Consider the following 54,652-nt stretch of genomic DNA (forward strand, 5'->3'; position numbering starts at 1 on the left):
CTTTCCGTGTCCCTTTCCCGGTTAAAAAAGTATCATCCGTTGCCCTGAATCGTGGTGGCGCCTGCTGTCATGAGCCGGTAGCGTGGTCTCGAAATGCAGAGCCGAAACCAATTCGGCCGGTTTAGGGAATGTGGGTCGAACGCGGCAACGATCCGTGCCGGCCCGGAGGAGACGGACATGGAACCGGACCTGGAAGTTGTCCAGATACGACGCGGTGAGTCCTTCAAGGCGTGGTCGCATGGCTACCCCTTCCACACGGTGCGTTGGCATTTCCATCCCGAATATGAACTGCATCAGGTGATCTTCACCAACGGCCGCTATTTCGTCGGCGACTTCATCGGCGAGTTCGAGCCAGGCAATCTGGTGCTGACCGGTCCGAACCTGCCGCACAATTGGGTGAGCGATATCCCGAGGGACAGCTCCATTCCGCTGCGCGGCCGCATCATCCAGTTTTCGGAAAGCTTCATTGGTGATGCCATGCATGTGCTGCCGGAACTGGCGGGGCTCGGGCCACTGCTCGAGGCGTCGCGGCGCGGCGTGCTGTTTTCCAGCCGCACCAGCAAGGAGCTGGCGCCGCTGATGGAAGAGATGATGCAGGCGCAAGGCGTGCGCCGCATCGAGCTGTTCATGTTGATATCCGGCCTGCTCAGCCGCGCTCAGGAATTCCAGCTGCTCGCCAGCGCCAGTTACCGGCCGGATCCCTCGGGCTACATGACCGCCGGCATGAACAAGGCGTTGGCTTACATCCGTGAAAACCTGACGCAGTTGTTCGACGAGACGGATCTGGCGGCCATTGCCGGCCAGTCGACCGGCGCCTTCTCACGCTCGTTTCGCCGCCACACCGGCATGTCGCTGGTGCAATATGTCAAGCGGCTGCGTATCAACCTCGCCTGCCAGATCCTGATGAGCGACGAGCAGGCCTCGATCACCGACATCTGCTACGAGGTCGGCTTCAACAATCTGTCCAATTTCAACCGGCAGTTCCTGGCGGAGAAGGGCATGCCGCCCTCGCGTTTCAGGCGCCTGCTGGCCGACAACATCAACGCGGGAAAAGCCGCTTAACGGAGGAGCCAGGGAGGAACCAAGGGAGGAACTACATCTTTCGCCTGACAACGTGGCCCGCATAACGCGGTCCGCGATGGAGAGCGCTTGTCCTTGAAATCCTTCGTCAGCGGAGGATGTCGGCACGGCCAAGAGGCCGATGCCGGGCCCTGGTTCCCAATTGCAGCTGGGGCGAGGGCGGAGGCGTGTCTTCACAAAAAAGCAGTCAACGACCTTCTTACAACCATATCCAGAAACGGAGAAGACCGAATGACCCGATTTTCATCTTCATTGAAGTCCGCCGGCATGGCAGCAATTGCGCTGTCGCTGTTGGCCGGCACCGCCGCGATCGCAAGGGCCGCCGAGGTCACCGACGCCACCGTCGCCTTCCTGATGCCCGACCAGGCCTCGACCCGCTACGAACAGCATGACTATCCCGGCTTTGCCGCCGAGATGAAGAAGCTGTGCCCGGGCTGCAAGGTGCTCTACCAGAACGCCGATGCCGACGCCTCGCGCCAGCAGCAGCAGTTCAACTCGGTGATCTCGCAGGGCGCCAAGGCGATCGTGCTCGATCCCGTGGACTCGACCGCCGCCGCCTCCCTGGTCAAGCTGGCGCAGAGCCAGGGCATCAAGGTCATCGCCTATGACCGGCCTATCCCGACCGCACCGGCCGACTTCTATGTCTCGTTCAACAATGAAGGCATCGGCAAGGCCATCGCCGACTCGCTGGTCGCGCATCTGAAGGCGCTCAAGGTCGATCCGGCCACCGGTGGCGTTTTGCAGATCAACGGCTCGCCGACCGACGCGGCGGCTGGGCTGATCAAGAAGGGCATCCATGAAGGCCTCGACAACAGCGGCTACCAGATCCTGGCCGAATACGACACGCCGGAATGGGCGCCGCCGAAGGCGCAGCAATGGGCCGGCGGCCAGATCACCCGCTTCGGGCCCAAGATCCTCGGCGTCGTGGCCGCCAATGACGGCACCGGTGGTGGCGCCATCGCGGCCTTCAAGGCAGCCGGCGTCGATCCGGTGCCGCCGGTGACCGGCAACGACGCGACGATCGCCGCCTTGCAGCTGATCATCGCCGGCGACCAGTACAACACCATCTCCAAGCCGAGCGAGATCGTGGCGGCGGCTGCTGCCAACGTCGCCATCAAGCTGCTTTCGGGCGAGACGCCGAAGGCCGAGATGACGCTGTACGATACGCCGTCGCAGCTGTTCACGCCGGCGGTGGTGACGCAGGAAAACCTGAAGGCCGAGATCATCGACAAGAAGATCAACACCGCGGCCGAACTCTGCGTCGATCGCTACGCGGAGGGTTGCAAGAAGCTGGGCATCGGGAACTGACCGCGACCCTTGCCCCGTTCCGCTGCCTGGCCGAACAATAGGCTGGAGCCCCACCCCGAATGCATCGGGGTGGAACAAGCTCCGGCGGCGGCCAGGCAGCGCCTACCCGCTTTTTGAACCGGTCCTTTCTTGAAAGGTATTCCAGGCATGATCGATACCCCGGACGAACCGGTTCCGACAGGCGAGCTGGTGCTCAGCCTGCGCGGCATTTCGAAGAATTTCGGCGCCGTCTCGGCGCTCACCGACATCGATCTCGATGTCCATGCCGGCGAGGTGGTGGCGCTGGTCGGCGACAACGGCGCCGGCAAGTCGACGCTGGTCAAGATCCTCGCCGGCGTGCATCAGCCAAGCTCGGGCACCATCAGCTATCGCGGCAAGCAGGTGACGATGGCCGACCCGAGTGCGGCGCTCACGCTCGGCATCGCCACCGTGTTCCAGGACCTGGCGCTGTGCGAGAACCTCGACATCGTCGCCAACATCTTCCTCGGCCGCGAGCTCAACCCGCTGCGCCTGGACGAGGTGGCGATGGAGGTGCGCGCCTGGACGCTGCTCAACGAGCTTTCGGCGCGCATCCCCAGTGTGCGCGAAGTGGTCGCGTCGCTGTCGGGCGGCCAGCGCCAGACGGTGGCGATCGCCCGCTCGCTGTTGCTCGAACCCAAGCTTATCCTGCTCGACGAGCCGACGGCGGCGCTTGGCGTCGCACAGACGGCCGAAGTGCTCAACCTGATCGAGCGGGTGCGCGACCGCGGCCTCGGCGTCGTCATCATCAGCCACAACATGGAAGACGTGCGCGCTGTCGCCGACCGCATCGTCGTGCTGCGGCTTGGCCGCAACAACGGCATCTTCACCCCAGACGCCTCGAACCAGGAGCTGGTCAGCGCCATCACCGGCGCGTCGAACAATTCGGTGTCGCGACGCGCCGAGCGCCGGCAAGCGCGACAGGATCAAATCCAGGAGCCACGCCCATGAGCCGTCAAGTCGAACAGGCGGCTCCGCCGCAGCTCGACCGCGCCGACGTGCGCGTCAAGCATGAGGCCGGTTTGAGCGGCAGTATCCGCGCCTTCGTCGACCGCGTGCGCTCGGGCGATCTCGGCTCGCTGCCGGTCATCGTCGGGCTGGTCATCATCTGGACGGTGTTCGCCAGCATCAATCCGATCTTCCTGTCGAGCAGCAACCTGGTCAATCTGCTGTTCGATTCTTCCACCGTCGGGGTCATTGCGCTCGGCATCGTCTGCGTTTTGATGGTCGGCGAGATCGACCTGTCGGTCGGCTCGATCAGCGGCTTTGCCTCGGCGCTGGTCGGCACGCTGTGGGTCAACCAGGGCTGGCCGGTGGCGCTCGCCATCCTCGCCGCAGTCGCCGTCGGCGGCTTCATCGGCGCGCTTTACGCGCTGCTGTTCAACCGGCTCGGCATGCCGAGCTTCGTCTCGACGCTCGCAGGACTGCTCGCGGTGCTCGGCCTGCAGCTCTACATCCTTGGCTCCACCGGCTCGATCAACCTGCCTTACGGCTCGAACCTGGTTAATTTCGGCCAGCTTCTGGTGATGCCGAAATTCGTGTCGTTCGGGCTGGCGGCGGTGCCTGGCATCGTCATGCTGATCACCGGCCTGCGCACCGTTGCGCGCCGGCGCGCCGCCAACCTGTCGGCACCCTCGACCGGCGGCATCGTCACGCGGGCGGTGGCGATCACGATCGTGCTCGAACTCATCGTCTTCTACCTCAACCAGGCGCGCGGAATTCCGTGGATGTTCGGCCTGTTCGTCGGCCTGGTCATCGCCATGCATTACGCGCTGACGCGGACGAAATGGGGCCGCTCGATGTCGGCGGTCGGCGGCAACCGCGAGGCGGCGCGGCGCGCCGGCATCAATGTGCGGCTGATCTATTCCAGCGCCTTCGTGCTGTGCTCGATGCTGGCCGCTTTCGGCGGCGTGCTGTCGGCGGCCCGGCTTGCGTCGGCCAGCCAGCAGGCCGGCACCGGCGACGTCAATCTCAACGCCATCGCGGCGGCCGTCATCGGCGGCACCAGCCTGTTCGGCGGCCGCGGCAGCGCCTATTCGGCACTGCTCGGCATCATCGTCATCCAGTCGATCGCCAGCGGCTTGACGCTGCTCGATCTGTCCTCGTCGCTTCGGTACATGATCACAGGCGCCGTGCTTGCCATAGCAGTCATCGTCGACTCGCTGGCCCGCCGTTCGCGTGTTTCCCATGGCCGGGCCTGAACCCATCAACAGGAAGAGAGATATGACTCAACTGTCCGGAAAAGTTGCGGCCGTCACCGGGGCGGCGTCGGGGATCGGCCTCGAATGCGCAAGATACATGCTGGCGGCGGGCGCCAGCGTCGTGCTGGTCGACCGCGCCGAGGCGACGCTGAACAGCCTGTGCGCCGACCTCGGCCCCAATGCGATCCCGCTGGTGATCGAGCTGATGCAGCCATCAAGCGTCGCCACCATGATGCCGCAGATCCTGGAAAAGGCCGGGCAGCTCGACATCTTCCATGCCAATGCGGGCGCCTATGTCGGCGGCGAGGTGCTGACCGGCGATCCCGATGCCTGGGACCGCATGCTGAACCTCAACATCAACGCCGTGTTCCGCTCGATCCACGCGGTGCTGCCGCACATGGTCGAGCGCAAGACCGGCGATATCATCGTCACCAGTTCGATCGCCGGGCTGGTTCCGGTGGTCTGGGAGCCGATCTATACCGCGTCCAAGCATGCCGTGCAGGCCTTCGTCCACACGGTGCGCCGGCAGGTGGCCAAGCACGGCCTGCGCGTCGGTGCCGTGGCGCCGGGCCCGGTGGTGACCGCGCTGGTCGACGACTGGCCGAAGGCCAAGCTCGAGGAAGAGCTCGCCGCCGGCGGTCTGATGCAGCCGCGCGAGGTCGCCGAGGCAGTGATGTTCATGCTGACCCGGCCGCGCAACGTGACGATCCGAGATCTGGTGATCCTGCCGCAGAGCAATGATTTGTGAGGGGAGTACGGGAGTAGGGCACTAGGCCAGTATGCTGTCCTGCGGTCCAAAGTCCGGGCTCAAATCTAGTCGCTATTCGCCTGCTGCCTATTCCCCTACTGCCTGCCTTACTCCCCTACTCCCCTAACCGAAGGTTTCCCCATGCCCCATTATCTCGGCATCGACGTCGGCACCGGCAGCGCGCGGGCAGGGGTGTTCGACCAGGCGGGAAACCTGCTTGCCTCGGCCAAGCACGACATCGAGGTCTGGCGCGAGGCCGGCGACATCGTCGAGCAGTCGAGCAACGACATCTGGCGGGCGGTGTGCATTGCCACCCGCGCCGCTGTCGCCGATGCCGGCATAGCGCCCGAGGCGATTGACGGCATCGGTTTCGACGCCACATGTTCGCTGGTGGTGCTGGGTGAGGGCGGCGTGCCGTTGCCGGTGGGCCCGTCCAACAATCCCGAACGCAACATCATCGTCTGGATGGATCACCGCGCGATCGAGCAGACGCGCCGCATCAACCGCAGCGGCGCGACGGTGCTGAGCTATGTCGGCGGCGTCATCTCGCCTGAGATGGAGACACCGAAACTCCTGTGGCTTGCGGAAAACATGCCCGCCACCTTCAACGCCGCCTGGCAGTTCCTGGACCTCGCCGATTTCCTGACCTGGCGGGCGACTGGCAGCCTTGCCCGCTCGGTCTGCACGGTGACCTGCAAATGGACTTATCTGGCGCATGAGAGCCGCTGGGATGAGACATATTTCCGCAACATCGGCCTGGGCGCGCTGGCCGACGAGGCGTTTGCGCGCATCGGCACCGAGATCGTGCCGGCGGGAGCATCGCTGGGCGGCGGACTGATCGGGCAAGCGGCGGCCGACCTTGGCCTCGCCCCCGGCACCGCGGTGGCGGCCGGGCTGATCGATGCGCATGCCGGCGGTGTCGGCACGGTCGGGGCGCGCGGCGATTTCGGCAGTGTCCTGTCGCGCATGGCCTATGTCTTCGGCACCTCGGCCTGCACCCTGTCGTCGACCGCCGAACCGGCCTTCGTTGACGGCGTCTGGGGTCCGTATTTCTCGGCCATGGTGCCGGGGCTGTGGCTGAACGAGGGTGGTCAATCGGCGGCAGGTGCCGCCATCGACCATCTTGTGCGCATGCACCCGGCGGCCGGCGAAGCCGCGGCCTGGGCGCAGGCCGAAGGGATCAGCCTCAGCGCCTGGCTGTCGCTGCAGGCGCAAGGCCGTGGGGGCGCCGCAGCGACGCCGGCGCTGGCCGGCGATATCCATGTCGTGCCGGAATTCCTTGGCAACCGCGCACCTTTCGCCGACCCAGATGCGCGCGCACTGATTGCCGGGCTCGATCTCGACACCAGCCACGAAAGCCTGGTCGGGCTGTATGTCGCCGGCGTCTGCGGGCTGGGCTACGGCGCGCGCCAGATCGTGCAAGCCGAGCATGAGAAGGGCATCCCTGTCGACACCATCGTCGTCAGCGGCGGCGCCGGCCAAAGCCCGCTGGTGCGCCAGCTGCTGGCCGACACGACAGGCATGGTGGTGGTGGCGTCGACCTCGGCGGAGCCGGTGCTGCTCGGCTCGGCGATGTTGGGCGCGGTCGCCGCCGGCTCCTACAAGGACCTGGTGACGGCCATGGCGGGCATGTCGGAACTCGGCGAGGTCTATCATCCCAACGCTTCGCTGGCCGGCTGGCACGCCAAACGTTTCGCGGCGTTCGAGCTGTTCCAGCAGGCCGGCAAGGCGATCAGGGGCTGAAGCAGGCAGCCACAAGGATGGCGTTGAACGGCAGAGGAACACACGTGCGCCTAGGCTGTCTGTCGTCGTCTCATTGAACAGACTGGATGAGCCATAGGAGAGCCAGAAGGTTGGCGAGCGACATGCCGGCCGGGCCGAAGGTTTTCATCCGATCATCGATCGTGGCGCCTATGATAGCATCCCCGGCCTGCACAAGGATCATTATCCAGGCGATGGCTTCAAGCCATTCCGTCGAACCCGTAAAAAACGGCACGGCGCTTGCGACCACCAAGGCCACGCTGCGTGCACAACCGTAGAAAGCTATTGTCCGGGCGTTGCCGGTTTCGTTCATGGCGGCAGCCAAGGAGAAACCGAGACTGACGACCGCGCTGAGAGCTGTGACTGACGCGCAAACGATGAAGGCTGTGAACATCGCATTCCATGGCTTGTGGCCGCTACACCTTACTCGAATAGCCAGGGCCTGAAATCAAGTCACTCTTTTGCTGCTACCAGTTACAACTTGCGCGGTCATATGCAGGGCACGATTGGCTTCGGCTGCCCTCAGAGCTCCTTCTGCGCCAATTCCCTGAATTCGTCGGGTACGGAGCGTGCGGCCTCCAGCGCCACCGTGCCGTAGCCGACCGCCTGCTTGCCAAAGCGCTCGCGGATCTTGTCGATGGCGCGGTCGGCACCGAAGCGTGCCAGGCCTTTTCGGGTGCCCGGACGGCGCTTCTCATCGGCGAGGCCGAGCGGCAGTTCGAGTTGCAACTCGGCACTTTCCTCGAGATGCGAGACCGAGATCGCCAGCAGCGAGATCGTCTTCTCGTGCGGGTGGTCGTCGAGCAAGCCGCGCACCAGGTCGCCGGCGATCTCGGCCAGCATCGTGGTCGCCGCAATCGGCTGGTCAAGCGTGATCGAGCGCGTGACAGCGCTGAGATCGGCAAAGCGCACGCGCACTGTCACCGTGCGGCCTGGCCTTGCCTTGGCGCGCAGCCGGCTGGCGACGCGGTCGGCCAGATGCAGCAAAGTGGGCACGATGACCCTCGCAACGGCTGGCTTCTGGCCGAGCGCCGATTGCGCGCCGGCCGAGTGCGCCCGGCGCTTCGTCTCCAGTTTGCGCGGGTCGCGGTTCCATGACAGCGCCGACAGCTTGTCGCCGGCGGCGGGACCGAGCAGCCGCGTCAGCGTGCCGCTGTGCGTCCTGGCTAGCTGGCCGATGGTCTCGATGCCGATTTCGGCCAGCCGCGCCTTCGTCGCCGGGCCGACGCCCCACATCAGCCCGACCGGCAGGTCGTGCAGGAAGGCGATCTCGGTGCCGGGTTCGACCACCACCAGCCCGTCGGGCTTGGCGACCTGCGAGGCGATCTTGGCCAGATGCTTGGTGCGCGCCACGCCGATCGAGATCGGTAGGCCGAGCTCGGCCCGGACGCGGCGGCGGATGGTCGTGGCGATCTCTAGCGGGGACCCGAACAGGTGTGTGCAGCCGGCGACATCGGCAAAGGCCTCGTCGATGGAGATGCGCTCGACCACGGGCGTGAAGTCGTCGAGCACCTTGATCGCGGCGTCGCCCAGGCGCTGGTAGTCGCTGAAATTGCCGCCGACGAAGATCAGATGCGGGCAGAGCTCGCGCGCCTTGCGTCCCGGCATGCCGCCGCGCACGCCGAAGGCGCGGGCTTCATAGGAGGCTGCGAGCACCACGCCGCCGCCGACCGCGATCGGCTTGCCGCGCAGCGACGGATCGAGCAACTGCTCGACCGAAGCATAGAAGGCGTCGAGATCGGCATGCAGGATGGTGGCTGTCGTTTCCATCCCGACCGCACATCCGCAGTTGCTGATAGATTGGAACATATAGAGAACAAAGCGCGCACGACTGTCAAGCTGAATGTCGACGTCCGGTGCCATCAGCCGCGTTCTTCAGCACAAATTGCACAGGTGACGTCGGATCGCGGTTTTCAACAACGTCTTAAAGACAGGCAACGAGACCGTCAGCATACGCCAGAGGCGGAAGGAGGACGACATGACCGACCACATCATCGCGCCTTACACGGATTGGTTTGAAGCGCACAAAGCGCATCTCGGGAAAGAAAAGGCGTTTACGCGCCAGCGTCAACAACTCGCGGCGGACCGACGGGCACTGCCATGGCTTCGGATCGACAAGCCCTACAAGTTCGACACGACCCAGGGAAGGAAATCGTTGGCCGATCTCTTCAAGAACCGCAGCCAGTTGATCATTTATCACTTCATGTTTCCGCCCAATGCAGACTATCGGTGCACCGGCTGTTCATTCCTTTGCGACCACATCGACGCCGCCAACCAGCATCTGATGCATCACGACGTCTCCCTGGCCGTCTGCTCGCGTGCTCCTCTCGCCGAGCTACAGGACTTCAAGGCGCGGATGAATTGGCAGTTTGATTGGGTGTCGTCATTCGGAAGCGATTTCAATTTCGACTTCCAGGTATCGTTCACCGAGGACCAGATCAACTCGGGCAAGGTGCTATTCAATTTTGAGGAGGTCGCGATTACAGGCAGAGATCGCGGTGGCTCGACCATTTTCTACAAAGATGAGGATGGGAAGATCTATTGCACTTTCCAGGTGCGGGGCCGTGGCGGTGAGAACCTGATCGGGACATATAGCTATCTCGACCTCACTCCCGTCGGTCGCAATGAAAATGGGCCGTCACATACTTTGGGCGACTGGGTCCGTCTTCACGATGAGTATGAGGGCCGATGATTATCCATTTGTCGCCGCGCGGCTGAGCAAGGCCCTGCCTTGGCGTGGGCCTCCGGGCGTCTCCACAGCTTCGGCGATCAAGTGCTCGCCAGATGCTCGGCCCGCAACGCCACCGTCATCTGGTCCAGAGCGGCCTTGCCTCCGGCCGCCAGATCATCGGCGTTCCGGGCGAGCTTGTCGTCGGCCTTGCGGTGCTTGCTGCCCCAGGCGCCGAGCGTCGCCAGCACCGGCAGCAGGTCGATGCCGGCCTCTGTCAGCCTGTAGACCGTTTTCAGGCCGTGGGTCGGGTCGTCGCTGCGGGTGAGGATGCCTTCTTCCTGGAGCGTCTGCAGCCGCTCGGCCAGCGTGCGCGAGGAGATGCCTTCGTCGGACTGCAGGAATTCCCGAAAATGCCTTTTCCCGGCGAAGATCAGGTCGCGGATGATGAGCAGCGTCCAGCGGTCGCCGAGCAGTTCGAGCGACAGGTTGATCGGACAGCCGGACTTTCCCTTGGTCGACATGTTTATGGCTCCATTTTTAAATCAATTTACTATTGACATCATTCTCCGCGGTGCGTCAAATGGTTCCAGAAGTAAATCATTCGTCAGTGTCGGACAAACCGGAGAATGACCATGAGAAAACTGATCCTGCAGATGCAGATGTCTGTCGACGGCTTTGTCGGCGCCAACGAGGATCATCACTGGCAGCTCTGGGAATGGGGCGACGACCGCGCCTGGGACGACGAGCTGAAGCGGGATTTCAACGCCGCTTTCGCCGGCGTCGACACCATCCTGCTCAGCCGCAAGATGGCCGAGGAGGGTACCTGACCCATTGGGGCAATGCGGCGAAGAAGTTTCCGAGCGATCCGTTCTACGCCTTTGCGCAGCGCATCGTCGAAGCCCGAAAGGTGGTGCTGAGCGACAGGCTCAAAGCCTCGCGGTGGGAGCGCACAACGGTGGCGAGCGGCGACCTGCCGCGCGAGGTCAAGGCGCTGAAGGCAGGCGAGGGCGGCGACATGGCCGTCTTCGGCGGCGCCGGTTTCGCCTCCTCACTCATCGCGGCAGGGCTGGTCGACGAGTTCCAGTTGTTCGTCAACCCGGCGGTGCTGGGCGCGGGACGGCGGATCTTCGACCAGGGCGGTTTCGAGACCCTGCGGCTGCTCGGCTCGAAAGCCTATGCCTGCGGGATGGTGGTCAACCGCTACGCGCCAGTGGCGTGATCCGAGGCATCACGAAGGCATCTCGCCGATAAAAAGATGTTTGTGCGGAATCCTTTGCCCGCGTCTCTTCGTCTTCAACGTGCGGTCGCCAGAGGGCGGGCGCATCAATCCTGAACGGAGAGACAAGACCATGATCCTGGTGACAGGCGCCACGGGCCTGAACGGCAAGGCGATCGTGCGCGAGTTCGCACGGCAGAAGCATGAGGTGAGGGCGCTGGTGCGGGACCCGGCCCGGGCCTCGGCGGCGGGGCTCGACGAGCTTGCCGGGATACAACTGATCGAGGGCGATATGCGCCGGCCTGAAACGCTGGGCGCTGCACTCGACGGCATCGACCGCGTGCTGATGATTTCGACAGCCGCAGAGGACATGACGGAAACGCAGTGCCGCTTCATCGACGCCTGCAAGCAGGCCGGTGTTGCCCATGTGGTGAAGTTTTCCGGCGCGGAATCCAACATCGGCTATGACGCGACGAAATTCCGCTTCACGCGTATGCATGAGGAGATAGAGCGCTATCTGGAAGGGGCAGGCATGGCGTGGACGCATCTGCGCCCCAGCCAGTTCATGCAGGTCTATCTGCGCGACGCGCCAACCATTGCCGCCGAGGGCGTTTTCCGTCTCGCACTCGGCGACACCGAACTGTCGCCGGTCGATGTCGAGGACATCGCCAAGGTGGCCTTCCGGCTGCTGCGCGATGGCGGCCACGCAGGCGAGAGCCTCGACATGACCGGGCCCGAGGCGCTGACGATGTGCGATGTCGCGGCGCGGATATCGCAAGCGACCGGCAAGTCGGTTCGCTATGTCAATGTCAGCCCTGAAGTGCGGCGCCGCAATCTGCTGGCCGGCGGCATTCCAACCGACTTCGCGGATGCGCTGGACGAGCAACTGGCCGAGCGGCTGCGGCGGCCGAAATCGCGGGTGCATCTGGCGACGCACGAGATGTTCGGCGTGCGGGCAACGCCGTTCGTCGAATTCGCCCGGCGTCATGCCGCAATGTTTGGCGGCGAGCGCTAGCCGCGCTCGCGCAAAAAAACATCCGCGGCCACGTATCCTTTCCGACCGCCCGTTCGTCCTAAGGCTTCGAAGGTCGCGCGGCCCGCGATCCGCAACCCCGGGAGACCATAATGGCGAGCATACAGAGCGAGGCAAACAGGAACCACTACGCGGCGCTGGCTGCCAATGCCGGCAAACTGACGAGCCCGCAAGCGATCATCGACTACAACGACACGCATTGGACGGCGCTGACCGGCGAACCCGGCGGCGTCGACTATATCGAGGTCGATGCCGGTGGCGTGCCGGCGATGTGGATCGTGCCGAAGGGCGCCGACGAGCAGCGGGTGCTGTTCTACGCGCATGGCGGCGGCTTCATCGGCGGCTCGATCTACACGCACCGCAAGCTGGTCGGGCATCTGGCCAAGGCCGTCGGCTGCCGGGCGTTGCTGTACGGCTATCCGCTGGCGCATCAGGCGAAGCATCCGGCCCAGCTCAATGCGGCGATGACCGCCTGGAACTGGCTCACCGACCGCACCGGGCAAGGCTTCGACACCAGGCACATCGCACTTGCCGGCGATTCCTGCGGCGCGGTGCTGACCTATGGCGTGCTGCAGCGCCTTCGTGCGGAAGGCCGGCCGTTGCCTGCCGCGACGCTGATCATCTCTGGCTGGTTCGACATGGCGCTGACCGGTGCCAGTTACGAGACCAACCGCGACAAGGACCCGGCTTTCGCCAAGGCTGCCGTCGACTGGCTGGTGACGAACTTCATCGACGATGGCGACCGGCTCGATCCGCTGGTCAGTGCGCTCTATGCCGACCTCAGCGGTTTTCCGCCTGTCTTCCTGCAAGCCGGCGCGGATGAGACGCTGGTCGACGAAAGCCGCATGTTCGCCGAGCGCGCCAGGCTGGCCGGCCTCGAGACGCGGCTCGACGTCTTTCAAGGCATGCTGCATTCCTTCCAGATGATGGCCGGCAAGGCGCCGGAAGCCGACGATGCGATCGGCCGCCTCGCCACCTGGGTGCGGCCGAGACTGGGCTTGCCAGCTATCAGCGACAAGGCTGCCGGCGACAGAGCGGCGTGAGCATGCGCCGGCTGGTCGTATCGAGCTTCGTGCTTGTGGACGTGCAGCACTTGCGCAATGGTGTGGTGTGCTGACCGATATGCCGCGATGAACCAGCAGATCCGTAAATCCGTTGCACCGGCACAGGGGATACAGCCGCGGCTTGATCCGGAAGGCCTGTTCGACCAGCGCTACAAAGAGTTCCTGGAGACGGTTTCGCATCTTCGGGTGAAGCTGCACCGGTACTGCGCGCGCATGACCGGTTCGGCCCTCGATGGGGAGGACATCATGCAGGAGGCGCTGTTCCAGGCCTATCGCAAGATCGAGCGGCTCGACGATGCGCAGGCGCTGCGGCCTTGGCTGTTCCGCATCGCCCACAACCGCTGCATCGACTTCATCAGGAGCCGCCGCGCCCGGCAGCGAGCCGAGGCCGGCTATGCGGGCGACGAGATCGTGCTGCCTGTCGAGCCCGCCGGTCCCGGCGCCGACCGTGCCATCGAGCGGCTGCTCGTGCATTTGCCGCCGAAGGAGCGCGCCTGCGTGCTGCTCAAGGATGTCTTCGACCATTCGCTTGAGGAGATCGCCGATCTGGTCGGCTCGACATCAGGTGGGGTCAAGTCGGCGCTCAACCGCGGCCGCGCCAAGCTCGCCGTCTTGCCGGCGCAGCCGATCGCGGCACCGCTACACGATGCCGAACTGGCGCGGCTGCTCGACCGCTATGTCGAATTGTTCAACAAACGAGACTGGGACGGGGTGCGGGCGCTGACAAGCGCCGATGCCCGGCTGCGCGTTTCGGACTGCTACAATGGCTTGCTCTCCCGCTCGCCCTACTTCGCCGAATTTGAGCGCAGCGAGCTGCCCTGGCGCATACGGCCAGGCGCGTTCGAAGGGGAAAACGTGCTGGTCGTCGACAGGCTGCACGGCGTGGTCTGGCGGCTGGCGTATCTGGTGCGGATCCAAGCCGATGGCGGCGTGATCGACCATATCAGCGACTACTATGCGTGTCCCTGGATCCTGGATATGGCATCGGCCGACGCCGGATGAAGTCGGCCTCACTTGGCGTCGTGAAAAATAATGCCGACCGTGTGGCGCATGCCTGAGCGCAGGCGGCTGACGCCGTGGCGCAAGTTGACGCGGTAGTTGCCCTTGGTTCCCTGCACCGGCCGGTTATGGACGGCGAAGGCAACCGCGTCGCCCTGGCGCAAGGGCACCACTTCGACCCGGCTCTGCATGCGCGGCCGCTGTTCGGTCAGCGCGAACTCGCCGCCGGTGAAATCTTCGCCCGGCATGGCACTGTTCGAGAAACTCGGCATGCGTCGCTGGATAGCGCATGGCTTGCCCCATGCGCTCGTTCCACTGATTGGCGACGCTGGCCAGCCTGGGATAGAGCGCGCTGCGCAAGCCGCCCAGGAGGTCGGGCAGGGGATAGCGGAAATAACGGTACTCGCCCTTGCCGAAGCCGTGCCTGGCCATGTGGATGTGGCTGCGGAAGTGCCGCTCATGAGGATAGAGGCCGGCGGTCCGCCGGCACTCCTGCGGCGAGAGCAGCTTTTCGATCACCGCGCAGCCGAAGCCGTCGAGCTCGGTGGCAAGGGCTGGCCAGTCGTAAGCGGCGACGCGCGTCTCGGCGGCTTCGACCACGGATGCGGCAACCTTGGCATGGGCGTTCATAGCGTTGCCTCCTTGTCGAGGAGGGCGCGCTTGCGCTCGATGCCCCAGCGATATCCGGACAGCGTGCCGTCGGTGCGGACAACGCGGTGGCAGGGAATGCCGAGCGCGATGGCGTTGGCCGCGCAGGCTGTCGCCACGGCGCGGGCACCGTTCGGCTGGCCAAGGCGGCGGGCAAGGGCGGTGTAGGTGACGGTGGCGCCGCACGGGATGGCGCGCAGCACGTCCCACACCCGCTGCTGGAACGGCGTGCCATGGCGCATGTCGAGCGGCAGGTCGAGACCGGCGCCAGGCGTTTCGACAAAGCGCGCTATCGCCGTGAGATCGTCGCGCAAGGCGTTTTCGTCTTCGACCAGCATCTTGCCGGGGAAGCGATTGCCAAGGTCCCGCTCCAGCGCGTCGGCGTCCGAGCCGACCAGGATGGCGCAGACGCCGATATCGCTGCGCGCCGCCAGGATCTTGCCGATCGCGGACTGGCCAATGGCATAGGCGATGGTGTCGAGGGTAGCGGTAGCGTTGCGTGCTATCGCTGTCTGTACTGCCGTTCGGGTTTGCATGAGGGTTCATTGCCTTCACTCCTTTGTCTTGTGCCTGAACCCTAGTCGCGTGCCGGCCGTGTCTCACTCCGATGCTTGCTTTCAAATTCAGATCGCGAGCGCAAAAGTATGTGCTCTACGGCGCCCCCCCCTCTGTCCTGCCGGACATCTCCCCCACAGGTGGGGAGATCGGCAGCTCTGGCGCCGGCTCTCTTCCTGCAACGCTGGAGATTGGCGAAGGTCGTGGTGACAGCCGATCTCCCCCTCGTGGGGGAGATGTCCGGCAGGACAGAGGGGGGCGCCGTAGAGCGCTGATATTGAAACCATTCCCATTCTGTCATGCGACGCGGGTGACGGAGATTTCACCGAGCAGGAACACTTCGCCGGTCAGGAGCCGCAGCTCGATATCGCCGGTCGTGGTCAGGTTCCACTCGGCTTTGCCGTTATCGACCATCTGACCAACGGCGGTCATCACCAGTGATTTCGCGTCTTGGGTGCGTGGGCTGGCGGCAGCGACGTTGCGGGTCTTCGCATCGGTGGTGGGAGACCTTGCCATCGCGCGCATTGTTGCCAGATCCTCCCGCCGTCAGGCCCGCGAAGACCGATGATCTGCTGGTCTCGCCCCGCCCGATGCGCCGGACGCCGCCTCACGGTCGAGCAGCGCGCGCTTGCGCTCCGCACCCCAGGCATAGCCGGACAGCGCGCCGTCTTTCCTGATCACGCGGTGGCAGGGAATGGCGACGGCAAGACTGTTGGCCGCACAGGCGGCGGCTACGGCGCGGGCCGCCCTTGGCGCAGCGATGCGCTCCGCGATCTCGGCATAGGAAACCGTGTGGCCGACCGGGATGTCCTGCAAGGCCTGCCAGACGCGCTGCTGGAACGCGGTGCCGCGCACGTCGAGCGGCAGGTCGAGGCCGAGTGCTGGCGCTTCGACGAAACCGACGACGCGGGCGACCAGAGCCTCGTAGCCGCGGTCGCCGCCGATCAGCCGCGCCCTGGGGAAACGGTCCTGCAGGTCGCGCACCAGCGTGTCCGGATCGTCGCCGAGCAGGATCGAGGCGACGCCCTTTTTGCTCGATGCGACCAGGATCGCGCCGAGCGAGGATTCGCCGACGGCAAAGCGGATCTCTTCATGCGCGCCGCCGGCGCGATAGCGCGTCGGCGTCATGCCGAGCATGCCGGTGGATTTCTCGTAAAACCGCCCGCTCGAATTGAAGCCGGCATCATAGATCGCCGCTGTCACGCTGGCGCCGTCCTCAAGGCCCTGGCGAACGCGGGCGGCGCGCTGCGCGGCGGCATAGTCCTTTGGCGTCAGCCCAGTGACGGCCTTGAAGACGCGGTGGAAATAGCCGGCGCTGCGCCCGGCAGTAGCCGCCAGTTCGGCGAGCGACGGTTCTTCCTCGCTCCGTTCGATCCTGCGGCAGGCATCGGCGACCATCGCAGCGTTGCCGGCCTCCAGCGACGGGCCATCCGGATTGCAGCGCCGGCACGGACGAAAGCCGGTCGCCTTCGCCTGGTCCATAGTGTCGTGCAATTGCACGTTCTTCGGGTTGGCGCGCCGTGACGGGCAGGAGGGCCGGCAATAGACGCCGGTCGTCGCCACCGAATACCAGAATTCTCCGTCGGCCGATTTGTCACGCGAAACGATGCGCGCCCAGCGCGGATCGTCGGCAACCGGCAGCGGCGTGGATTTCAGATTCTTGGCCAGGGTGATGAACATGCCCGGCATTGAAGCCGCCAAAAGCCGGCCTCGCCACCCGTTTCCTGCCAAATGCCTGATCGCCGTCGCCCGAGCCCTCGTTGCTACGCCGCCCGCTTGGGCTCGATCGCAAATGGGCTGAGACCCAACCAGGTCTGCATTTTCCTCGCGATGTGYTGGTCGCCGGTCAACGCGACCTTTGCCCCGGCCTTCTCGACCGTGATCAACCCCATCCAGATCGCCGTCATCGTGTGCAAGTCGGTCGAGACGTAGAGATCGACGTCAAAGCCCGGATCGTACCAGCACAGATCTACCTCGCCGTGCTTCTCGACGATCAGCCACCACGACCGTTTGGACGCTGGTAGCTCCTGATACAGAAATTGTATCACCGTGCGCCCATCGGGCAGCGGCGAGGGGTTTAGGTTGCGACGCATGTCCCACATCAGCAACGACGGATCGAGGTTTTTCAGCGACAGCCGGGACTCGACCCATTTCTGTCCCCAGAAGCCCATCGCCTCGACGACCGGGCGCAAATCCCTGCCGGCTTCCGTCAGCCGATATTCGAAGATGCCTTTCTCGCCCGGCACTTCCTTGCGCTCGATGATCCCGGCCAGTTCGAGCTCCTTGAGCCGTTGCGACAGAAGGGTCGGCGACATTTTCGGCACGCCGCGGCGCAGGTCGTTGAAACGGGTCGAGCCTGCCACAAGTTCGCGTAGCAGAACCATGGTCCAGCGGGTGCAGAGCACCTCGGCTGCCATCGATAGCGGACAGAACTGCTTGTATCCGTGCTGGGTCATGATTGGTGCCTCTCCCTCGAACTGGGCCGAATATTAGGCCTTCATGAATGAAGCGGCCAGTACGGAAACTGTACCACCCCAGTACAGATCGCGGACTGGTTGGCCGGCGCCCTGCCATGCGAGCTCTTGGCCGGTGCACGGGATACCCCTTGCGCTACAACCAGGAGACGACCCATGACCGCTTACATCATCGCAGACATCAAGGTGAAGGACCCGCAGTGGATGCCGTCCTATGCCGCCTCGGTGCACGATCTCGTCCACAAGCATGGCGGCAGATACCTGTCGCGCAGCGGCAATGTGAAGACGCTCGAAGGCAAGCCGCTCGACACCACGCTGATCGCCCTGATGGCGTTCCCGTCGGAAGCGGCGGCGCGTGCCTTCACCAACGATCCGGCGTATGCGCCCTTCGTTTCGGCCCGACAGGATGGCAGCGACAGCCGTTTCCAGATGATCGACAACACCGATCTGGCTGGAACGATCCCGTATCTGCCGAAGGGATGACCGTTCCCGGCATTCGTCGCATCGATTGCGGGATCTCCAAGCAACAACAGTCACAGCACTTGTGTGTCGGGCCTCCGTATTTTCGGCGGCCGGCCAGCTGTGCTTTTTCAAGAAGAATGGAATGAACATGATATCGAACGTCCGAAACAGGCTACTCATGGCGGGGGTCATGCTGGCCGTCTGCACCGCATTCGCGCAGGCGCATCAGGAAGCGGCTGGGTCCGGCCCCAATCCGCTGGCCGACAAGGTACGGGCTGCCAACAGCCGGTTTGTCGACGTCAAGGCCGCGACGGCCGAGGGCTATGCGCCCATTCCCTGCGCCAGCGGCATCACAGGCGGCGCCATGGGCATCCACTACGTCAACGGCCAGTATCTGAAGGACGACAAGATCGACATCGCCCGTCCCGAAGCCGTGATGTACGAGCCGATGGCCGACGGCACGCTGAAGCTGGTGGCAGTCGAATACATCACCTCGAAGGGGCCGGCGTCGCTGGACGGACAGCTGTTCAACTTCAACAGCGCGCCCAATCGCTACGGCCTGGGCGCGTTCTACGAACTGCATGTCTGGGCCTGGAAAGGCAACCCGACCGGCACCTTCGCCGACATGAACCCGAAAGTGTCATGCGAACACGCGATGGCGCCGAGCCAGTAGCCGGCAATGGCCAGGCGGCGCCAATGCCGCCTGGCCACTCGCCCGAGGCCTGTGGGGCGCGGCTGTCCGGCGTCAGCCAGGCCCGGTCATTGTGCTACCGGATCGGGGATCGCCGATCCCAGCTCGGCGATGTCCCGGCTCGTTCGCGGCAGGAGCAAACGCCCCGTCACATACCAGAGCAGGGAGACGACAAGGATCGAGAGGTAGCCATCCACGGCATAGTGCCAGCCGGTATAGACCGAGCCGAACAGGATGAAGGCCGCAAAGGACCAGCCGACGATGGCCCAGCGACGACCGAAACCGGTCAGGAAGAGCGCGTTGAGCGTAACGAAGGCGACATGCATGCTTGGCATGGCGGAGATGCCGCTGCCCAGCTCAGGACGTCCGCTCCTGTAGGCTGCAAGCAGATAGTTGGCATAGATATAAACCGGTGCGGCGGAGCCGTTCTCAGTCAGGGCGGTTCGCAGTCCGGCAAACCGGTCACCGCCGTAGAACTGGTCGTGGAATATCGGGCCGGCGGACGACAGCAAGGTCGCAAGAACGGTGCCGCACAGGATCGTCGTCAGCGCGAACGCCCATAGATAGCGCAAGCGCCTGACTGGATCGCGCCAGAAGGCGACGAACAGCAAAATGCCGAACCATTGGACATGCCAAACATATGCGTAGCCGGCGAAAATCACGGCCGAGAACGGTTCGGGAACGACGGTGTGCGCCCAAGTCCACGGATCGGTGCCATGCAGCCAAAGATCAAGCTCAACCAGGGCGCGGTCGGCGTAGAACGGCACGACGTCCGGGATGGCGACCTTCAGGGTGGTGAAGGCGGTGATGCCGAGATAGAACAAAACGATGACAGGTGTGGCTGCCAGCCAACGCTGGCTGAGCGTGTCGAGCATGTACCTGGTCGGGTTGCGCCCGGCAAATGTCAGCGCCGCCAGGCCGAGCCCAGCCGCCAGAAGCGTGGGCAACAACAAGACGAACGGCCTGGCATAGGAATGCGCCAGATGCAGATAGCGATCCGGCTCCAGGTAAAGAGCAGTCAGGGCATAGGTCAGACACAGGGCAGTCAGCAGCCAACCGCTCCTGGTTGCCGCGACGTCCAGGTCAAGAGGGGCGGACGAGCGGCTATTGCCGCCGCGCTGCCCGGTGTGCGCATTCATCGGAGGACATCCCGCCAGCTGCCCAGAAAATTGTTATGGAGTATTTCGCAGGCGATGTATTACCAACTGGTTACACTTGTATCCAAGTAAAATTTTATTCGTCACGCAGTTATAATTCACAATTTGTTGGCAAGGATTCATTGACAACGATGTTGCGCCGCAACGCACCTGCGTCATTCGCCGCCATCCGAGGCTTTCGACCGTTGCAGGCGGCCTTTCCATCAGGCTTCGGCCGCGATTGAACGTGGGGCCATCGCCTGGACGGCGATGGCCCAGCGATCAGGCGGCCTTGACCAGGCCGAGCTGGGTGAGGGCGGCGACGCCGTCGTCGAGGCCGATCTCCTCGACGATCCTGCCGTCGACCACTTTCAGCACGGTGGTGCCGGTGAAGCGCATGGTGCGGCCGGTAGCGGCCGGAAGCGAACCGACGAGGAAATCGTTGAACGCCGGGCCGGCATGAGTGCCGCCGCCCTCCCACTGGCCGACGACATAGTCGCCTTCGGCGATGAGCTCGGCGGTGGCCCAGAAATTGAGGTCCGGGAAAGCGGCGCGGAAGTCGGTCATGAAGGCCTTGATGTCGTCGCGGCCGCGGCGCGGCTCATGCAGCGAGTATTTCAGCAGCATGTCGGGTGCGGCGATGTCGTCGACCACCGACAGGTCGCAGGTTTCACCCCAGAAGTCGGTGAACCATCTGACGACGACGGCCTTGTTGTCTTCCTGTTTGGTCATTGGGAGGTCCTCTTCCTGTTTGTCTTGGGGATCACCGGCCTTCGCCGATGACCCTGGGCAAGCACTAGGACGATCCGTTGGGGGCAAAACTCCGGTTCTTGCCGGCCAATCAAAAGGCGGGGAGGTGCCGGCAACGCTCACGCAAGCTGGCAACGCAGGATCGCCGCCCTGGGGCAGTCTTCCTTCGGTAACTGTTTCTTCTCTGGTTTTGCTGCAGATTGCCCCGCGGGTGGGGATGAGCGAAACAGACGATGACGCGTCAGGACAAGAAAAGTCGCAATGGAACGTTCTGGGCGAAGGCCCTGGAACGTGCCCATCTTGGCGTCTGGGACTGGGATCTTGCGACCGGCGCGTGCTTCTATTCCGCGACCTGGGCGCGGATGCTGGGCTATGATGAAAGCGAACTTGCCAACACCAGTGACCTGTGGCTGCAACTGACCCATCCCGACGATCGCGAGCGGGCGCTGGCCAGCGGTGACCGCCACATTGCCGGACAGACCGACGCCATCGAGACCGAACTCAGGCTGAAGCACAAGCAGGGCCACTGGGTGTGGGTGCTCGATCGCGGTGGCATCGTCGAGCGCGACGCGTCCGGAAAGCCACTGCGGCTGATGGGGGTGCAGACCGACATCACCAAGCAGAAGGCTGCCGAAGCCGAGCTCGAAAAGGTCAATGTGCGCTTCCGCCTGGCGCTCGCCGCCAGCGGCACCGGCATCTGGCACTACGACATCGCCACCAACAAGAGCTATTGGGACACCCGTACCAGGGACATGTTCGGCCTCGTCGCCGACACCGACGAGGTAACGGCCGACCTTTGGCACAGCTATCTGCATCCCGAGGATAAGGAAGCCACCGAACGCGCGCACCGGGCACCGATGGGCACGGACGCCGTCATCGCCAATCAATACCGTATCATCAGGCGCGACGGCGAGATCCGCCACATCGAATCGCTGGTCCGCTTCGTCGCCGCCGCGGGTGCTGCCGGCCAGATCCTCGGCACGGTGCGCGACATCACCGAGGAAAAGCTGCGCGAGCAGGAGCTCGCCTACGCGGCCCGCCATGATGCTCTGACCGGCCTGTGGAACCGCTCCGCCTTCGACCGGCTGCTCGCCGACCATATCGCGGCAGGTGCGCCGCTGGCCGTGTTCTATGTCGATCTCGACTACTTCAAGGCGCTCAACGATTTTGCCGGCCACGCCGCCGGCGACCTGGCGCTGAAGAGCGTTGCCGCCGGCATCCGCGCTTGTCTGCCGCCATCGGCGCATGCGGCGCGGCTGGGCGGCGACGAATTCGCGCTGGTGGTGCCGCATTGCGATGCCGCGCAGGCCGAGCGGATCGCCACCGCCGTGCTTGGCGCGGTGCGCGAAGCCGATCTCGGCCCGGCCGCATCGACGCGCAAGCTGGCGGCCTCGATCGGCATCGCCTTCGTCGATGACGCCAGCACCACGGTTGCCGATGCGCTGGCCTGCGCCGACGATGCCTGCTACGCGGCCAAGGCTGCCGGGCGAAACCGTTTCGCTGTGTTCTCCGTCAAGACGGCATCGGGGTCGGGCGGGCTGAATGCGGCGCGCATCGCCGCCGACACCGTCGATGCCATGGAAGACGGACGGCTGAAACTATTCGGCCAGGAAATCCATCTGCTGTGCAGGCCCTGGGAAGAGAGCCGCCATGTCGAAGTGTTGGCGAGGCTCACCGCACGCAATGGCCGCCTGGTGTCGCCCGGCGAGTTCATTCCGGTGGCCGAGCGGTTCGGCATCGCTTCCAGGCTCGACCGCTGGATCATCCGCACCGCGCTGTCGCGGCACGGCGCGRCCTTGCGCTCGGGCGCGCTGACGCTGGGGTTCAATCTGTCGGCGCAGACGTTGAGCGATCCGCAATTGTGGGCGTTCGTCGACAGCGTCATCGAGGAGACCGGGGCGCCGCATTCCGGCATCGGCTTCGAGATTACCGAAACCGCCGCGGTCACGAATTTCGACGCCGCGGAACAATTCGTGCGCAAGGCGCGCGAGCGGCACTGCCGGGTCAGCCTCGACGATTTCGGTGCCGGCATGAGTTCGTTCGAATATCTCAGGCGTTTCCCCGTCGACACGATCAAGATCGACGGTTCCTTCATCGAGCACATCACGCAAAGCCGCTTCGACCGCGAGATCGTGCTGGCCATCACCAGCATTGCCCGCAGCCTGGGCTGCGCTGTGGTGGGCGAGAAGATCGAACGGCAGGACACGTTGACGATGCTGGGCGATATGGGCGTCGCCTTCGGCCAGGGGTTCTTGCTGCACCGGCCCGAACCGCTGGAGGCGATCGTTTCGCGCGCGACCAGGGTGGTGGCGGCCCGAAAGGCATCGTGATCCAAGTATATTGATATCCAGGTATATTGAGGTTCAGGTGTGTTGAGATTCAGGCCGGGCCAGCCGGCCTGAGTCTCAAAACATCTTAGGCGGTTCGCCGCGCCGTCGATTGCGGAAATTCCAGCACTCCAGCCTCTGATGGCCTGTGCTGTGCCTCTGCCACCGTTTCGATCAACAGATCGAGGGCCTCACATGCCATGCGGCTCGTCTCGTCACTGCCTTGCAGATAGTGATAGGCGCGTTCGAGGTGGATGCGGGCCGCTGAAAAATCACTGGTCAATGGTCTCTCCATGATCCCGCCCAAATCTATCTTGGCGGGCCTGGCGGAATTCGGGGTAAATATCCACAGGCGGCTTTTATTCAAATGCCGTCGAATGTCGTGCGCTGTCAGGAGCGAAGTCTCCAGCTCTTTGCCTTGTCCTGCTGCGCGGCTAGACTGCGACCTCCCTTGTCAGAGTCGAGATCGATGATCGTCCAGGCCTGCATCAACGGCGCGCGTCCACGTGATTTCCACCCCAGGCTGCCGCTCGATGCACCGGCGATGACCAGCGACGCCGCGGCCTGTGTCGCCGCCGGTGCGGCCGAACTGCACATCCATCCGCGCATTGACGGGCGCGAAAGCCTGGCGGCGGTCGACGCCACCGTGTTGGCGGTGCGCCAGGCCTGCCCGGGCACGCTCATTGGCGTGTCGACCGGCGCCTGGATCGAGAATAATGTCGCGCGGACCCGCGCCGCGATCGGCGCGTGGCAGGAACTGCCCGACTATGCGTCGGTCAATTTGTCGGAGGTCGATGCGCCCGCCGTAATGGAGCTGCTGCGCCAGCGCGGCGTCGGCATCGAGGCGGGGCTTGCCACAACAGCCGATGCCGAACGCTTCGTTGGTCTTGCCGACCACAGCCGCGTGCTGCGCATCCTGATCGAGATCGACATCCAGGACCTGCCGGCTGCGCTGGACGAGGCGCATGGCATCGCCGCCGTGCTCGAGCGTGCCGGGGTGCGGCGGCCGATCCTGCTGCACGGCGTCGACGCCACGGTCTGGCCGTTCGTCGCGCTTGCGCATCGCAAGCGCTGGTCGACGCGGGTCGGTCTAGAGGACGGCAAGACGCTCGCCGATGGCAGCGTTGCCAGGGACAATGCGGAAATCGTTGCGGCGGCCGTGGCGACTTTTCGGTCCGCGCCTGCGGGCTGAAAGGCGGTATGCCTCAGGCTTGCCCGCTGGTCGGCGATGGCCAGCCGCGTAAAATGTGTTTCTGGATCTTGCCGGATGCGGTGCGCGGTAGCGTATCGGTGAGCAAGAACTCCTTCGGCACTTTGTAGCGGGCGATACGGGCGCCGCAGTGGCTTGCCAGATCGGCCGGRCCGACAACGCGACCGGGTTTGACCACCACGAAGGCGCGCCCGACTTCGCCCCAACGCTGGTCGGCGACGCCGATCACTGCCGCTTCGGCAATATCGGGATGATCGAGCAGCGCCATCTCGACTTCGACCGGAAAGACGTTCTCGCCGCCGGAAATGAACATGTCCTTGCGGCGGTCGACGAGGGTGACGAAGCCTTCGTCGTCCTGCCGCGCGATGTCGCCGGTGCGGAACCAGCCATCGGCGGTGAAGGCGCGGGCCGCCTCTTCCGGCCGGTTCCAGTAGCCCGATGTGATGCCGGGGCCGGACAGCCAGATCTCGCCAGGTTCGCCGGCGGCGACGTCGCGGCCATCGTCGTCGACGATGCGCAGGCCGATCGCCGGCGCCGCAAGACCGGCCGAGCCCGCCTTGCGGGCGATCCGGTCGGTCTCGACCGGCATGCCGAGTACGGTGCCGGCTTCCGTCATGCCGAAGCCGTCTACCATGCACACACCTTGCGCCAGCCACCAGTTGATATCGGCGGCGGGGTTTGGCGCGCCGCCGGTGAAGATGGCGGTGAGCGAAGTCCAGTTCGCGGGCGCAAAATCCGGATGGTCGCGCAGCATTCTGGCCATCTGCGGCACACAGAAATAGTGGGTGACGCCAAGCGCGGGATCGGCAAGGCGATGGTTGGTGAGGCCGGCGTCGAAGCCGGGCGAGATCAGCACCGTGCCACCCTGAAGCAGAGGCGGCCGCAGGTTGGTGATGAGGCCGATGACATGGAACATCGGCGCGTCGCAGAGGAAGATGCTGGCGTTGCCGACCCGCCCCAGCACGCCGAAATTGACCGCTGTGGCCAGGGCGTTGCGCTCGGTGACGATAACCCCTTTCGGCCGGCCCGACGTGCCGGATGTGTAGAGGATGATCGACGGCGTATCGTCCGCCGGCAACGGGCGGCGCGCTGCCGGCGCACGCGCCTCGACCGCCGCCGCGAAGGCCGCGACTTCGACCGGCCTGCAGCCTTTTGGCAGCGCCATATCGAGGGCGGAGTCATGCAACAGAAGAGCCGGATCGCAATCCTGGAGGATCGTCTTCTGCTCGGCGCTGGCAAGCCGCCAGTTGAGCGGCACGAAGATGGCGCCGAGCCGCATCGCGGCCTGCTGCAGGATCAAGAGATCGGCGCTGTTGCGGGCTATCGTCGCGATCCGTTGCCCAGCCGCGATGCCATGGCCGCCTTCGAGAACGCCGACTGCACGTTGGATGGCTTCGTCCAGCGCGAAATAGGTCCAGCGCCGGCCGGTGGCCAGGTCGACACAAGCGAGACGATCCGGCTGCGCCCTGGCGTGCAGGAACACGGGGTCTGATGTCGTCCAGGCCGGCATCTGCATCTCCTCCCCAGGATTGCCTGTGCTTTGCGGGATCACTTTGCCTTGTCGTAGGCGCCGAGACCCGGCTTGTAGCTCTTTTCGTCGATGAACTGGCGGATGCCTTCCTTGCGGCCCTCATTGTCGTGGGAATTGGCCGCCTCCTGGGCCCGCACGAGATAGTCCTCGGCATTGTCGTAGGTCATCTCGGCAACGCGGCGGATGGCGTCCTTGGTCGCCTTCAGGGCAATCGGGTTCTTCTTCAGCAAGAGCGTGGCGACCTCGGTGACACGTGCCTTCAGATCCGCCAGCGGCAGGCTTTCATTGACCAGTTTCCAGGCGGCGGCCTTCCTGCCGTCGATGAGCTCGCCGGTCAGCGCGTGGTACATGGCGTCGCGCATCGACAAGAGGTCGACCACCACCTTGGTGGCGCCGCCGCCCGGCAGGATGCCCCAGTTGATCTCTGACAGGGCGAACTGCGCCTCGTCGGCGGCGAAGGCGAGGTCGCAAGCGAAGAGCGGGCCATAGCCGCCGCCGAAGCACCAGCCGTTGACCATGGCGATGGTCGGCTTGCCGTACCAGCGCAGGCGCCGCCACCACCCGTACGCTTCGGACTGCGCCTTGCGGATGGCGCCCAGGCCCTTGGCCTCGGTCTCGCGGAAATACTCCTTGAGGTCCATGCCCGCCGACCAGGCGCTGCCTTCGCCCGACAGCACCAGCACCCCGACATCGTCGCGGAATTCCAACTCGTCTAGAACCTCCATCATTCGCCGGTTGAGCGCCGGGTTCATGCAATTGCGTTTGTCCGGACGGTTGAAGCGCACCCAGGCTATGCCGTTCTCGACATCGAAGGCAACGGTCTCATCGGTCATGGTCGGGTCCTCCTGTTTCGCCGCTGCATCGATGAAAATTGCTATGCAGCATAGCGATCATATTTGCTATGTCGCATAGTCTTTTTCGCTTGACAAGGTGCTTGATCGCGGCGATCGGTTGCAGCATGGACGAGGCTCACATCAGTAGCAGTGCGCCAGGCGCGACACCTGAAGACGTGCTCGACGCGCAGATCGGTTACAATCTCAAACGCGCCTCGGCCGTTGCGCTCAATGATTTCGCGGTCGAGCTGGCCGAGGCGGCGCTGCGCCCGGTCACCTATGGCATGCTGGCGCTTATCGACGAGAAGCCCGGCATCCGCGCCGCCGAGCTCTGCCGCCTGCTCGGCATGAAGAGCGCCAACATGGCACCGCTGCTTGCCGAACTGGAAGAGCGCGGGCTGGTCGAGCGCGACGACCATGCCGGCGACCGGCGCGTGCAGATGCTTGCCCTGACGCCGGCCGCCAGGGAGGCCATCCCCGGATGGCGGCAACAGGTTCGCCGGCACGAGGATCGGTTCCTGCAGCGGCTGACAAAAAAGGAGCGGGCAACGCTGCTGCGCCTGCTGCGCCTGATCTGGACGGATGAAGGGGGCTAGCTGGGGCGCCGCAAGCTGCGGCAGCAGGGCAAAGAGCGCAATCACCGGCGGTACGACGAAGCACCAGACATTGGCGAAGGCAAAGCCAAGTGCGGCTGCGGCGCAGCCGGCCGCGAACACGGCGACCGCCACCGACATGCGCCGCAGGCGGGCAATGAGGGCAGGGCGGGCCTCTGGCTTCACGCCGCCCAGAAGATCGCTGACGTCGATCATGATCTGGGTGGTGGTGCCGGTCATCAGCGTCGATGGCGGTGCGGCCGCGAGATGGACGCGGTGCACCGCGTTCTGGATCGCCATGGCGGCGACCAGCACCATGCCGGTGACGATTGCCGCCGCACCGTCACCGCTTGCGAAGGGGCCAAAGCGGATCGCCAGCGCAGCACCAGCAATCAGCAGCAAGAGCTTGGCCGTCAGCAGCGGCCCAAGCGCCTGCCGTCCCCGCCTGCGCAAGCGCTCGCCGRCCAGCCGGGTTAGGATGACGACGATGCAGAACACCGGCAACGCCAAAAGCTTGGCCAGCACGCCCGAGATGCCGAGCACCAGGGAGGCGCCCAGGGTGACGAAATTTCCCGTCACATGCGCCGTGAACAGGCCCTGCAGCGCCAGGAACCCGGCCGTATCGACATAGCCGCCATTGAGGCTCAACAGCAGCGGCAGTGTGGGTTTCATCGTTGCATCTCCTGGCCAGGCTTTGCGGTCAGCGTCTCATATCCCGGCGGAGCGTTCCACCTCCGCGCGGCACCTTGCCGTCGCCCGCGCGGCCCCAGCCGTCGCGAGGTCGCCGCCACATGAACGGCAAACTCGGATGTTCACTTGACGACAATTGTGTCCAACGGAGCTTTTGCATGTCGCTGTCCGGTACGACAACCCGCTACGGAAGCCTTGCCCAGGCATTTCACTGGCTGACGGCACTGCTTGTGCTCATCGCCTTCCTGGTCTCCGAAGGCGGCCCGCCGGCGCGGGTCTATTCCGAGGCCCGCGCCTCGACCCTTTTGCTTCACGAGACGCTCGGTTTCGCCGTTTTCTGGCTGCTGGTCGTTCGTCTGGTCTGGCGCCTGTTCGACAGCGTTCCGGATGCACCGCCGATGCCCGCATGGATGGACGTCGCCTCCAAGGTGACGCACTGGGCGCTCTATGCGCTTCTGTTCGCGGTTCCGGCGACCGCCATGCTCGGCGCATGGTTCGGCGGCCACCCGGTGACGGTCTACGGCCTCGGCGCCATCGGTCCGTTTTTCGGCCCGTGGGGTGCGGGCGCATCGCTGGCGGACATTCACGGCACGCTTGGCGATATCATCCTGTGGCTCGCCGGCCTGCACGCCGCCGCGGCCATCGTCCATCACGTCTTCCTTCGCGATCGGGTGCTAAGCCAGATGCTGCCCGGCCTGCCCAAGGCGCGTTGATATTCAACTGGCCTGCCCACCGTACGGGCTATGAGGGGCGGCGCCGACTTAAACGATGAGCCCGGCCAGCCCGCTACAACGCAACAGCCCGCCCCAATCCCCGCCGAACCGCTTCGCGATAGGCGAGGTCGGCCGCCACCATGTCTTCCATGGCAACGCCCATGGCTTTGTAGACGGTGACCTGCTCGGCGCTGACGCGTCCCGGCCGTAGACCGAGCAGCATTTCGCCGAGTTCGGTTCCGGTTTGCGGATCGAGCCCGGCGAGCTCGCAGGAGCCGACCGGGGTCGGGGCGAAGGCTTCGCCTGTCTCGACGAACAGGCTTGCCCGCCTGATGAGGTCGACTGGCAGTTCGCCACCGGGCGGTGCGACGCCCACCGACGAGACATGGGTGCCTGGCCGCACCCAGTCGGCCGAGATCACCGGTGCGTAGGAATGCGTCGCCAGGCAGACGACATCCGACGAGCGTACCGCGGCTTCAGGATCGCTGACGGCGACGACGCCGGGATGCTGCGCCGCAAGCGCCTGCGCATCCGCGAATTCCTTCGAGACGACGCGGATCTCGGCGAAGTCGCGCACCAGTGGCAGAAGGTGCAAGTGCTGGCCGGCCTGCACGCCGGCGCCCACCACCGTCGCTACCTTGGCGTCGCGCCGGGCGAGTTCGCGAACCGACAGCACAGCCGAGCCGGAGGTACGCACGGCGGTGATGTAGGTGCCGTCCATGACGCAGACCGGCATGCCGGTCTGCGGGTCGAACAGATGGATGGTGGCGAGGTGGCTGGGGATGCCTTTGGCAATGTTGCCCTCGAAGACGTTGACGATCTTCACCGTCAGATGCATGCCCGCCATCCACGCCGGCATCGCCAGCGAATAACCTGCATCGGGAATATCGAGCTGCGGCCGCGCCGGATTGACGACCTTGCCATCGGACAGCGCCTTGAAGCCGCCGGCCAGCGCGTCGAGAAGCTGGCGAAGGTCGATGCAGGTTTTCACCTCGGCTTCGCTCAAGAAGAGCACCGGTGTATCGCCCTTGGCCTGGGCGCTGCGGGAGATCGATAGGGCTGTTGTCATGGGATCCGCTTTCGTTGTCGGCTGGAGTGCACGGCAACGGTATTGCGATCTGGCGGCGTGATGAAATATGCTGTTTTTGCGAATTTGGCGTGACTATCACGCTTATTCTGGTTCAAAAGTGTGAATCCTGAAATGGACGATCTCGACCGTATCGACCGCTCGCTGCTGCGCTTGTTGCAGGAGGATGGCCGCCGCACGACGCTCGATCTGGCGCGGCGGGTCGGCCTGTCGCCGACAGGGGCGGCGCAGCGCGTCAAGCGGCTGTTCGCCGAAGGGTTCATCCGCGCGGTGCGTGCCATTCTGGACCCCGCCAGGATCGGGCAGGCACAGCTCGTGTTCATCGAGGTGCGGCTCGACCACACGGCGCCGCAAGTATTCGACCGCTTCGCCGAGGCGGTGTTGCGGGCGCCGGAAATCATCGAATGCCACATGGTGGTCGGCGGTTTCGACTATCTGGTCAAGGCGCGCATCGCCGACATGGCGGTATTCCAGGATTTCCTGCAGCGGGTCATCCTGCCGCTGCCCGGCGTCCGGGAAACGCACACTTATGCCTCGATCGCCAATGTGAAGCCCGACGCCCTGCTGCCTGTCTGAACTCGCAGCGCCATGGGAGAGTTTTTCTGCATGCTGGTTCAGGCTTTCTGGTTCGAACTGGCTGACGAAACCGGCTATACACCGCCAACTGCCAAGGCTTCGCGCCCGCCAACCCGAGAAGGAAAAATCAGATGAGTTCAGAAAAAACAGCTGTCGTCGTGGCTGGCGGCAGCGGCATGGGTGCGGCGGCGGCGAAGCGCCTTGCGGCGGATGGCTTCAACGTCGCGATCCTGTCCTCGTCCGGCAAGGGCGAAGCGCTGGCCAAGGAGCTTGGCGGGCTCGGCGTCACCGGCTCCAACCAGTCGAATGACGATCTGCAACGCCTCGTCGACCTGACGCTGGAGCGCTATGGCCGCATCGACGTGCTGGTCAACAGCGGCGGCCACGGGCCGCGCGCGCCGATCCTCGAGATTACGGACGAGCAATGGCACACCGGCATGGATGTCTATCTGCTCAACGTCATCCGGCCGGTGCGCATCGTGGCACCGCAGATGGTCAAGCAGAAGGGCGGGGCCATCATCAACATCTCGACCGCCTGGGTGGTCGAGCCGAGCCCGATGTTTCCGACCTCGGCGGTGTTCCGGGCCGGGCTTGCCGCCTACACCAAGATCTTCGCCAACACCTATGCACCAGACAATGTGCGCATGAACAACGTGCTGCCCGGCTGGATCGACAGCCTGCCGGCCACCGAGGAGCGCCGCGACAGCGTGCCGATGCAGCGCTACGGCACCTCGGAAGAGGTCGCCGCGACCATCGCCTTCCTGGCGTCCGACGGCGCCGGCTACATCACCGGCCAGAACATCCGCGTCGACGGCGGCATCATTCGCGCTATCTGAGGCGCCGACCGGGAGGAGCACCATGTCCGACACCTATCTGCGTCTGGTGCCTCATGATCCGCACTGGCACCCCGACGAGCCGGCTGCCGCCGCGGCCGTGAATGTTGCGCGCGGACTGTTCCCGCAGGCTGAGCATGTCGCCGTCGAATCCGAAGAGGGGGTGACGTTTTTCGACGCCGGAGCAAATACGGAAAGCGTCCATTGCCCGTTCTGCGGCGGCGACATCGAGGAATGGTGGGGCGGTGCCATGGACCAGGCCTTCGCGGCAGGCTTCGCCGACCTGTCCGTCACCACGCCGTGCTGCCATAAGCCCGCGTCGCTGAACGATCTGCGCTACGTCTGGCCGGCGGCGTTCGGTGTCTGCGCGTTGACGGTCGTCAATCCGGGAGTGACCTCCTTGGCCAGCGAGCAGTTGCGGGCGATCGAGCAAGCCATGCGTTCGCCGCTGAAGGCGATCTGGCAGCGCCTCTGAGACGACGGATTCTGAATATTCCAAGGAGCAAGAAATGCGGCTTATGATACTCGGCACCGGCTGGATGGCGCAGGAACATGCAAGGCGGTTCGGCGCCATCGAAGGTGTCGACATCGTCGGTGCCGTCGATGTCGATGCGGCGCGCGTTGGCCAATTCGCCGACGGCTTCAACATCCCCAACCGCTTCACCTCGCTGGAGGAGGCGCTGAAATGGGGCGGCTTCGATGCGGTGGCCAATGTCACGCCGGACCGCATTCATCATCCGACGACCATGGCGCTGATCGCCGCCGGCAAGCCAGTGCTGTGCGAGAAGCCGCTGGCCGAGAACTTCGGCAAGGCCACCGAGATGGCCGACGCCGCCGAGGCTGCCGGCCTCGTCAACATGGTGAACCTCACCTATCGCAATGTCGCGGCGCTGCAGAAGGCCCGCCAGATGGTGCAGGCGGGGGAAATCGGCACGGTCAGGCACGTCGAGGCGTCCTATCTGCAAAGCTGGCTGGTGTCGAAATTCTGGGGCGACTGGCACACCGATCCGAAATGGCTCTGGCGCCTGTCGCGCGGCCACGGCTCGAATGGCGTGCTCGGCGATGTCGGCATCCACATCCTCGATTTCGCCAGCTATGGTGCGGCTCTCGACATCGACCATGTATTCTGCCGGCTGCGCGCCTTCGACAAGGCGCCCGGCAACCGCATCGGCGACTACGAACTCGATGCCAATGACAGCTTCGCCATGACGCTGGATTTTTCCAACGGCRCCTTCGGCGTGGTGCATGCCAGTCGCTGGGCGACCGGCCATCTCAACGAACTGCGACTGCGCATCTATGGCGACAAGGGCGGCATCGAGGTGGTGCACAATCTCGACGGCTCGCTGCTCAAGGCCTGCGTCGGCGACAATGTCGAGAATGCCAAATGGGAAGAGCTCGACGCCGGCTCGGTGCCAACCAACTACCAGCGTTTCGTTGACGCCGTCACCGGCGGCGTGCAGAGCGAGCCCAGCTTCCGCCACGCCGCCGGCCTGCAAAAGGTGCTGGATCTCGCCGTGGTGTCGGACGAGAAGCGGGCGGAGTTGAAGGCGAATGCCGACACGCAATAGGGTTTGTTGATATTCAGGTGATGCCGGCCTGTAAACGACGGTTCCCTGCGCTTCCGGTGCTCACTTACTTGCCCCCGTTTGTGCTGCTTATGCGGTCAAGGCATCTTGCAGTTCGGGCTGTTCGAAAAGCGAATGAAGCTCGGAAGCCGGCATTGGACGGCCGAAGTACCAGCCCTGGACATCCGTGCAGCCATTCTCCCTGACCAGCCTGAACTGGTCCTCGGTCTCGACGCCTTCCGCGGTCGTGGTCATGCCTAGCGTTGCGCCGAGTTCGGCGACGGCCTTGACGATTGCCCGGCTTTCGCCGCTCTCGCACATCAGGCTGACGAAGCTGCGATCGATCTTGATGCGGTTGAACGGGAACGACCTGAGATAGCTCAGCGAGGAATAGCCGGTGCCGAAATCGTCCATGGCGATGCTGATGCCGAGGTCGCGCAGGCTGTACAGCGTGTTTATGGTGTTTTCATTGTGCGCCAGCAGCACCGATTCGGTGATCTCCAGCTCGAGCCGTGACGGCAGCAGGTTCGAAGCCGCGAGCGCCGCGGCAACCTGAAGCGGCAGCCCCTGCTGTTTGAACTGGGCGGGCGAGAGATTGACCGCGACCTTGACGGGCAGGGGCCATTTGGCGGCGTCGGCGCAAGCCCGCTGCATGATCCACTCGCCAAGCGTGTCGATGACGCCCGTCTCCTCGGCCATCGGGATGAATTCCGCCGGCGGCAGCAGGCCGAGGCGCGGATGGTTCCATCGCACCAGGGCTTCGAAGCCGGTGAGTTTCGAGGTCTTGGCGTCGTGCAGCGGTTGATAGTACACGACGAACTGCTCGTTTGTGACGCCGAGAGCCAGTTCGGATTCGAGTTGGCGCCGCTCCTGCAGTCTTGCGTCCATTCCCGGCTCGAACGACCTGCAGGTCCCACGGCCTTCCATCTTGGCTTTGTACAAGGCCAGGTCGGCATTGCGGATGAGGATTTCCGAACTTTGTCCGTCGTCCGGGAAGACAGCGATGCCGATGCTGCTGCCGATGTTGATCTTGTGGCCCTGTATCAAGAATTCGCCGGCCAGGGCATGAATGACCCGGCTCGCCAGCACACCCGCCTCGTCGTCGCCATCGATCAGGAGCTGGAGGATGACGAACTCGTCTCCCCCGGTTCGCGCGACCATGGCGGTTTCACCCGCCTGCTGCTTCAGGCGCCTCGCCACCGCACCGAGAACCTCATCGCCGATCGGATGGCCGAGGGTGTCATTGACCGGTTTGAAACGGTCGAGATCGACGCAATGGACGGCCAGCTTCTCGCCGTCCCTGAGGCTTCTCAGTGCCTCGTCCATCGTGTCGGCCAGGAGGCCCCGGTTGGGCAGGCCGGTGAGAATGTCATGCGTGGCAAGGTGCTGGATCTCGGCGGTGCGTTCCTCGACCCGCCGCTCCAAAGTCTCGGCGGCATTGGTCTGCATCATCATCGTGCGTCCGATCGCATACCAGCAGGCCAGCGCCAGCAGCGTGACCACCGCGACCGCCGCATAACCAGCCAGTTCGAATTGCCGCACCGACAGGGCGTCCATGTTGCTGTCGTATCTGCTGTTGGGGAAACCGGCCCAGAGACGCCAGGCGCTTCTGGGATCGTTGAGCGAGAGCGGGATGACTTCGGAATAGATCAGATTGGGGTCGGCCGCCGTGAAGGCACGGGAATCCGCCGCCAGGGCCGTCGACATCTTGTGCTGGTCGGATTCAAATCCGTAGCCTGAATTGACGATGACATAGTCGCTGCTCGGCAACAGTTTCCTCAGCGCCGAGGTGAGCATGATTGCCGAGACGGAGCCGCGCAGGCTGCCATCCTGGCCGAAGACCGGGACCGAAAGGATGAAACCGGAGCGATCCGCGTCATTGCCGGTGTGGATGAAATCTGTGTTGTCGCAGGTGATGAGCTCCTTGGTGCCGATGATCGGCACATTCAGCCCGTCAATGGCGCTCGAATTCGGATAGTTCGCCTTCAGCCAGGCGAGCTGTTTGGCCAGTTCCTGGTACTCATAGGTCTCGACTTCTTCGGCGGGCCGGGTCAGCGCGTTCTCGTCAAGCTTTGCGGACTTTGCGGCTGCAGCGTCGGACCGCGCCCTGGCATTCACGATCAGCTGGTCGAACTGGAGGATCGGCTCCTCGAGCTTTCCGGTCACGGCATCGAAGCGGTCGGGGTCGAAATCCAGCGGCAGGAAGTAGACCTCGGAAATGGAGACGTTGTTGGCGAGATTGTTGTAGATCTGCTGGATTGTCGCGCGGCCCTCGTCGCCGAGGTTGGTGCCATGCCGGTCGAGGTTTCGGACGCTTGGCAGGTAGCTCAGCGTTCGCACATTCTCGTAGACGGCCCGCAAGGCGTCTTCGACCGTCTTGGCGGTTGTCCTGGCTGCCGCCTGGGAGTTCTCGATGTAGCGTTCCTTGGCAAGCGCGAAGTTCCGCTGGGCGTCGATATGCAAGGCCGCCAGCATCGCTGCGCCGGTCACAAGGATCACAACAAATCCGACTGCTCGCCAGAATGCGTTCATCGGCGTCCCACCATCAATTGGTAAGGGATACCCCAGAGCAGTTTAGGAAGCGCTAATGAGTAAGCGCCAATAACCAATGCCCTTCCTTGCGGCCCCAGCGCCGCCACACACCAAATCCGGCAAGATCCATAAACCTGTTTTGCGGGTGCGAGAAAGCGGGATTGGGCATGCGCAAGGTCCAGGCAATCAGTTCGCCGGTACCGCCCCGGCCTGCTGATCGGCATCGGTCAGCGTTTGCAGGAAGGCGACGATGTCGTCGATTTCGGGGTCGGTCAGTGCCGGTTTGTCGCCGGGCTTCTTGCCGAAGGGCGGGTCATGGTTGAGGTTGGCCCAGTAAGCCTTTGGCAAATCGTCATTTTGCCGGATCGTGCCGTCGGCGTTCTTGGGATACCAATGGCCGGGATCGCTGTCGCGGCTGGCATAGAAGGCAACCGCGTCGCGCAGCGTGTGGAAGTAGCCGTTGTGGAAGAAGCTTTTGCGCAGCGCGACGTTGCGCAGCGTCGGCGTGCGAAACAGGCCGCAATACTCAGCCCGGCCATGGAAGTCGGTCCTGAGCGGCCCGCACAGGCCGAGATCGAAATAGGCGGGGTCGGCATTGGCCGGGATGGCCGGGTTGCGCGGCACGGCGACGGCGATCAGGCCGAAATCGGTGAATTGCGGCGGCTCGCCGTCATTGGCGGGTTCGCTCAGGTGGCAACTGGCGCAATTGCCCTTGGTTTCGTCCTCGAACAGCGCGCGCCCGCGCAATTCCTGCGCCGACAGCGTCGCCTTGCCGGCGAGGAAGGCGTCGTAGCGGCTGGAATAGGGGTAGAAGTCGGTGCTGCTCTGCTCGAAAGTGCCGAGCGCCTCGGCAGCGGCGTCGAAGGCGTCGTCCGGGTGGTCGAACACGGTGTCGCCGAAGGCGGCCTTGAATTCATCGGCATAGATGGACTTGCGCAATCCGGCGGTGACGGCGGCGGCATCCTTGTTGGCCATCTCGAATGGCGACAGCAGCGGGATCTTGGCCTGGTCGCGGCCGCGGTCGGCGCGGCCGTCCCAGGTCAGGCCGCCGGTTGGGCCGTTGTCGACGCTTTCGTCGCCTTCATCCTCGGAATCGTAGAAATGCTCTGTGAAGGCTGGTACCGCCTGAAGGTATCGAAGCGAGGGCACGGCGCGCAGTCCGGGCTGGTCCAGCTTCGGACCGCCCATCTCGACCGGTGCCGCCGAGGCCGGACCGAAGGCATGGTGCGGATCATGGCAGGACGAGCAGGATTGTTTGCCTGAAGCCGACAGCGACGGGTCGAAGAACATCTTTCGGCCAAGCGCTGTCAGCGCCTGCGCCCGAGCGAAGGCATCCGCGCGCGACATCGGTCCGGGATGGACACTGCCGCTACCGGCGCTGACGGCGTTGCCGGGCAGGATGGTGGCGAGGCCAAACATCGATGCCGCGGCGGTCGCGATCATCAACCGTTCCATCGTCTTGCGGTCATAAGGTTCAGTCCGATTTGTTCCGCAATTAGGTCCGCACTGCAACGGATTGATGACCGGTCCACCCGCTCACGCAACCGTGTTCGGATAGGCGATAAATGTCACAAAGGTGACAAAGCATCGACCTAGCGTCCGAAGCCATGGCTCGTCGCCCCCAAGCCATACACTGCCCTCTAGCCATCACCCTAGCCATGAGGACCTCCCATGACGCGGTTCACGCTTTTCACCTCGCTTTGCCTGGCCGGCACGGCGCTGGCCTCGATTCCGGCTACAGCCAACGCAGCCCCTCCCGGCTTCGACAAGATCGACACCGTCGTCGTCATCTATGCCGAAAACCGCAGCTTCGATAATCTCTATGGCGGCTTCCCCGGCGCCAACGGCCTGGCCAACCTTTCGGCCGGCCAGGTGCGCCAGCTCGACCGCGACGGCAAGCCGCTGAGCGAACTGCCGCCGGCCTGGGGTGGTCTGACCGCCAAGGGCGTGACGCCGCCGGTGACCGAGGCGCAGACGGCCCATCTCAGCAATGCCAGCTTCGCCATCGACGACGCCAGCGGCTTCAACGAGAAGACCTCCGTCATCACGCGCGACCTCTGGCACCGCTTCTATCAGGAGCAGATGCAGATCGACGGCGGGAAGAACGACAAGTTCGTCGCCTGGGCCGATTCCGGCGGCCTGGTGATGGGTCATTATGACGGCTCGGTGCTGCCGATGTGGGCGGTGGCGAAGAAATACGTTTTGGCCGACAATTTCTTCCAGGGCGCCTTCGGCGGCTCCTTCCTCAACCATATCATGCTCGCCTGCGCCTGCGTTCCGGTCTATCCAAATGCCGACACCAGTCCGGTGAAGGGGCAAATCGCCGTGGTCGAAGCCGACGGCACGACGCTGAAGGTCGCCGACAACTCGCCGGCCTCTGCCCTCGGCGGGGCGCCGAAATTCGTCAATGACGGCGCCATCACGCCAGACTTCCACGCCGTCAACACCATGCAGCCGCCCTATCAGCCGAGCGCCAACAAGCCGGCCGAAGGCGGCGACAAGGCACTGGCCGATCCGGCGCAGCCGACTACGCTGCCGCCGCAGCACGACATCACCATCGGCGATCTGTTGTCGCTGAAGGGCGTCAGCTGGGCCTGGTATTCCGGCGCCTGGCAGGCAACGCTCGACGGCAAGAACGCGACGCCTGTGCCGAACTTCCAGTTCCACCACCAGCCATTCAACTATTTTGCGGCATACGCGCCCGGCACGACCGCGCGGGCCGAACATCTTAGGGATGGCGGCCTCGACGGGACCGAATTCATCAAGGCGATCGACGACGGCAAGCTGCCGGCGGTGAGTTTCTACAAGCCGCAAGGCAATCTCAACGAGCATGGCGGCTACGCCGATGTGGCGAGCGGCGACCAACATCTCGCCGACGTCGTCTCGCACCTGGAGAAAAGCCCGCAATGGAGCCACATGCTGGTGGTCGTCACCTATGACGAGAATGGCGGTTTCTGGGACCATGTCGCGCCGCCGAAGGCCGACCGTTGGGGGCCGGGCAACCGCATCCCCGCCTTCATCATCTCGCCCTATGCGAAGATGGGTACTGTCGACCACACGCAATACGACACGACGTCGATCCTGCGCTTCATCACCGCGCGTTACGATTTACCGGTGCTGCCCGGCATCGTCGCCCGCGACAAGGCGCTGCGCAACAACGACCAGCCGCCGATGGGCGATTTGAGCGCGGCACTCGATCTCAGCCGCTAGGGCAGCTCAGGACCTCGGTGCGGCGAGACGCCTTTGCCCTAAGCCGCCTGATCTCCGGATCAGGTCGCGGCCTATCGGCTTCGGCGCCTCGCTGCGCAACACCAGCGCCGTGGTGGCCGCGCCATGGCGCGCCACCGCGTCGACGATGGTTTCAAGCTGCGCCGGCGAGGGGACGACCACTTTCAGGATGAAGCAGTCTTCGCCGGTCAACCGGTGCACCTCGGTGATCTGCGGCATCTCGGCGAACTGCTTCAGGCAGGGCCGGATGTGCTCATGCGTGGTGCGCACCCGGATGATCGCCATCATGCCGAGGCCAAGTGCGGCCGGATCGATCACCGCGGTGTAGCCGGCAATGACGCCGCGCTCCTCCAGCCGTTTCACCCGCTCGGAGGTAGCCGGCTGCGACAGGCCGACCCGGCGGCCAAGCTCGGACATGCCGATGCGGCCGTTTTCCTGCATGGCTTCGACAATGGCGATGTCGGTCGGGTCGAGCGGCGCGCGCTCTTCGTTGTTTTTCATGGTCACCTTGAATCCATCGGAAATGCCGTGACTTTTACGATGATTTCCCATTCCCGGGATCGTTGCAAGACGCCACCATCCTCCTTCAAGAGATAGGAGCAAGGCGACATGACGCATTTCATCATCCTGCCCGGCAGCGGCGGTTCGGGCCCAGCCCACTGGCAATCGCGCTGGGAAAGCGCCAATCCGGCGATGCGTCGGTTCCAGCCCTCGAGCTGGGACCTGCCGGATTTCACCGACTGGCTGGCGGCGCTCGAGGCTGCCGTGATCGAGGCGCCGGAGCCGCCGGTGCTGGTCGCGCACAGCCTGTCCTGCCTGCTGATCGCGCATTGGCAGAAGATCTCGCGGCGCCCGGTCCAGGCGGCCTTGCTGGTCGGTGTTCCCGATCCGACGGCGGCCGTGTTCCCGGCCTACGGCATGGCCTTTGCCAAAATTCCCGAGGGCCGGCTGCGGTTTGCCTCGCTGGTGGTGACCAGCACCAACGATCCCTATGGCGCTGCGGACTATGCCGAGGCGAGGGCGAAGCAGTGGGGCAGCGGCCATGCCGTCATCGGCGCGTTCGGCCACATCAATGCGCAGAGTGGCCTGGGCGACTGGCCGGAAGGTGCTGCGCTTCTCGACGGTCTGGTTTCGGAGGCTCGAGGCTAGCTTCAGCCGCCGTTGACCAGGGCAAGGATGAGTTTTTGCAGATTGCCGCCCTGGCCGAGTTCGATGCGGTCGAAATCGCGGCTCGCCTGTCGCTGTGCCTGAGACAGTCCGGACAGGCGCTTCGTCATCTCGGCGCGGATCTTGCTGCATTTGGGGTCGTCGGCGACGCTGAGGCCGACGGTCGCCGCTTCGATCTTGCGCACCATGTCGACAATGGTTGCGCCGTGGACCTTCTCATGGGCGCTGACGCCGGCAATGAAAACCTCCCAATTCTTCTGGATTGCTGGCGGCAGTGGCGAGGAGGGGCTGGGCAAGGTGTAGGTGATGATGAGCTTCGGCCGTGCCGAGACCAGCACGCAGGCTCCCGCTCGCGCCTGATAGTCCCTGGTCCAGGTCAGCTTGAAATTGGTGTGGGCGATGGCGCGGGCAATGCCGACCTTCGGTCCGTTGTCGCCGATCGAGCGGTAGAGCTCTGGCCCGGACTGGCCTGATATGGCGTAGGTCTCGACCTTCTCGACCGGCTTCCAGTCGGCATGGGCGGCGAGCGGCAAGCCCAACAGGGCGGCCAGCGACAGGCACAGACGAACACAGGCTCTCAACACCGCTCTCCGCACAATCAGGATCGCACGCCGCGACGGGCTATGCCACGGAACCGCTTTTCCTATAGAATGCCGATGGGTGCGGCCGCAAATGCCTGAGGGGGAAGTCATGAGATATCTGATCGTCGCGGGTATGGTGGCGGCCTTGCAGGCCGTACAGCCGGCGTTGGCCGCGTCCTGCGGCGGCTGGAGCGCTGAGATGGAGGAGGACGAGGGCGGCAGCGTGCTGACCGCCTCGGTCTGCGGCGGGCCGAAAGGCGATGCGCATCTGATGCTGGCCTGTTTCGACACGCCGGTGCTGAGCTACGACCTCGGCGCCATCGGCCAGCAACTGGAGCCCGGCATCAGCGGCTCGTTCGACTTCAAGGCCGACGGCAAGACGGTGACGAAGACGCTGCAGCTCGAAGCCATGTACAACTACTTCGTGGTGAACCTGGCCAAAGCCGATCCGCTGCTGGATCTGCTGCGTGGGAAAGGCGATGTGCTGGTCAGCGCCGCAAAATACGGCCAGACCAGTTTCCCGCTGAAGGGCTCGAGCGCGGCTATAGGCAAGGTGCTTGCGCAGTGCGGCAAGGCTAAGGCTGGGGATGCGGATTGAATTGCCTGCCGGGTTCGTGGAGCCTGGTCGCTGAACCTCAAACACTGGCGCTGCCCCTCATTGTCCTGCCGGACATTTCTCCCCGTATAGTGACGGGGAGAAAGGGGCAGCTTCAACGTCGGCGCTTTTTCTGCAACGCTGGCGATTGGCGAAATCCATCGGTGACGGCGTCCTTCTCCCCGTCACTATACGGGGAGAAGATGCCGGCAGGCAGATGAGGGGCGGCGCCGGCCCTGGCCGTTGCCCAACGTGCAACCCACGCCGACGCTATCGGTATTGACAAGCCGGCCTCTGGCTCTGTTCTTTCATGCCCATGATTTACGATCGCTCCCGGCTCGAGGAAGCCTTCCGCTCCAAGTCCCGGCTCAAATTCCTGTTCTTCTGGGGGCATCAGCCGTCCAGGGACGGCCGCATCAGCGCGTCCTGCTTCAGCCAGTGGTGGCATGCCTCGTTCACGGTGGCTGGACGTAGCTATCCGACAGCTGAACATTGGATGATGGCCGAGAAGGCGAGGCTGTTCGGCGATGACGAAACGGCGGCACAGATCGTGCAGGCGGGAAGCCCGAAGCAGGCGAAGCAGCTCGGCCGCCAGGTGCGCGGCTTCGACGAAGGCAGGTGGGACGCGGAGAAGCGGCGCATTGTGGGCGAGGGGAGCTTTGAGAAATTCCGGCAGAATGCGGCCCTGCGCGAATATTTGCTGTCGACCGGTGAGCAGATCCTGGTTGAAGCGAGCCCCATGGACCGGGTGGGGCATTGGACTTGCCGCGGATGACGAGAAAGCAGCCAATCCGCTTTTGTGGCGCGGCGAGAACCTGCTGGGGTTCGCCCTGATGCAGGCGCGCAATCGCCTGCGGTAAGTCATGCAACCATGATCGAATTCCGCCGAGCGCAAGCCTCTGACCTGCCTGATATCGTCGCCATGCTGGCCGACGATCCGCTGGGTGCCGGCCGTGAGGACGCCTCGCTGCCGCTGGCGCGCGGTTATGTCGATGCCTTCAATGCCATCGACGCCGATCCCAATCAGCTGCTGGCGGTGGCCGTGGACGGCGCCGAAGTGATCGGCACCTTGCAGATCACCTTTCTTGCCGGCCTCTCGCACAAGGGCGCCTGGCGTGGGCAGATCGAGGCGGTCCGCATCGCCGGCCACCGGCGCTCGGGCGGCATCGGCAGGCAGATGATCGAATGGGCGATCGGAAAATGCCGGGCGCGCGGCTGCAGCCTGGTCCAGCTCACCACCGACAGGTCGCGCGCGGACGCGCACCGCTTCTACGAGGATCTCGGCTTCACCGGCAGCCATCTCGGCTACAAGAAAACCTTGTGAAGTTCGGCATAGTTCCGGGCCGGCGCCAACTGGCGTATAGCGGAAGGCTGTCAGGCTCTATTCAAATTGCCGGGGAGACCTGATATAGGTCAGCCAGGTTGACCTATATCAAAATTGTCGCGGGAGGCGCGCCTTGACCTTGATGAATCTGTTGGCTTCGCGCTCGTCGCGCATGAAGGCGTCCGAAATCCGCGAACTCCTGAAGCTGCTCGACCAGCCCGACATCATCTCGTTTGCCGGCGGCATTCCCGATCCGGCGCTGTTTCCGGCCGAGGCGATCCGCGACGCCTATGCCTCGGTGCTCGGCGGCGGCGAGGCGGGCGCGGCGCTGCAGTACCAGGTTTCGGAAGGCTATCTGCCGTTGCGGCGCTGGCTGGCCGGGCAGATGGGCAAACTCGGCGTCGCCTGCGACGAGGCCAACATCTTCATCACCTCCGGCTCGCAGCAGGCGCTCGATTATCTCGGCAAACTGTTCCTGTCGCCGGGCGATACCGCACTAGTGACATGGCCGACCTATCTCGGCGCGCTGCAGGCGTTCAACGCCTACGAGCCGCGCTACGACCGGCTGACGGTCGAAGGCGGCAACATGACGCCGGCGGCCTATCACGCGGCCGCCGCCGCGAATGGCGGCAAGGTCAAGTTCGCCTATCTGGTGCCGGATTTCGCCAACCCGACCGGCCAAACCTTGAACCGCCAGCAGCGCGAGGCGGTGCTCGACCTTGCCGGCGAACTCGACATCGCCGTCATCGAGGATGCCGCCTATCGCGCGCTGCGCTATGATGGCGAGGGCGTGCCGCCGATCCTGGCGCTCGACTGTGCTCGCTCCGGCTCCATCGACAAGGCGCGCACGCTTTATTGCGGCTCGTTCTCGAAGATACTGTCGCCGGGCATGCGCGTCGGCTGGGTTTGCGCGCCGCGCCATATCGTCGAGAAGCTGGTGCTGATGAAACAGGCCTCCGACTTGCACAGCCCATCGATCAACCAGGTGGTGATGCACCGCGTCGCCGAAGCCGTATTCGACGGCCAGGTGGAAAAGCTCATCGGCGCCTACCGCGAGCGCCGCGACGGCCTGCTCGCAGCACTTGAAGCCAATATGCCTGAAGGCGTGAGCTGGAGCCGCCCGGAAGGCGGCATGTTCGTCTGGGCTACGCTGCCAGAGGGCGCCGACGCCACGGCACTTCTGGCGCGAGCGGTGAAGGAGGCGCGCGTCGCCTTCGTGCCCGGCAGCGCGTTCTTTGCCGACGCAACCGGGCGCAATACGCTGCGGCTCTCCTTCACGCTCGCCGACCGGCGCGCGGTGAGCGAGGGCATACCGCGGCTGGCGGCCATCCTGAAGGGGTGAAGCCCGCGCCGGGCGCACCTATGCCGCCACGTTCACCATGTGATTGAGCTTCGAAAGCCGGCTGCGAGCCAGCTTGCGGATTGGCTTTTCGAACTCTTCCTCGCCGGTTTCGACGACGAAGACCAGTGTCATGAAATCCAGCATGAATTCGTCGATAGCCGTCGCGATCTTCTGCGATCTGCCCTTGAAGCGATGCAGCAAGGCGTTTGCTTCTTCGACATCGTCGACGCCGGCGCTGTCGACCAGCGCCTCAAGCCTCTGAAAACTGTCCAATTTGATTCCTCCCAGCCGCGCCTCAAAACTTGCCTTGGCGGGGAAAGTTCCGGCGGAGAGGGGTTTTGCGAAAAGAAATCGCCTGCACGCTTGAATTTGCGTGAATTCGACGACCCGTTGGCAATCTTTTTTGTTCGAGTGGAACCTCTGCGGCACATAAAAGTTCTCACAGTGTCTGACCCCCCGTCAGACATCTGAAAGCTCGGTACCAGCTTTCCAAAGGCCCGTCGGATCCCCCTCCCGGCGGGCTTTTCCGTTTGAAGGATCGACCGCGGGCTCCATGCCCGGACGTGTGGTGGGACCTGGCGGTCGGCAAGCACCTGTGTTGACGACACCCTGTGCGGACCTAAGTTCGCAAGCTCACAAGGAGGAATTTTCATGGAACTGCATCGCGGCCGGCTTATCGATCATATCCAGTTGGTGGTGAGGGACCTCGCCGCCAGCCGGCGTTTCTACGAGGCGGTCCTGCAGGTGCTCGATGTTCCGATCGGCGGTGTCGACGACGACTATTTCTGGGCCGACGAACTGTTCGTTTCCAGCGCCGACAGTCGGGCCGCGCAGGGAAAGCTCACCGGCCGTCATCATCTCGCTTTCCAGGCAAGGGACCACGCCATGGTCGATGCGTTCTACAAGGCCGGGCTCGCAGCCGGCGGCACGGACAATGGCGCGCCGGGCGAGCGGCCCTATCATCCCGGCTACTACGCCGCCTTCCTGCTCGATCCGGACGGCAACAACATCGAGGCGGTGCATCACGGCCCGGCAAAGCGAAGCGCCGCGTCCGTGACGATCACCTTCTGAGAGACTATTGGGAAATTCTACTCCGGCGGCCATCTAACTGCGTTTTCTGCGCTTCCGGTGCTCACAGACCCAAATGTCCGCGCCGCTCCGGTTCTCGAAACCTCCACCGCCAGGGCGAATTTCGCAACGGTCTCTGGGTGGCTTTCCAATCGCCGTGTATCTCGTTTACGAGAATCCGAATCTGATCGAGGAAGCGCATGAGCCCACTGTCTGAAACCGTGCCGTTTTTCAGCCAGTGGGAAACGCCGGACATGACCATGGAGGTGCTCGCCGAAGGTGCTGACGTCGCGCTGCGGCGCGATCCGCTGTGGCAAAATTCGGGGGCTGAGACACCGGACGAATACGCGGTCTGGGCCGCCAATATCTGCGGCATGGCGTGCCTGAAGATGATCCTGGCGACGCGCGGCGAGATCGTGCCGACGATCGAGCTCGCCAGGCGCTGCACCTCCTATGGCGGCTATGTCGTCAACGAGGGATCGATCAAGGGGCTGATCTATGCACCCTTCGTCAGCTTCGTGCGGGAGACCTTCGGCCTGCGGGCCGAAGTGATAACCAATGTCGCGACATCGGACATTCCGGCGATCCTGGCGCGGTCGCGGTTCTTCATCGCCTCGGTCAGCAGCTGGATCCGCTGGCCCGAGCGCGAGCCGCCGGCGAAGGGAGGCCATCTGGTGCTGGTCACCGCGGCGTCGGACCAGGGTTTCCGCTTTCACAATCCGTCCGGCCATACCAGCGCCACACAGGAGAACGCAGTGTTGGCACCGGTCGATTTCGACCGCTTCTTCGCCAATCGCGGCATTGCGGTTGCGATTTGATTTTTTGACAGTTGAGGGATTTCGATGACGGGCAAGACAAGGGTGGCCATCCTCTATGGCGGGCGTTCGGCCGAACATGACGTGTCGCGCCTTTCGGCCGCCAATGTGCTGAAGGCAATCGACCGGACGCGCTACGAGATCGTGCCGATCGCCATTTCCAGGGACGGCAGATGGCTGCTGCAAGCTTCGTCCCTCGGCGATGCGGCAGGGGCTCCGGTGTCCGAGGACGGCGTGGAGGTCGCGCTGTTGCCCGGCGGCAAGGGAACGCTGGTCGCCGTGTCGCGGGATGGAACGCAGCCCGACCCCGTCGATGTCGTCTTTCCCGTGCTGCACGGGCCGTTCGGCGAGGACGGTTCGGTGCAGGGCTATGCGGAAGTCGCCGATGTCGCCTATGTCGGTTGCGGCATCCTCGCCTCGGCCGCCGCCATGGACAAGGATGTCGCCAAGCGGCTGATGCGCGAAGCCGGCCTTGCCGTCGCCCGCTCCGCCACCTTGCTGGGTGGCGAGCCTGTGTCCTTCGACGACGTCAGGGCAAGGCTGGGTCTGCCGGTCTTCGTCAAGCCGGCGCGCCAGGGCTCGTCCTTCGGGGTGAGCAGGGCTGTCGACGGCGCCAGTTTCGCCGACGCCGTCGAGGCGGCTTTCCACCATGATAACAAGGTTTTGGTGGAAGAATTTGTCGAGGGACGCGAGATCGAGTGCTCGGTCCTGCAGCGAGCCGACGGCACGCTGACGGTGTCGCTGCCCGGCGAGATCATTCCCGCCGGCAAGCACGGCTTCTACACCTATGAGGCCAAATATCTCGATGCCGACGGCGCGGTGGTCAAGGTGCCCGCCGATGTCCCGGCCGCGGTTGCCGACATGGCACGCGACATGGCACGGCGCGCCTTCCAGGCGCTCGGCTGCGAAGCCATGGCGCGCGTTGATTTCTTCCTGCGCGCCGACGGTTCGCTGCTCGTCAACGAGGTCAACACCATTCCCGGCTTCACCGACATCTCGATGTATGCCAAGGCGCTGGCGGCATCAGGCACAGGCTACAGCCACACCATCGACGTGCTGATCGAGCACGCGCTGGCCAGGCATGACGCGCGAACGGTCTAAAGCCTTCCTGAGGGAACGTTGATGCCGGCGGCCTGATTGGCCTTTACGGGATGTGAGGCGGCGGGTTTTCCGCCGCCCCGCATCTTACCGGTCACGGATGATGATGGAGATGCCTTTCGGCATCGACTTCGCCAACCGTAAAGCTCTGGAAGCCTGGCATGAGCTGCCATATGGCCGCAAGGCCGATGATCAGATAGGCCAGGCGGGCCAGCATGGCGCCGCCGAGGACAGTGCCGATTACGTCATAGCCCGTTACACCCATGGACAGGAAGTTCAGACCGCCAAGGATGATCAGGGCGAGGGTGACGAGGTTCATGTTACGCATAAACGCCTCCTAAGGTTGCCTGACAAAAAGACGTCTGAAAAAAAACGCCTTCCGTTTCAAACGGTTCCTTCGATCACGAAATTGTGAACGGCCGCTATTGTCCGTGAATGCAACCAGCTTACCCGACCCGGCTTACTCGACCAGGATATGCGCCTCGCGCGCGGCCTCGACAAACGCCTCCCTGGCGATATCGGGGGACACCTCGCCGCTCGTTGCCCGGCGGCAGGCGCGCAGCGCGGACTGATGTTTCAGGCTGCCGGCATCGCGCCAATGTGTCGTGAGCAATTCGACGGCCTGCTCGGTGTTGGACAGGTTGCGGGTGGACCCGGTGACGCCGACCGAAACCACCACGGGTTTGGAGAACCATGCGGTTTGCATTGGAACCTCGACTGCGTTGCAGTCGTAAACGCTTCTGGCGGCGCGAGGTTGCATCGCCGCCAATCACTGTAGCGTGAGGATCGTCGCCCAACTTTGGCTTATGGATACTTTGTCGTGGCCGGGGGGCTCGGCTCGCCCTCGAGTTCCTTCGGCAGCGGCAAACTTGAGCACCGCAAATGGATTTCGCGGGCGAAGATCTTTCGCTCCTTTTGCTCGTGCTCCTTGATGGCTGCTGCGAGCCCTAGTCCGTAGGGGCCAAGGAAGACACCAGTCCCCCAACCGGGATGCTCCTTTTCGCGAGCATCATAGTTCGAAGCGTCGATACGGGCCTGTTGACATTCAGGCGATACCCATTTCGGGTCTTGCGTCGAAAGCGACGCTCCATATTCGACAGGAGAGCTCACACATCCAGTTGCTGCCGTGGCCAACGCGACTAACACTGCAAGTCTCATGCCGGGTCTTCTCCAGAGGATTTTCGAAAGTACACAGAACCGTCCCTGCGACAAGGGGACAGCTATGGTCAGACTGGGGGAATACAGTTCTCGGTGCAGTTGATCTACCGAGGGACATGAATTTTCTTTTCTGGCCCAACGTGCTCGTTCTACCCCATCGCCAGGGCGCGGCCGGGATAGCACTGGCCGGAGATTTCCCGGCGCCATTGCTTCGTCGCGCGGCCATCTCGCGCCATCCCGATCATCGACCTGCAGCCGGTGACGAGCAGTTCGTCACCGGCGAAAGTTGCACGCCGGCTCAATATGCCCGATCATGACCGTTGGCAGGGGAGAGACCAAGTGGCGACCAATCGTCGAAACGGCATGGCGTCTCCGGCGCATGGGTTGGAGGACATTCTTTCGGCCGCCGCGCCCCACCCGCGAACCTCATTGCCCAATGTGGCAACCACCGTCACGACGGTGGCGGCGCTGTATTTCGGACGCGAGGTTTTCCTGCCGATCGCCATCGCGCTGTTGCTGACCTTCGCGCTCGCGCCGCTGGTCGCGGCGCTGAAACGCGTCGGCATCCCCAGGATCGCGGCTGTCATCGTCAGCGTTCTCAGCGCTTTCGCGGCACTCGCCCTGTTCAGCTTCATTGTCGCCTCGCAGGTCAGCGAACTGGCACAGAACATCCCGACCTACCAGATCAACATCCTGACCAAGATCCGTTCACTCAAGGAAACCGGCGTCGGGGGAGGCATCATTGCCAGGTTGAGCGACGTGGTCGAGCGTGTCGGACAGGAGATAGACAGGCAGGACGCTTCGCCGCCCGCGGCCACTCCGGACAAGCCGGCGCGCGAGCCGGTGCCCGTCGAGATCGTCGCGCGCCAAAAGCCGCTCGAAGTCCTGCAGAGCATCGTCGGTCCGCTGATCAGCCCGCTCGGATCGGCMGGACTGATCATCGTCGTGGTTATTTTCATGCTGCTCGAACGGGAGGATCTGCGCGACCGCTTCATCCGGCTTGTCGGCTATGGCGACCTTCACCGCACCACCGAGGCGCTGCAGGATGCAGCCAAGCGGGTGGGCCGCTATCTGCTCATGCAGTTGGTCGTCAACATCGTCTACGCCATACCGATTGCGCTCGGACTGTGGATCCTCGGCATTCCCAATGCACTGCTGTGGGGGCTGCTGGCGCTGGCGCTGCGTTTCGTTCCCTATATCGGTCCGGCCATCGGCATGCTTTTGCCGCTGTTCCTGGCGCTGGCCGTGGCACCCGGCTGGTCGCTCGTCCTGTGGACGGCCGCCCTGTTCGTGGTGATGGAACTCGTCACCGGCAACGTCGTCGAACCCTGGCTTTACGGCTCGCGAACGGGGCTGTCATCGCTGGCGATCATCGTGGCGGCCATCTTCTGGACGTGGCTCTGGGGGCCGCTCGGGCTGGTCCTGTCGACGCCGCTCACCGTCTGCCTGGTAGTGCTCGGCAGGCACGTGCCGCAGTTCGAATTCCTCGACGTGCTGTTCGGCAACGAGCCCGTGCTCGAGCCCCATGCGCGCCTCTACCAGCGGCTGCTGGCTGGCGATCCGGAGGAAGCCACCGACCACGCCGAGGAGATGCTGGAAGAGAAATATCTGTTCGAATTCTACGACAAGGTGGCCATTCCGGCACTTCTGCTGGGCGAGCGCGACCGTGTGCGCGGCGTCATGGGCGACCTGCAAAGACGGCAGGTGGCGGACAGTGCCCTGACGCTGGTGGCCAACCTCGACGATGAGGCGCAACAGGAAGCGGCCGAGGAGGATGACCCGGCCGAGGCCGGGGACCCCGGCGATAATGGCGATGGCGCCGGCGTGGACGAGGCCGACCTTCCCGATGGCACTGACATGTCGGTGCTTTGTGCCGGTGGGCGAGGCGAACTCGACGATGCCGCGGCCGCGATGCTGGCACAGGTGCTGGAAGTGCAGGGTGCGACAGCATCGAAAGCGGGCTTCGCCGAGATGGAACCGGCGAGCATCCGCCGCCTCGAACTCGATGCCATCGACACCGTCGTGATCAGCTTCCTGAACCGGGATTCCGTCAAGCACGCGCGTTTCCTGGTTCGCCGGCTGAAGCGTGCGAAGGCGGCGCTGCGGGTGGGCATCGTGTTCTGGTCGGAAACCGGCAATGACGACAAGGAGGCGACCGCCAGGCTGGCCCAGGACATGAACGCGGATTTCGTTGCCTATGGCATGGTCGACGCCGTGGTCGGCGCGCTGTCAACCGAGCCGCCGGTTGCCCTCAAGCTCGTCACCAAACGTCGCATGCGCCGGCAGCGGGCCGCGCCCAAGAAGGTTCAGGCAGCAACCGCGAGCTAGGGGCGTCTTGGCACCGGGCGCACCGGCGCGATTACGCGCAGCAAATATGCGCTCGTGCTGACCGGCTGGGACGGGGTCCGATCTCGACGACCTTGGTCCCGCCGGGACTGGTGCGATGCTTCGGGCCAAGCGTGAACAGCCAGGAACCTGCAAGGTCACGGTTTTGATGCCTCCAGTGCGTAGTCGCAGTAATGGAAGCTGGCGAGATAGCCGGGGAGTACGCGCATGAACTCCTGTTGATGGGTCCAAGCTCTGCACTCGGCCATGGAGGTCATGGGTTTCACTTGGGGGATCCTGACCAGCTCCCCCTGGTCGGTCAGAAGGATTGTGACAGCGAAGGCGGTGAACATGCAGTCGTCCATCGACCTAAGGCTGGCGGCATAGTAACCGCCGGGGTTGGGACGGACGTCGTCTGAGGCCGCCTCGATGACATGGTCAGAGCCGCAGAGTTTCGCGATGCGGGAATCCGCTTTCGCAGCCGTTGGCGCTGTCACGAGAAGAGCGAGAGCGATGATGAGCTTGGCGCGTTTCATGTCATCCTCCCGTCCAATCCGGCACTGGTGGGATCACTTGGAAGCGAAGGCCGAAAGGGATAAGCTAGGGAGCGCGCCAAGAGGGTGAAATGTCCCGAAAGGCTCCTGAAATTGACCCGAAACCTGCTGAAACGATCACATTCGGCGGATTTTTCTCGCTGACGAAAAGCAAACAACTCCGAACCGCCGAAGGTAAAGCGGTCGACCTTCGCAGCCAGTCCACCGAGGTGCTCTGCGTGCTCGCGGCGCGACCGGGCGAGATCGTGTCCAAGGACGCGCTGATGCGCGCGGTCTGGCCCGATACCTTCGTGACCGATGACAGCCTGACCCAATGCATTGCCGATATTCGCCGCGCATTGGGGGACGACGCGCATGCGATCGTGGAAACCTTGCCCAAGAGAGGCTACCGACTGAATGCCGATCCATCCGAGGCGGCGGACGCAAACGCCGCGGCCGGCGTGGAACGAGCCAAGACACGGTTTTCGCAACGCGGGCTCATTCTTGCTGCGATCGTGCTCGTCGCGGCAGCGATCGGCGCATACTACGGCGCGGAAACATGGCGAGCCGCCCCAGTTCGTTCGAGCGACATGCCGAGGATTGCAATCCTTGCCTTCGACGACTTCAGTGCTGGCGGGGACAAGGGATATCTCAGTGATGCCGTTGCCGAGGGGATCATCACCGAGCTTGCGCGGAGCAAGACCTATGCCGTCATCGCCCGGAACTCGAGCTTCAAGTACCGCGGCCAGGCGGTTGACATTAGACAGATCGGAGATGAACTCGGCGTCGACTACCTGCTCGAAGGCAGCCAGCAGAAGATTGGAGACCGGCTGAAAGTGACCGCGCAGTTGCTGAATGCGCATGATGGATCGCATGTGTGGGCCAACACCTACAACCGGGAGATTGGCGATCTTTTCGTCGTCCAGGAGGAGATCATCCGAACCCTTGCGGATCGGGTCGGGCAGAGCATCGAGCGCCCGCTGCCAAGGAGCGACGCCGCGCAGGTCAGCGCGCTCCGCTATTACCTGATGGGGAGGGCCAAGATCGGAGAGGATATCTCAGCCGAGGGGAATGGTCAGTTAAGGCAGTTCAGCCTCAAGGCGATCGGAGCGGATCCGAACTCCCAGTTCGGCTATATCGGGCTGGCCTGGTCCTATCGCAATGACGCGGTATTCGGGTGGCACGCGCAGGAACACAACCGGGACGAGGCGTTGAAACTCGCTGCCGAAAACGCCGACAAGGCCATCCTGCTCGCTCCTGATGACGCTGGAGCGCATGAGGTCCTCGCCAGCATCCAAACCGAAGCCGGAGAGGTCGAGCAGGCCCTTGCCCAGTACGATCAGGCGATCGCCTTGAACCCCAGCGACTCGCATATCCTCGTCATGAGTACGAACGTGCTGTTGTATGTTGGCCGCGCCGACGAAGCGATCGATCGGATCGAGCAGGCCAAGGGCATCGATCCCTTCCACCCTGACTGGTTCCACTGGCAGATGGGCTGGGCGCTCTGGGAAAAGAATGATTGTGGGGCAGCGCTGGCGGCGATGCGGAAAATGTCCAGAATCCCGAGCGGCGCACAGCGCATGCTTGCGGGGATCCAGGCTTGTCTAGGAAACAAACGAGAGGCAAAGGAAGCGCTTACGGTTTTCCTCCAAAACACTCCCAGTGAATCCATCAGTAAAGAACGCAGGGAGTGGGACAAGATTTGGACCGCACCCGGAAGCCTCGACCGCTGGATCAAGCAGATGCGGTTCGCGGGGTTGCCGGAGTGACAGCCGACCGTATGCGGCCGGCAGAAGCCAATTGGCCGCATAAAAACCGTTGAAGCCTTTGGATTGTGGGCGGTAGTTGGCCTCAAAACCAAGATCATCCTTCACAGGAATATTGGGTGCGGGAAAGTTGGCAATGGGACCGGCTTGCGCCAGTCAGCCGAGGGTCAATGGCATTTCTAAAGGAACGCTAATATACATGGACGCTCGAAGGAGCAGCGCCTGCCAGATAGTTGAGGAAGGCCATGCGAAGGTTCATCGTCACGGCGGTGTGTATCGCCGCCGCAACAGTCGCCAGCGCCCATGATTGGTACGAAAACAAGTTCGATCCGCAGACGAAATTCAAGTGTTGCGGTGGTTCTGATTGCCGCGCCATACCTCGTTCTTCGGTGCGGATGAGGGGCGACGGCGGTTACATTTACCTGCCGCATAACTTCATCATCCCACGGGACCGCGTGCAGGAATCCCCGGACGACCAATACCATATCTGCGAGAATACCTACGTCGTAACCAATCAGCTGTATTTGCGTTGTTTTTTCGCGCCGCGCGTGAAGATCTCCCTACTCCTCCCAGGTTAAGGTCAATACTGCGCGTCGCTACCGGGATCGTTGCTGCGCCGCGCCGATAAAGCCGCGCCCGCTGCGGCGAATTCGTAACCTACTTGGCGGCCGTCTCCGATGGCGCCTCTGCCGGCCCCGAAGGCGCGGCCTCGGCACGGGGCTTGCGCCGTGAAAACAGCGACCTGAGCGTGACGTAGAACACCGGCGTCAGGAACAGGCCGACGAAGGTGACGCCGAGCATGCCGGAGAACACCGCGGTGCCGAGCGACTGGCGCATTTCCGCGCCCGGGCCCGTTGCGATCATCAGCGGCACGACGCCGAGGATGAACGAGAAGGCGGTCATCAGGATCGGCCGCAGCCTGAGCCGGCAAGCTTCGACGGCAGCCTCGGCGGCCGACAGGCCGCGTTCCTCCGCCTGCCGCGCGAATTCGACGATCAGGATCGCGTTCTTGGCGGCAAGCCCGATCAGCACGATGAGGCCGATCTGCACGAGGATGTTGTTGTCCAGCCCTCGGAAAGACACGCCGATCAACGCCGCGAGCACGCCGAGCGGCACCACCAGCACAATGGCGAACGGTAGCACCCAGCTTTCATATTGCGCCGCCAGCGCCAGGAACACGAACAGCACCGACAGTCCGAAGATATAGACAGCGGCATTGCCGGTGTTGCGCTCCTGATAGGCGAGCTCGGTCCATTCATAGGAGGTACCGGCCGGCAGCGTCTTTGCCGTGATCCCTTCCATCAATGCCAGCGCGTCGCCCGTGGAAACGCCGGGCGCGGCGTTGCCCTGCAGCGGCACCGAGACGTACATGTTGTAGCGCTGGACCAGCGCCGGGCCGGTGACGTCGCGGATCTCGATCAACGTGCCGAGCGGAACCAGCGCGCCGGTCGCCGAGCGCACCTTCAGTTTCAAGATGTCGGCGCGATCGAGGCGGAACGCCTGGTCGGCCTGCGCCCGCACCTGGTAGACGCGCCCGAAAGCATTGAAGTCGTTGACGTAGGCGGTGCCCAAATTGATCGACAGCGTCTCGAAGATGTTGGGGATCGGCACGTTCAGGATGCGCGCCTTGTCGCGATCGATCGCCAGGAAGAATTGCGGGCTCGACGCGGAGAACGTCGTGAACACGCCCGTCAGCCCCGGCGTCTTGTTGGCCTGGCCGGCGATGTCGTTGGCAAGCGCCAGGACCTGCCGCATGTCGGCGCTGTTGCGCTCCTGGATCAGCAGCTTGAAGCCGCCGGCATTGCCGACGCCGCGGATCGGCGGCGGCGGCAGTGCGATGATGAAGGCTTCCTTGATGGTTTGCAGGCTGCCGAACAGATTGCCGATGACCTTGGTCGCCGACTGGCCGGCTTTCAGTCGCTCGTCAAACGGCTTGAACCTGGCGAAGATCACGCCCGCATTGCTGGCGTTGGTGAAGGTCGCGCCGGAGAAGCCGGCGAAGGCGACGGCGTAGTCGACGCCTGGCGTTTTCTGGATGATCTGCGACGCCTGCTTAATGACGGCATCGGTCCTCGACAGAGAGGCGCCGTCCGGCAGTTGGACGACGACGATCGCATAGCCCTGGTCGAGCGTCGGAATGAAACCGCGCGGCACCGCCTGCACCATGTAGACCGTGGCGCAGATGAGGGCAGCGAAAACGGCCAGCATGGCGCCGATCGTTATCCACGAGCCGACCAGAACGCGGATGATGCTCGAATACCAATGGGCGACCCTGTCGAAGCCGCGATTGAAGCCGTCGGCGAGCGCGCGTGCGAACCGTGCCAGGAAAAAGCGCGGCGGCGCCGCC

57 protein-coding genes and 2 pseudogenes (1 of these 59 cut by a window edge) are annotated in these 54,652 nt (G+C 64.0%); 34 read left to right on the plus strand and 25 right to left on the minus strand.

The features are described from left to right. The first annotated feature begins 177 nt into the window (after positions 1-177). The 6 genes from AC1D0I_RS14795 (at position 178) to AC1D0I_RS14820 (ending at position 7,098) form a co-directional block, all read left to right on the plus strand. Positions 178-1,062, plus strand: a complete 885-nt coding sequence (locus AC1D0I_RS14795) for an AraC family transcriptional regulator (RefSeq protein WP_095091306.1) — start codon at positions 178-180, stop codon at positions 1,060-1,062. A gap of 249 nt (positions 1,063-1,311) precedes the next feature. Beyond that, a complete protein-coding gene (locus AC1D0I_RS14800) occupies positions 1,312-2,388 on the plus strand; it encodes an ABC transporter substrate-binding protein (protein WP_457151765.1) in 1,077 nt (358 codons plus the stop codon). 147 nt (positions 2,389-2,535) lie between these two features. Beyond that, on the plus strand, positions 2,536-3,357 hold the full coding sequence (locus AC1D0I_RS14805; protein WP_477395961.1) for an ATP-binding cassette domain-containing protein: 822 nt from the start codon (positions 2,536-2,538) through the stop codon (positions 3,355-3,357). After that, the gene (locus tag AC1D0I_RS14810; RefSeq protein ID WP_457151763.1) at positions 3,354-4,607 is read left to right on the plus strand and encodes a sugar ABC transporter permease; all 1,254 of its coding nucleotides are present in this window, start codon (positions 3,354-3,356) and stop codon (positions 4,605-4,607) included. The genes AC1D0I_RS14805 and AC1D0I_RS14810 overlap by 4 nt, the downstream gene beginning before the upstream one ends. A gap of 22 nt (positions 4,608-4,629) precedes the next feature. After that, the gene (locus AC1D0I_RS14815; protein WP_477395963.1) at positions 4,630-5,355 is read left to right on the plus strand and encodes an SDR family oxidoreductase; all 726 of its coding nucleotides are present in this window, start codon (positions 4,630-4,632) and stop codon (positions 5,353-5,355) included. A 141-nt stretch (positions 5,356-5,496) separates the two neighbouring features. Continuing rightward, a complete protein-coding gene (locus AC1D0I_RS14820; RefSeq protein ID WP_477395965.1) occupies positions 5,497-7,098 on the plus strand; it encodes an FGGY-family carbohydrate kinase in 1,602 nt (533 codons plus the stop codon). Between the two features lie 70 nt (positions 7,099-7,168). Here AC1D0I_RS14820 and AC1D0I_RS14825 read toward each other — a convergent pair whose 3' ends face one another. Beyond that, complete coding sequence (locus AC1D0I_RS14825; protein WP_477226818.1) at positions 7,169-7,510, minus strand: hypothetical protein; 342 nt, start codon at positions 7,508-7,510, stop codon at positions 7,169-7,171. Positions 7,511-7,638: 128 nt separating this feature from the next. Then, the gene (gene dinB / locus AC1D0I_RS14830) at positions 7,639-8,886 is read right to left on the minus strand and encodes a DNA polymerase IV (protein ID WP_477395967.1); all 1,248 of its coding nucleotides are present in this window, start codon (positions 8,884-8,886) and stop codon (positions 7,639-7,641) included. Positions 8,887-9,094: 208 nt separating this feature from the next. Here dinB and AC1D0I_RS14835 point away from each other — a divergent pair, with 208 nt between their 5' ends. Next, positions 9,095-9,808 carry a DUF899 domain-containing protein gene (locus AC1D0I_RS14835; RefSeq protein WP_477395969.1) on the plus strand — a complete coding sequence of 238 codons (714 nt, stop codon included), beginning with the start codon at positions 9,095-9,097 and terminating at the stop codon, positions 9,806-9,808. A 77-nt stretch (positions 9,809-9,885) separates the two neighbouring features. Here the strand turns inward: AC1D0I_RS14835 and AC1D0I_RS14840 are convergent, their stop codons facing one another. Beyond that, positions 9,886-10,308: a winged helix-turn-helix transcriptional regulator gene (locus tag AC1D0I_RS14840; RefSeq protein ID WP_477395971.1), complete on the minus strand. Its 423-nt coding sequence runs from the start codon at positions 10,306-10,308 to the stop codon at positions 9,886-9,888. Between the two features lie 111 nt (positions 10,309-10,419). Between AC1D0I_RS14840 and AC1D0I_RS14845 the strand changes: the two genes are divergently transcribed. The 5 genes from AC1D0I_RS14845 (at position 10,420) to AC1D0I_RS14865 (ending at position 14,102) form a co-directional block, all read left to right on the plus strand. Further along, a complete protein-coding gene (locus AC1D0I_RS14845; protein ID WP_477395973.1) occupies positions 10,420-10,614 on the plus strand; it encodes a dihydrofolate reductase family protein in 195 nt (64 codons plus the stop codon). A gap of 128 nt (positions 10,615-10,742) precedes the next feature. Beyond that, complete coding sequence (locus AC1D0I_RS14850; protein WP_477395975.1) at positions 10,743-11,006, plus strand: dihydrofolate reductase family protein; 264 nt, start codon at positions 10,743-10,745, stop codon at positions 11,004-11,006. A gap of 130 nt (positions 11,007-11,136) precedes the next feature. Further along, positions 11,137-12,018: an SDR family oxidoreductase gene (locus AC1D0I_RS14855; protein WP_477395977.1), complete on the plus strand. Its 882-nt coding sequence runs from the start codon at positions 11,137-11,139 to the stop codon at positions 12,016-12,018. Between the two features lie 110 nt (positions 12,019-12,128). Continuing rightward, on the plus strand, positions 12,129-13,079 hold the full coding sequence (locus AC1D0I_RS14860) for an alpha/beta hydrolase (RefSeq protein ID WP_477395979.1): 951 nt from the start codon (positions 12,129-12,131) through the stop codon (positions 13,077-13,079). A gap of 87 nt (positions 13,080-13,166) precedes the next feature. Then, a complete protein-coding gene (locus AC1D0I_RS14865) occupies positions 13,167-14,102 on the plus strand; it encodes a sigma-70 family RNA polymerase sigma factor (protein ID WP_477395981.1) in 936 nt (311 codons plus the stop codon). Between the two features lie 8 nt (positions 14,103-14,110). Here the strand turns inward: AC1D0I_RS14865 and AC1D0I_RS14870 are convergent. The 5 genes and pseudogenes from AC1D0I_RS14870 to AC1D0I_RS14890 form a co-directional block, all read right to left on the minus strand. Continuing rightward, positions 14,111-14,729, minus strand: a pseudogene (locus AC1D0I_RS14870) (2OG-Fe(II) oxygenase). Beyond that, positions 14,726-15,283, minus strand: coding sequence for a methylated-DNA--[protein]-cysteine S-methyltransferase (locus AC1D0I_RS14875; RefSeq protein WP_477395983.1), 558 nt, complete (start codon positions 15,281-15,283; stop codon positions 14,726-14,728). The pseudogene AC1D0I_RS14870 and the gene AC1D0I_RS14875 overlap by 4 nt, the downstream one beginning before the upstream one ends. A 316-nt stretch (positions 15,284-15,599) precedes the next feature. Further along, entirely contained in the window at positions 15,600-15,827 is a 228-nt protein-coding gene (locus AC1D0I_RS14880) for a hypothetical protein (RefSeq protein WP_477395985.1), read from the minus strand. 21 nt (positions 15,828-15,848) lie between these two features. Beyond that, positions 15,849-16,982 (minus strand): bifunctional DNA-binding transcriptional regulator/O6-methylguanine-DNA methyltransferase Ada, encoded by a 1,134-nt coding sequence (ada, locus tag AC1D0I_RS14885; protein ID WP_477396048.1) that lies wholly within the window; start codon positions 16,980-16,982, stop codon positions 15,849-15,851. An 83-nt stretch (positions 16,983-17,065) separates the two neighbouring features. Beyond that, a complete protein-coding gene (locus AC1D0I_RS14890) occupies positions 17,066-17,758 on the minus strand; it encodes a winged helix-turn-helix transcriptional regulator (protein WP_457152609.1) in 693 nt (230 codons plus the stop codon). A gap of 174 nt (positions 17,759-17,932) precedes the next feature. Between AC1D0I_RS14890 and AC1D0I_RS14895 the strand changes: the two genes are divergently transcribed. Together AC1D0I_RS14895 and AC1D0I_RS14900 are read left to right on the plus strand one after the other, a co-directional pair. Beyond that, complete coding sequence (locus tag AC1D0I_RS14895; RefSeq protein ID WP_095091320.1) at positions 17,933-18,259, plus strand: DUF1330 domain-containing protein; 327 nt, start codon at positions 17,933-17,935, stop codon at positions 18,257-18,259. Between the two features lie 121 nt (positions 18,260-18,380). Continuing rightward, positions 18,381-18,911, plus strand: a complete 531-nt coding sequence (locus AC1D0I_RS14900; protein WP_477395987.1) for a hypothetical protein — start codon at positions 18,381-18,383, stop codon at positions 18,909-18,911. 86 nt (positions 18,912-18,997) lie between these two features. Here the strand turns inward: AC1D0I_RS14900 and AC1D0I_RS14905 are convergent, their stop codons facing one another. Both AC1D0I_RS14905 and AC1D0I_RS14910 read right to left on the minus strand, forming a co-directional pair. Then, the gene (locus tag AC1D0I_RS14905) at positions 18,998-20,068 is read right to left on the minus strand and encodes a phosphatase PAP2 family protein (RefSeq protein ID WP_477395989.1); all 1,071 of its coding nucleotides are present in this window, start codon (positions 20,066-20,068) and stop codon (positions 18,998-19,000) included. Positions 20,069-20,347: 279 nt separating this feature from the next. After that, complete coding sequence (locus AC1D0I_RS14910) at positions 20,348-20,797, minus strand: ester cyclase (protein WP_457154611.1); 450 nt, start codon at positions 20,795-20,797, stop codon at positions 20,348-20,350. A 251-nt stretch (positions 20,798-21,048) separates the two neighbouring features. Between AC1D0I_RS14910 and AC1D0I_RS14915 the strand changes: the two genes are divergently transcribed. Further along, entirely contained in the window at positions 21,049-23,145 is a 2,097-nt protein-coding gene (locus tag AC1D0I_RS14915; RefSeq protein ID WP_477395991.1) for an EAL domain-containing protein, read from the plus strand. A gap of 85 nt (positions 23,146-23,230) precedes the next feature. Here AC1D0I_RS14915 and AC1D0I_RS14920 read toward each other — a convergent pair whose 3' ends face one another. Then, positions 23,231-23,425: a hypothetical protein gene (locus tag AC1D0I_RS14920; protein ID WP_167392369.1), complete on the minus strand. Its 195-nt coding sequence runs from the start codon at positions 23,423-23,425 to the stop codon at positions 23,231-23,233. A gap of 186 nt (positions 23,426-23,611) precedes the next feature. On the opposite strand from AC1D0I_RS14920, the gene AC1D0I_RS14925 reads away from it, so the two are divergent. Next, on the plus strand, positions 23,612-24,334 hold the full coding sequence (locus AC1D0I_RS14925; RefSeq protein WP_477395993.1) for a 3-keto-5-aminohexanoate cleavage protein: 723 nt from the start codon (positions 23,612-23,614) through the stop codon (positions 24,332-24,334). Between the two features lie 13 nt (positions 24,335-24,347). Here AC1D0I_RS14925 and AC1D0I_RS14930 read toward each other — a convergent pair whose 3' ends face one another. After that, positions 24,348-25,868, minus strand: a complete 1,521-nt coding sequence (locus AC1D0I_RS14930) for an AMP-binding protein (protein ID WP_477395995.1) — start codon at positions 25,866-25,868, stop codon at positions 24,348-24,350. Positions 25,869-25,900: 32 nt separating this feature from the next. Continuing rightward, positions 25,901-26,716 carry a p-hydroxycinnamoyl CoA hydratase/lyase gene (locus AC1D0I_RS14935; protein ID WP_477395997.1) on the minus strand — a complete coding sequence of 272 codons (816 nt, stop codon included), beginning with the start codon at positions 26,714-26,716 and terminating at the stop codon, positions 25,901-25,903. Positions 26,717-27,000: 284 nt separating this feature from the next. Here AC1D0I_RS14935 and AC1D0I_RS14940 point away from each other — a divergent pair, with 284 nt between their 5' ends. Beyond that, positions 27,001-27,312, plus strand: a complete 312-nt coding sequence (locus AC1D0I_RS14940) for a MarR family winged helix-turn-helix transcriptional regulator (protein WP_477396050.1) — start codon at positions 27,001-27,003, stop codon at positions 27,310-27,312. Here AC1D0I_RS14940 and AC1D0I_RS14945 read toward each other — a convergent pair. Continuing rightward, positions 27,313-27,981 (minus strand): annotated as a pseudogene (locus AC1D0I_RS14945) (YoaK family protein); the annotation flags it as partial. It abuts the gene before it with no gap. Positions 27,982-28,157: 176 nt separating this feature from the next. Here AC1D0I_RS14945 and AC1D0I_RS14950 point away from each other — a divergent pair. Then, the gene (locus AC1D0I_RS14950; protein WP_477395999.1) at positions 28,158-28,712 is read left to right on the plus strand and encodes a cytochrome b; all 555 of its coding nucleotides are present in this window, start codon (positions 28,158-28,160) and stop codon (positions 28,710-28,712) included. Positions 28,713-28,785: 73 nt separating this feature from the next. Here the strand turns inward: AC1D0I_RS14950 and AC1D0I_RS14955 are convergent, their stop codons facing one another. Further along, a complete protein-coding gene (locus tag AC1D0I_RS14955; RefSeq protein WP_477396001.1) occupies positions 28,786-29,781 on the minus strand; it encodes an ornithine cyclodeaminase family protein in 996 nt (331 codons plus the stop codon). 132 nt (positions 29,782-29,913) lie between these two features. Here AC1D0I_RS14955 and AC1D0I_RS14960 point away from each other — a divergent pair, with 132 nt between their 5' ends. From AC1D0I_RS14960 to AC1D0I_RS14975, 4 genes are all read left to right on the plus strand, one after another. Then, a complete protein-coding gene (locus AC1D0I_RS14960) occupies positions 29,914-30,375 on the plus strand; it encodes an Lrp/AsnC ligand binding domain-containing protein (protein ID WP_095091332.1) in 462 nt (153 codons plus the stop codon). Positions 30,376-30,506: 131 nt separating this feature from the next. Then, positions 30,507-31,211, plus strand: a complete 705-nt coding sequence (locus AC1D0I_RS14965) for an SDR family oxidoreductase (protein WP_457150686.1) — start codon at positions 30,507-30,509, stop codon at positions 31,209-31,211. Between the two features lie 22 nt (positions 31,212-31,233). Further along, on the plus strand, positions 31,234-31,683 hold the full coding sequence (locus AC1D0I_RS14970; RefSeq protein ID WP_477396002.1) for a hypothetical protein: 450 nt from the start codon (positions 31,234-31,236) through the stop codon (positions 31,681-31,683). Positions 31,684-31,717: 34 nt separating this feature from the next. Then, positions 31,718-32,776, plus strand: coding sequence for a Gfo/Idh/MocA family protein (locus tag AC1D0I_RS14975; RefSeq protein ID WP_477396004.1), 1,059 nt, complete (start codon positions 31,718-31,720; stop codon positions 32,774-32,776). Positions 32,777-32,863: 87 nt separating this feature from the next. On the opposite strand, the gene AC1D0I_RS14980 is transcribed toward AC1D0I_RS14975, so the two are convergent. After that, positions 32,864-35,272: a putative bifunctional diguanylate cyclase/phosphodiesterase gene (locus tag AC1D0I_RS14980; RefSeq protein ID WP_477396005.1), complete on the minus strand. Its 2,409-nt coding sequence runs from the start codon at positions 35,270-35,272 to the stop codon at positions 32,864-32,866. Positions 35,273-35,491: 219 nt separating this feature from the next. Beyond that, positions 35,492-36,724, minus strand: coding sequence for a cytochrome-c peroxidase (locus AC1D0I_RS14985; protein ID WP_477396052.1), 1,233 nt, complete (start codon positions 36,722-36,724; stop codon positions 35,492-35,494). Between the two features lie 252 nt (positions 36,725-36,976). On the opposite strand from AC1D0I_RS14985, the gene AC1D0I_RS14990 reads away from it, so the two are divergent. Further along, positions 36,977-38,515, plus strand: a complete 1,539-nt coding sequence (locus AC1D0I_RS14990; protein WP_477396007.1) for an acid phosphatase — start codon at positions 36,977-36,979, stop codon at positions 38,513-38,515. Positions 38,516-38,521: 6 nt separating this feature from the next. Here the strand turns inward: AC1D0I_RS14990 and AC1D0I_RS14995 are convergent, their stop codons facing one another. Next, a complete protein-coding gene (locus tag AC1D0I_RS14995; protein WP_477396009.1) occupies positions 38,522-39,034 on the minus strand; it encodes an Lrp/AsnC family transcriptional regulator in 513 nt (170 codons plus the stop codon). 108 nt (positions 39,035-39,142) lie between these two features. Between AC1D0I_RS14995 and AC1D0I_RS15000 the strand changes: the two genes are divergently transcribed. Next, the gene (locus tag AC1D0I_RS15000) at positions 39,143-39,682 is read left to right on the plus strand and encodes an RBBP9/YdeN family alpha/beta hydrolase (protein ID WP_477396010.1); all 540 of its coding nucleotides are present in this window, start codon (positions 39,143-39,145) and stop codon (positions 39,680-39,682) included. A 2-nt stretch (positions 39,683-39,684) separates the two neighbouring features. Here AC1D0I_RS15000 and AC1D0I_RS15005 read toward each other — a convergent pair whose 3' ends face one another. Beyond that, positions 39,685-40,281 (minus strand): DUF922 domain-containing Zn-dependent protease, encoded by a 597-nt coding sequence (locus tag AC1D0I_RS15005; protein WP_245331366.1) that lies wholly within the window; start codon positions 40,279-40,281, stop codon positions 39,685-39,687. Between the two features lie 109 nt (positions 40,282-40,390). Between AC1D0I_RS15005 and AC1D0I_RS15010 the strand changes: the two genes are divergently transcribed. The 4 genes from AC1D0I_RS15010 to AC1D0I_RS15025 all read left to right on the plus strand — a co-directional run bounded on the left by AC1D0I_RS15010 (position 40,391) and on the right by AC1D0I_RS15025 (position 43,542). Next, positions 40,391-40,879: a hypothetical protein gene (locus AC1D0I_RS15010; RefSeq protein WP_477396012.1), complete on the plus strand. Its 489-nt coding sequence runs from the start codon at positions 40,391-40,393 to the stop codon at positions 40,877-40,879. A gap of 307 nt (positions 40,880-41,186) precedes the next feature. Beyond that, positions 41,187-41,651 (plus strand): NADAR family protein, encoded by a 465-nt coding sequence (locus AC1D0I_RS15015; RefSeq protein ID WP_477396014.1) that lies wholly within the window; start codon positions 41,187-41,189, stop codon positions 41,649-41,651. Between the two features lie 96 nt (positions 41,652-41,747). After that, the gene (locus AC1D0I_RS15020) at positions 41,748-42,200 is read left to right on the plus strand and encodes an N-acetyltransferase family protein (protein ID WP_477396015.1); all 453 of its coding nucleotides are present in this window, start codon (positions 41,748-41,750) and stop codon (positions 42,198-42,200) included. A 142-nt stretch (positions 42,201-42,342) separates the two neighbouring features. Beyond that, positions 42,343-43,542: an aminotransferase-like domain-containing protein gene (locus AC1D0I_RS15025; RefSeq protein ID WP_457150700.1), complete on the plus strand. Its 1,200-nt coding sequence runs from the start codon at positions 42,343-42,345 to the stop codon at positions 43,540-43,542. Between the two features lie 18 nt (positions 43,543-43,560). Here the strand turns inward: AC1D0I_RS15025 and AC1D0I_RS15030 are convergent, their stop codons facing one another. Further along, positions 43,561-43,815 carry a hypothetical protein gene (locus tag AC1D0I_RS15030; protein ID WP_245331368.1) on the minus strand — a complete coding sequence of 85 codons (255 nt, stop codon included), beginning with the start codon at positions 43,813-43,815 and terminating at the stop codon, positions 43,561-43,563. Positions 43,816-44,193: 378 nt separating this feature from the next. Between AC1D0I_RS15030 and AC1D0I_RS15035 the strand changes: the two genes are divergently transcribed. From AC1D0I_RS15035 to AC1D0I_RS15045, 3 genes are all read left to right on the plus strand, one after another. After that, on the plus strand, positions 44,194-44,613 hold the full coding sequence (locus tag AC1D0I_RS15035) for a VOC family protein (RefSeq protein WP_477226842.1): 420 nt from the start codon (positions 44,194-44,196) through the stop codon (positions 44,611-44,613). A 197-nt stretch (positions 44,614-44,810) separates the two neighbouring features. Then, complete coding sequence (locus AC1D0I_RS15040) at positions 44,811-45,428, plus strand: C39 family peptidase (protein ID WP_477396017.1); 618 nt, start codon at positions 44,811-44,813, stop codon at positions 45,426-45,428. A 24-nt stretch (positions 45,429-45,452) separates the two neighbouring features. Continuing rightward, positions 45,453-46,526: a D-alanine--D-alanine ligase family protein gene (locus AC1D0I_RS15045; RefSeq protein WP_477396019.1), complete on the plus strand. Its 1,074-nt coding sequence runs from the start codon at positions 45,453-45,455 to the stop codon at positions 46,524-46,526. A gap of 91 nt (positions 46,527-46,617) precedes the next feature. On the opposite strand, the gene AC1D0I_RS15050 is transcribed toward AC1D0I_RS15045, so the two are convergent. The 3 genes from AC1D0I_RS15050 to AC1D0I_RS15060 form a co-directional block, all read right to left on the minus strand. Then, positions 46,618-46,851 carry a DUF378 domain-containing protein gene (locus AC1D0I_RS15050; protein ID WP_095091343.1) on the minus strand — a complete coding sequence of 78 codons (234 nt, stop codon included), beginning with the start codon at positions 46,849-46,851 and terminating at the stop codon, positions 46,618-46,620. Positions 46,852-46,983: 132 nt separating this feature from the next. Continuing rightward, positions 46,984-47,229, minus strand: coding sequence for a DUF982 domain-containing protein (locus AC1D0I_RS15055; RefSeq protein WP_477396020.1), 246 nt, complete (start codon positions 47,227-47,229; stop codon positions 46,984-46,986). A gap of 98 nt (positions 47,230-47,327) precedes the next feature. Beyond that, a complete protein-coding gene (locus AC1D0I_RS15060) occupies positions 47,328-47,681 on the minus strand; it encodes a hypothetical protein (protein WP_477396022.1) in 354 nt (117 codons plus the stop codon). A gap of 339 nt (positions 47,682-48,020) precedes the next feature. On the opposite strand from AC1D0I_RS15060, the gene AC1D0I_RS15065 reads away from it, so the two are divergent. Then, positions 48,021-50,009: an AI-2E family transporter gene (locus AC1D0I_RS15065; RefSeq protein WP_477396024.1), complete on the plus strand. Its 1,989-nt coding sequence runs from the start codon at positions 48,021-48,023 to the stop codon at positions 50,007-50,009. A 155-nt stretch (positions 50,010-50,164) separates the two neighbouring features. Here AC1D0I_RS15065 and AC1D0I_RS15070 read toward each other — a convergent pair whose 3' ends face one another. Next, positions 50,165-50,542, minus strand: coding sequence for a hypothetical protein (locus AC1D0I_RS15070; RefSeq protein ID WP_477396026.1), 378 nt, complete (start codon positions 50,540-50,542; stop codon positions 50,165-50,167). A gap of 89 nt (positions 50,543-50,631) precedes the next feature. Between AC1D0I_RS15070 and AC1D0I_RS15075 the strand changes: the two genes are divergently transcribed. After that, the gene (locus AC1D0I_RS15075) at positions 50,632-52,308 is read left to right on the plus strand and encodes a winged helix-turn-helix domain-containing protein (RefSeq protein WP_477396028.1); all 1,677 of its coding nucleotides are present in this window, start codon (positions 50,632-50,634) and stop codon (positions 52,306-52,308) included. A 242-nt stretch (positions 52,309-52,550) separates the two neighbouring features. Further along, complete coding sequence (locus AC1D0I_RS15080) at positions 52,551-52,883, plus strand: hypothetical protein (RefSeq protein WP_457153404.1); 333 nt, start codon at positions 52,551-52,553, stop codon at positions 52,881-52,883. 79 nt (positions 52,884-52,962) lie between these two features. Here AC1D0I_RS15080 and AC1D0I_RS15085 read toward each other — a convergent pair whose 3' ends face one another. Continuing rightward, positions 52,963-54,652, minus strand: partial view of an efflux RND transporter permease subunit gene (locus tag AC1D0I_RS15085; protein WP_477396030.1) — the 3' portion only. Its footprint extends 1,514 nt past the window's final position; only the last 1,690 of its 3,204 coding nucleotides appear in the window; its start codon lies beyond the right edge, outside the window; its stop codon occupies positions 52,963-52,965.

It is taken from the genome of Mesorhizobium sp. P2_D1, assembly GCF_056404455.1.

What these genes read in the sequence shown, in the direction of transcription:
- AC1D0I_RS14795 (WP_095091306.1), top strand. Translation starts at nt 178, where the DNA reads ATGGAACCGGACCTGGAAGTTGTCCAGATACGACGCGGTGAGTCCTTC.
- AC1D0I_RS14800 (WP_457151765.1), top strand. Translation starts at nt 1,312, where the DNA reads ATGACCCGATTTTCATCTTCATTGAAGTCCGCCGGCATGGCAGCAATT.
- AC1D0I_RS14805 (WP_477395961.1), top strand. Translation starts at nt 2,536, where the DNA reads ATGATCGATACCCCGGACGAACCGGTTCCGACAGGCGAGCTGGTGCTC.
- AC1D0I_RS14810 (WP_457151763.1), top strand. Translation starts at nt 3,354, where the DNA reads ATGAGCCGTCAAGTCGAACAGGCGGCTCCGCCGCAGCTCGACCGCGCC.
- AC1D0I_RS14815 (WP_477395963.1), top strand. Translation starts at nt 4,630, where the DNA reads ATGACTCAACTGTCCGGAAAAGTTGCGGCCGTCACCGGGGCGGCGTCG.
- AC1D0I_RS14820 (WP_477395965.1), top strand. Translation starts at nt 5,497, where the DNA reads ATGCCCCATTATCTCGGCATCGACGTCGGCACCGGCAGCGCGCGGGCA.
- AC1D0I_RS14825 (WP_477226818.1), bottom strand. Translation starts at nt 7,510, where the DNA reads ATGTTCACAGCCTTCATCGTTTGCGCGTCAGTCACAGCTCTCAGCGCG.
- dinB (WP_477395967.1), bottom strand. Translation starts at nt 8,886, where the DNA reads ATGGAAACGACAGCCACCATCCTGCATGCCGATCTCGACGCCTTCTAT.
- AC1D0I_RS14835 (WP_477395969.1), top strand. Translation starts at nt 9,095, where the DNA reads ATGACCGACCACATCATCGCGCCTTACACGGATTGGTTTGAAGCGCAC.
- AC1D0I_RS14840 (WP_477395971.1), bottom strand. Translation starts at nt 10,308, where the DNA reads ATGTCGACCAAGGGAAAGTCCGGCTGTCCGATCAACCTGTCGCTCGAA.
- AC1D0I_RS14845 (WP_477395973.1), top strand. Translation starts at nt 10,420, where the DNA reads ATGAGAAAACTGATCCTGCAGATGCAGATGTCTGTCGACGGCTTTGTC.
- AC1D0I_RS14855 (WP_477395977.1), top strand. Translation starts at nt 11,137, where the DNA reads ATGATCCTGGTGACAGGCGCCACGGGCCTGAACGGCAAGGCGATCGTG.
- AC1D0I_RS14860 (WP_477395979.1), top strand. Translation starts at nt 12,129, where the DNA reads ATGGCGAGCATACAGAGCGAGGCAAACAGGAACCACTACGCGGCGCTG.
- AC1D0I_RS14865 (WP_477395981.1), top strand. Translation starts at nt 13,167, where the DNA reads ATGAACCAGCAGATCCGTAAATCCGTTGCACCGGCACAGGGGATACAG.
- AC1D0I_RS14875 (WP_477395983.1), bottom strand. Translation starts at nt 15,283, where the DNA reads ATGCAAACCCGAACGGCAGTACAGACAGCGATAGCACGCAACGCTACC.
- AC1D0I_RS14880 (WP_477395985.1), bottom strand. Translation starts at nt 15,827, where the DNA reads ATGCGCGCGATGGCAAGGTCTCCCACCACCGATGCGAAGACCCGCAAC.
- ada (WP_477396048.1), bottom strand. Translation starts at nt 16,982, where the DNA reads ATGTTCATCACCCTGGCCAAGAATCTGAAATCCACGCCGCTGCCGGTT.
- AC1D0I_RS14895 (WP_095091320.1), top strand. Translation starts at nt 17,933, where the DNA reads ATGACCGCTTACATCATCGCAGACATCAAGGTGAAGGACCCGCAGTGG.
- AC1D0I_RS14900 (WP_477395987.1), top strand. Translation starts at nt 18,381, where the DNA reads ATGAACATGATATCGAACGTCCGAAACAGGCTACTCATGGCGGGGGTC.
- AC1D0I_RS14905 (WP_477395989.1), bottom strand. Translation starts at nt 20,068, where the DNA reads ATGAATGCGCACACCGGGCAGCGCGGCGGCAATAGCCGCTCGTCCGCC.
- AC1D0I_RS14910 (WP_457154611.1), bottom strand. Translation starts at nt 20,797, where the DNA reads ATGACCAAACAGGAAGACAACAAGGCCGTCGTCGTCAGATGGTTCACC.
- AC1D0I_RS14925 (WP_477395993.1), top strand. Translation starts at nt 23,612, where the DNA reads ATGATCGTCCAGGCCTGCATCAACGGCGCGCGTCCACGTGATTTCCAC.
- AC1D0I_RS14935 (WP_477395997.1), bottom strand. Translation starts at nt 26,716, where the DNA reads ATGACCGATGAGACCGTTGCCTTCGATGTCGAGAACGGCATAGCCTGG.
- AC1D0I_RS14940 (WP_477396050.1), top strand. Translation starts at nt 27,001, where the DNA reads ATGCTGGCGCTTATCGACGAGAAGCCCGGCATCCGCGCCGCCGAGCTC.
- AC1D0I_RS14950 (WP_477395999.1), top strand. Translation starts at nt 28,158, where the DNA reads ATGTCGCTGTCCGGTACGACAACCCGCTACGGAAGCCTTGCCCAGGCA.
- AC1D0I_RS14955 (WP_477396001.1), bottom strand. Translation starts at nt 29,781, where the DNA reads ATGACAACAGCCCTATCGATCTCCCGCAGCGCCCAGGCCAAGGGCGAT.
- AC1D0I_RS14960 (WP_095091332.1), top strand. Translation starts at nt 29,914, where the DNA reads ATGGACGATCTCGACCGTATCGACCGCTCGCTGCTGCGCTTGTTGCAG.
- AC1D0I_RS14965 (WP_457150686.1), top strand. Translation starts at nt 30,507, where the DNA reads ATGAGTTCAGAAAAAACAGCTGTCGTCGTGGCTGGCGGCAGCGGCATG.
- AC1D0I_RS14970 (WP_477396002.1), top strand. Translation starts at nt 31,234, where the DNA reads ATGTCCGACACCTATCTGCGTCTGGTGCCTCATGATCCGCACTGGCAC.
- AC1D0I_RS14985 (WP_477396052.1), bottom strand. Translation starts at nt 36,724, where the DNA reads ATGTTTGGCCTCGCCACCATCCTGCCCGGCAACGCCGTCAGCGCCGGT.
- AC1D0I_RS14990 (WP_477396007.1), top strand. Translation starts at nt 36,977, where the DNA reads ATGACGCGGTTCACGCTTTTCACCTCGCTTTGCCTGGCCGGCACGGCG.
- AC1D0I_RS14995 (WP_477396009.1), bottom strand. Translation starts at nt 39,034, where the DNA reads ATGAAAAACAACGAAGAGCGCGCGCCGCTCGACCCGACCGACATCGCC.
- AC1D0I_RS15000 (WP_477396010.1), top strand. Translation starts at nt 39,143, where the DNA reads ATGACGCATTTCATCATCCTGCCCGGCAGCGGCGGTTCGGGCCCAGCC.
- AC1D0I_RS15010 (WP_477396012.1), top strand. Translation starts at nt 40,391, where the DNA reads ATGAGATATCTGATCGTCGCGGGTATGGTGGCGGCCTTGCAGGCCGTA.
- AC1D0I_RS15015 (WP_477396014.1), top strand. Translation starts at nt 41,187, where the DNA reads ATGCCCATGATTTACGATCGCTCCCGGCTCGAGGAAGCCTTCCGCTCC.
- AC1D0I_RS15020 (WP_477396015.1), top strand. Translation starts at nt 41,748, where the DNA reads ATGATCGAATTCCGCCGAGCGCAAGCCTCTGACCTGCCTGATATCGTC.
- AC1D0I_RS15025 (WP_457150700.1), top strand. Translation starts at nt 42,343, where the DNA reads ATGAATCTGTTGGCTTCGCGCTCGTCGCGCATGAAGGCGTCCGAAATC.
- AC1D0I_RS15035 (WP_477226842.1), top strand. Translation starts at nt 44,194, where the DNA reads ATGGAACTGCATCGCGGCCGGCTTATCGATCATATCCAGTTGGTGGTG.
- AC1D0I_RS15040 (WP_477396017.1), top strand. Translation starts at nt 44,811, where the DNA reads ATGAGCCCACTGTCTGAAACCGTGCCGTTTTTCAGCCAGTGGGAAACG.
- AC1D0I_RS15045 (WP_477396019.1), top strand. Translation starts at nt 45,453, where the DNA reads ATGACGGGCAAGACAAGGGTGGCCATCCTCTATGGCGGGCGTTCGGCC.
- AC1D0I_RS15050 (WP_095091343.1), bottom strand. Translation starts at nt 46,851, where the DNA reads ATGCGTAACATGAACCTCGTCACCCTCGCCCTGATCATCCTTGGCGGT.
- AC1D0I_RS15055 (WP_477396020.1), bottom strand. Translation starts at nt 47,229, where the DNA reads ATGCAAACCGCATGGTTCTCCAAACCCGTGGTGGTTTCGGTCGGCGTC.
- AC1D0I_RS15060 (WP_477396022.1), bottom strand. Translation starts at nt 47,681, where the DNA reads ATGAGACTTGCAGTGTTAGTCGCGTTGGCCACGGCAGCAACTGGATGT.
- AC1D0I_RS15070 (WP_477396026.1), bottom strand. Translation starts at nt 50,542, where the DNA reads ATGAAACGCGCCAAGCTCATCATCGCTCTCGCTCTTCTCGTGACAGCG.
- AC1D0I_RS15075 (WP_477396028.1), top strand. Translation starts at nt 50,632, where the DNA reads ATGTCCCGAAAGGCTCCTGAAATTGACCCGAAACCTGCTGAAACGATC.
- AC1D0I_RS15080 (WP_457153404.1), top strand. Translation starts at nt 52,551, where the DNA reads ATGCGAAGGTTCATCGTCACGGCGGTGTGTATCGCCGCCGCAACAGTC.